At 67.5% G+C, this 51313-nt stretch carries 44 protein-coding genes (1 of these 44 only partly in view); 22 read left to right on the top strand and 22 right to left on the bottom strand.

What is annotated here, in order from left to right; translation table 11 throughout:
• Positions 1 to 137: 137 nt before the first annotated feature.
• The 5 genes from mtnC to NJD74_RS15370 form a co-directional block, all read right to left on the bottom strand.
• Positions 138 to 836, bottom strand: coding sequence for an acireductone synthase (gene mtnC, locus NJD74_RS15390; protein ID WP_319624521.1), 699 nt, complete (start codon positions 834 to 836; stop codon positions 138 to 140).
• A 3-nt stretch (positions 837 to 839) separates the two neighbouring features.
• Entirely contained in the window at positions 840 to 1403 is a 564-nt protein-coding gene (locus NJD74_RS15385) for an acireductone dioxygenase (protein ID WP_019182986.1), read from the bottom strand.
• A 118-nt stretch (positions 1404 to 1521) separates the two neighbouring features.
• Complete coding sequence (locus NJD74_RS15380) at positions 1522 to 2163, bottom strand: methylthioribulose 1-phosphate dehydratase (protein WP_026069746.1); 642 nt, start codon at positions 2161 to 2163, stop codon at positions 1522 to 1524.
• Positions 2164 to 2582: 419 nt separating this feature from the next.
• Complete coding sequence (locus NJD74_RS15375) at positions 2583 to 4010, bottom strand: amino acid permease (protein WP_070427279.1); 1428 nt, start codon at positions 4008 to 4010, stop codon at positions 2583 to 2585.
• 68 nt (positions 4011 to 4078) lie between these two features.
• Positions 4079 to 5557: an amino acid permease gene (locus tag NJD74_RS15370; protein WP_070427280.1), complete on the bottom strand. Its 1479-nt coding sequence runs from the start codon at positions 5555 to 5557 to the stop codon at positions 4079 to 4081.
• 185 nt (positions 5558 to 5742) lie between these two features.
• On the opposite strand from NJD74_RS15370, the gene NJD74_RS15365 reads away from it, so the two are divergent.
• Positions 5743 to 6327, top strand: coding sequence for an NUDIX hydrolase (locus tag NJD74_RS15365; RefSeq protein ID WP_102788422.1), 585 nt, complete (start codon positions 5743 to 5745; stop codon positions 6325 to 6327).
• Here NJD74_RS15365 and serA read toward each other — a convergent pair.
• Positions 6321 to 7562 carry a phosphoglycerate dehydrogenase gene (gene serA / locus NJD74_RS15360; RefSeq protein WP_319624520.1) on the bottom strand — a complete coding sequence of 414 codons (1242 nt, stop codon included), beginning with the start codon at positions 7560 to 7562 and terminating at the stop codon, positions 6321 to 6323. The genes NJD74_RS15365 and serA overlap by 7 nt on opposite strands.
• Positions 7563 to 7782: 220 nt before the next feature.
• Here serA and NJD74_RS15355 point away from each other — a divergent pair, with 220 nt between their 5' ends.
• The 3 genes from NJD74_RS15355 (at position 7783) to NJD74_RS15345 (ending at position 11346) form a co-directional block, all read left to right on the top strand.
• A complete protein-coding gene (locus tag NJD74_RS15355) occupies positions 7783 to 9171 on the top strand; it encodes an FAD-binding oxidoreductase (protein WP_266084995.1) in 1389 nt (462 codons plus the stop codon).
• A 61-nt stretch (positions 9172 to 9232) separates the two neighbouring features.
• Positions 9233 to 9529: a DUF2388 domain-containing protein gene (locus NJD74_RS15350; RefSeq protein ID WP_046273482.1), complete on the top strand. Its 297-nt coding sequence runs from the start codon at positions 9233 to 9235 to the stop codon at positions 9527 to 9529.
• Complete coding sequence (locus NJD74_RS15345) at positions 9529 to 11346, top strand: DUF4105 domain-containing protein (RefSeq protein ID WP_319624519.1); 1818 nt, start codon at positions 9529 to 9531, stop codon at positions 11344 to 11346. Before NJD74_RS15350 ends, NJD74_RS15345 begins: the two co-directional genes overlap by 1 nt.
• On the opposite strand, the gene NJD74_RS15340 is transcribed toward NJD74_RS15345, so the two are convergent.
• A complete protein-coding gene (locus NJD74_RS15340) occupies positions 11324 to 12391 on the bottom strand; it encodes an ATP-binding protein (RefSeq protein WP_319624518.1) in 1068 nt (355 codons plus the stop codon). The two genes, NJD74_RS15345 and NJD74_RS15340, sit on opposite strands and share 23 nt — an antisense overlap.
• Positions 12391 to 13140, bottom strand: a complete 750-nt coding sequence (locus NJD74_RS15335) for a response regulator (protein ID WP_102788426.1) — start codon at positions 13138 to 13140, stop codon at positions 12391 to 12393. Before NJD74_RS15335 ends, NJD74_RS15340 begins: the two co-directional genes overlap by 1 nt.
• Before the next feature lie 219 nt (positions 13141 to 13359).
• On the opposite strand from NJD74_RS15335, the gene NJD74_RS15330 reads away from it, so the two are divergent.
• Both NJD74_RS15330 and NJD74_RS15325 read left to right on the top strand, forming a co-directional pair.
• Positions 13360 to 13755: a nuclear transport factor 2 family protein gene (locus tag NJD74_RS15330; protein ID WP_157266876.1), complete on the top strand. Its 396-nt coding sequence runs from the start codon at positions 13360 to 13362 to the stop codon at positions 13753 to 13755.
• 103 nt (positions 13756 to 13858) lie between these two features.
• The gene (locus tag NJD74_RS15325) at positions 13859 to 14608 is read left to right on the top strand and encodes an MliC family protein (protein ID WP_319624517.1); all 750 of its coding nucleotides are present in this window, start codon (positions 13859 to 13861) and stop codon (positions 14606 to 14608) included.
• A gap of 46 nt (positions 14609 to 14654) precedes the next feature.
• Here NJD74_RS15325 and NJD74_RS15320 read toward each other — a convergent pair whose 3' ends face one another.
• From NJD74_RS15320 to NJD74_RS15290, 7 genes are all read right to left on the bottom strand, one after another.
• The gene (locus NJD74_RS15320; protein ID WP_070473205.1) at positions 14655 to 15122 is read right to left on the bottom strand and encodes a hypothetical protein; all 468 of its coding nucleotides are present in this window, start codon (positions 15120 to 15122) and stop codon (positions 14655 to 14657) included.
• Positions 15112 to 15678 carry an elongation factor P-like protein YeiP gene (gene yeiP / locus NJD74_RS15315; protein WP_019182972.1) on the bottom strand — a complete coding sequence of 189 codons (567 nt, stop codon included), beginning with the start codon at positions 15676 to 15678 and terminating at the stop codon, positions 15112 to 15114. Before yeiP ends, NJD74_RS15320 begins: the two co-directional genes overlap by 11 nt.
• Before the next feature lie 68 nt (positions 15679 to 15746).
• Positions 15747 to 16517, bottom strand: a complete 771-nt coding sequence (locus NJD74_RS15310; protein WP_319624516.1) for an SDR family NAD(P)-dependent oxidoreductase — start codon at positions 16515 to 16517, stop codon at positions 15747 to 15749.
• A 52-nt stretch (positions 16518 to 16569) separates the two neighbouring features.
• Positions 16570 to 19158 carry an EAL domain-containing protein gene (locus NJD74_RS15305; protein ID WP_319624515.1) on the bottom strand — a complete coding sequence of 863 codons (2589 nt, stop codon included), beginning with the start codon at positions 19156 to 19158 and terminating at the stop codon, positions 16570 to 16572.
• Entirely contained in the window at positions 19155 to 20048 is an 894-nt protein-coding gene (locus NJD74_RS15300) for a hydroxymethylglutaryl-CoA lyase (RefSeq protein ID WP_070427287.1), read from the bottom strand. Before NJD74_RS15300 ends, NJD74_RS15305 begins: the two co-directional genes overlap by 4 nt.
• A 167-nt stretch (positions 20049 to 20215) precedes the next feature.
• A complete protein-coding gene (locus NJD74_RS15295; RefSeq protein WP_319624514.1) occupies positions 20216 to 20602 on the bottom strand; it encodes a VOC family protein in 387 nt (128 codons plus the stop codon).
• Between the two features lie 10 nt (positions 20603 to 20612).
• Positions 20613 to 21401: an enoyl-CoA hydratase-related protein gene (locus tag NJD74_RS15290; RefSeq protein WP_019182967.1), complete on the bottom strand. Its 789-nt coding sequence runs from the start codon at positions 21399 to 21401 to the stop codon at positions 20613 to 20615.
• Positions 21402 to 21514: 113 nt separating this feature from the next.
• On the opposite strand from NJD74_RS15290, the gene NJD74_RS15285 reads away from it, so the two are divergent.
• From NJD74_RS15285 to recJ, 10 genes are all read left to right on the top strand, one after another.
• On the top strand, positions 21515 to 21772 hold the full coding sequence (locus NJD74_RS15285) for a FeoA family protein (protein WP_019182966.1): 258 nt from the start codon (positions 21515 to 21517) through the stop codon (positions 21770 to 21772).
• Positions 21769 to 23628 (top strand): ferrous iron transporter B, encoded by a 1860-nt coding sequence (locus tag NJD74_RS15280; RefSeq protein WP_070472889.1) that lies wholly within the window; start codon positions 21769 to 21771, stop codon positions 23626 to 23628. Before NJD74_RS15285 ends, NJD74_RS15280 begins: the two co-directional genes overlap by 4 nt.
• Positions 23628 to 23882 carry a DUF6587 family protein gene (locus NJD74_RS15275; protein ID WP_070427290.1) on the top strand — a complete coding sequence of 85 codons (255 nt, stop codon included), beginning with the start codon at positions 23628 to 23630 and terminating at the stop codon, positions 23880 to 23882. Before NJD74_RS15280 ends, NJD74_RS15275 begins: the two co-directional genes overlap by 1 nt.
• A gap of 66 nt (positions 23883 to 23948) precedes the next feature.
• Positions 23949 to 24689 carry a 4-hydroxy-tetrahydrodipicolinate reductase gene (gene dapB, locus NJD74_RS15270; RefSeq protein ID WP_083279902.1) on the top strand — a complete coding sequence of 247 codons (741 nt, stop codon included), beginning with the start codon at positions 23949 to 23951 and terminating at the stop codon, positions 24687 to 24689.
• A gap of 241 nt (positions 24690 to 24930) precedes the next feature.
• Positions 24931 to 26061, top strand: coding sequence for a glutamine-hydrolyzing carbamoyl-phosphate synthase small subunit (carA, locus tag NJD74_RS15265; protein ID WP_019182959.1), 1131 nt, complete (start codon positions 24931 to 24933; stop codon positions 26059 to 26061).
• A complete protein-coding gene (locus tag NJD74_RS15260; protein WP_019182958.1) occupies positions 26061 to 26615 on the top strand; it encodes a hypothetical protein in 555 nt (184 codons plus the stop codon). The genes carA and NJD74_RS15260 overlap by 1 nt, the downstream gene beginning before the upstream one ends.
• Before the next feature lie 54 nt (positions 26616 to 26669).
• Entirely contained in the window at positions 26670 to 29912 is a 3243-nt protein-coding gene (gene carB, locus NJD74_RS15255; protein WP_319624513.1) for a carbamoyl-phosphate synthase large subunit, read from the top strand.
• A gap of 8 nt (positions 29913 to 29920) precedes the next feature.
• Positions 29921 to 30385 carry a transcription elongation factor GreA gene (gene greA / locus NJD74_RS15250; protein WP_319624529.1) on the top strand — a complete coding sequence of 155 codons (465 nt, stop codon included), beginning with the start codon at positions 29921 to 29923 and terminating at the stop codon, positions 30383 to 30385.
• A 5-nt stretch (positions 30386 to 30390) separates the two neighbouring features.
• Entirely contained in the window at positions 30391 to 31311 is a 921-nt protein-coding gene (locus tag NJD74_RS15245) for a phosphoglycerate mutase (protein WP_319624512.1), read from the top strand.
• A 231-nt stretch (positions 31312 to 31542) separates the two neighbouring features.
• Entirely contained in the window at positions 31543 to 33207 is a 1665-nt protein-coding gene (recJ, locus tag NJD74_RS15240) for a single-stranded-DNA-specific exonuclease RecJ (RefSeq protein WP_319624528.1), read from the top strand.
• 18 nt (positions 33208 to 33225) lie between these two features.
• Here recJ and NJD74_RS15235 read toward each other — a convergent pair whose 3' ends face one another.
• Positions 33226 to 34275, bottom strand: coding sequence for a DUF1176 domain-containing protein (locus NJD74_RS15235; RefSeq protein ID WP_319624511.1), 1050 nt, complete (start codon positions 34273 to 34275; stop codon positions 33226 to 33228).
• Positions 34276 to 34423: 148 nt separating this feature from the next.
• Between NJD74_RS15235 and NJD74_RS15230 the strand changes: the two genes are divergently transcribed.
• Positions 34424 to 37303 carry a VIT domain-containing protein gene (locus NJD74_RS15230; protein ID WP_319624510.1) on the top strand — a complete coding sequence of 960 codons (2880 nt, stop codon included), beginning with the start codon at positions 34424 to 34426 and terminating at the stop codon, positions 37301 to 37303.
• Positions 37304 to 37338: 35 nt separating this feature from the next.
• Here the strand turns inward: NJD74_RS15230 and NJD74_RS15225 are convergent, their stop codons facing one another.
• Together NJD74_RS15225 and NJD74_RS15220 are read right to left on the bottom strand one after the other, a co-directional pair.
• On the bottom strand, positions 37339 to 38331 hold the full coding sequence (locus NJD74_RS15225) for a phosphatase PAP2 family protein (protein ID WP_319624509.1): 993 nt from the start codon (positions 38329 to 38331) through the stop codon (positions 37339 to 37341).
• A 9-nt stretch (positions 38332 to 38340) separates the two neighbouring features.
• A complete protein-coding gene (locus NJD74_RS15220) occupies positions 38341 to 39546 on the bottom strand; it encodes an acyltransferase (protein WP_319624508.1) in 1206 nt (401 codons plus the stop codon).
• A 175-nt stretch (positions 39547 to 39721) separates the two neighbouring features.
• Between NJD74_RS15220 and NJD74_RS15215 the strand changes: the two genes are divergently transcribed.
• Entirely contained in the window at positions 39722 to 40591 is an 870-nt protein-coding gene (locus NJD74_RS15215) for a LytTR family DNA-binding domain-containing protein (protein ID WP_319624507.1), read from the top strand.
• Between the two features lie 50 nt (positions 40592 to 40641).
• Here the strand turns inward: NJD74_RS15215 and NJD74_RS15210 are convergent, their stop codons facing one another.
• Positions 40642 to 41391 (bottom strand): M48 family metallopeptidase, encoded by a 750-nt coding sequence (locus tag NJD74_RS15210; protein ID WP_319624506.1) that lies wholly within the window; start codon positions 41389 to 41391, stop codon positions 40642 to 40644.
• Between the two features lie 204 nt (positions 41392 to 41595).
• Between NJD74_RS15210 and prfB the strand changes: the two genes are divergently transcribed.
• The 4 genes from prfB (at position 41596) to NJD74_RS15190 (ending at position 47884) form a co-directional block, all read left to right on the top strand.
• Positions 41596 to 42721 (top strand): peptide chain release factor 2 gene (prfB, locus tag NJD74_RS15205; RefSeq protein ID WP_102788438.1). Its coding sequence is split into 2 segments (ribosomal slippage): positions 41596 to 41670 and positions 41672 to 42721, totalling 1125 coding nucleotides; the frame shifts between segments, so codons are not numbered across the junction.
• A gap of 127 nt (positions 42722 to 42848) precedes the next feature.
• The gene (gene lysS, locus NJD74_RS15200) at positions 42849 to 44366 is read left to right on the top strand and encodes a lysine--tRNA ligase (RefSeq protein ID WP_319624505.1); all 1518 of its coding nucleotides are present in this window, start codon (positions 42849 to 42851) and stop codon (positions 44364 to 44366) included.
• Between the two features lie 202 nt (positions 44367 to 44568).
• On the top strand, positions 44569 to 45708 hold the full coding sequence (locus NJD74_RS15195; RefSeq protein WP_019182944.1) for a two-component system response regulator: 1140 nt from the start codon (positions 44569 to 44571) through the stop codon (positions 45706 to 45708).
• Between the two features lies 1 nt (position 45709).
• Complete coding sequence (locus NJD74_RS15190) at positions 45710 to 47884, top strand: ATP-binding protein (RefSeq protein ID WP_070472853.1); 2175 nt, start codon at positions 45710 to 45712, stop codon at positions 47882 to 47884.
• Between the two features lie 65 nt (positions 47885 to 47949).
• On the opposite strand, the gene NJD74_RS15185 is transcribed toward NJD74_RS15190, so the two are convergent.
• The 3 genes from NJD74_RS15185 to NJD74_RS15175 all read right to left on the bottom strand — a co-directional run.
• Positions 47950 to 48819: a crotonase/enoyl-CoA hydratase family protein gene (locus NJD74_RS15185; protein WP_319624504.1), complete on the bottom strand. Its 870-nt coding sequence runs from the start codon at positions 48817 to 48819 to the stop codon at positions 47950 to 47952.
• Positions 48820 to 48977: 158 nt separating this feature from the next.
• Positions 48978 to 50654: a long-chain fatty acid--CoA ligase gene (locus NJD74_RS15180; protein WP_319624503.1), complete on the bottom strand. Its 1677-nt coding sequence runs from the start codon at positions 50652 to 50654 to the stop codon at positions 48978 to 48980.
• Positions 50655 to 50853: 199 nt separating this feature from the next.
• Positions 50854 to 51313: the 3' portion of an AAA family ATPase gene (locus NJD74_RS15175; protein WP_319624502.1), read on the bottom strand. The gene runs 209 nt beyond the window's last position; the window shows 460 of its 669 coding nt (coding positions 210-669); its start codon lies off the right edge, out of view — the gene reads right to left on this strand; the stop codon is at positions 50854 to 50856.

Genomic DNA, 51313 nt, shown 5'->3' with positions numbered 1-51313 from the left:
CCAAAGCGAATCGATCCCCGCCTGAAGCGCGCCGGGGCACATCTCCAACGGCTGCCGGCCAGCGGCCGGCACTACCATGCCCGTCCGGTGGGGGGCTGAAGCTCCTCCAGCAACACAGTTGCTACCGATGGGGGGTCTTACAGCGTGATCTGCTGGAAATTCTCGACGCGGTCGTGGCCGTGGGTGGCTTCACCGCTGCGCGGCAGCGGGTAATCGTCCAGGCGATCCAGCAGACGGGTCTGCAGGCCGGCGTCGCGCGCGGCATCCAGCTCTTCGACCACGTCGGACAGGAACAGGATCTGCCCGGCCGGCACGCCGATCGCCGCGACGATGTGGCGGTAGCTGTCCGCCTCACGCTTGCCGCCAACCTCGGTGTCGAACCAGCCCGAGACCAGCCCGGTCAGATCGCCGGCTTCGCTGAAGCCGAAGAACAGCTTCTGCGACGGCACCGAGCCGGAGGAATACACGTACAGCGGCTTGCCCTCGGCATGCCAGCCCTTCAGCACGGCGGCCACTTCGGGATAGAAGTGCGCCTTGTAGTCGCCATTGCGGTAGCCGGCTTCCCAGATCATGCCCTGCAGCGCCTTGAGCGCGGTGTGCTTGCGGTCCTGGTCGATCCAGCCCTGCAGCGTCTCCACGATCAGGCTGTCCTGGCAGGCGCCGCCGATCTCGACCGCCACCGCATCCAGCCAGCGGCGCACCTGCGGCTCCTGGCCATGCGCGGCGACGAACGCCGGCAGCGCCTTGCGCGCATACGGGAACAGCACGTTCTTGACGAACGAAATGCTGCTGGTGGTGCCCTCGATATCGGTGAGGATGACGGTCGGATGCGGCATGGATCAGTCGGCCTGGTGCTGTGCGGGGTGGTAACGCGGGAAGGTCTGGGCAATGTCACTGCCGGTGAAATGGCCGACCCAGCCATCCGGCTCGGTGAAGAAGCGGATGGCCACGAAGCTCGGCTCCTCGCCCATGTCGAACCAGTGGGTGATGCCATCGGGCACGGCGATCAGATCGTTCTTCACGCACTCGATCTCGTAGACCTTGCCATCCACGTGCAGGGTGAACAGCCCCGAGCCGGCGACGAAGAAGCGGACTTCATCTTCCTTGTGGAAGTGCTCGTCCAGGAACTTCTTGCGCAGCTCGGCGCGGTTGGGGTTGTCCGGCGCGATCGAGGCGACATCCACACTCTTGAAACCGTGCTTGGCGACCAGCCGGTCGATGTCGACCTTGTAGGCGGCGAACACCTCGTCCTGGCTGGCGCCCGGGGCGACCTCATGGGCCGCCTGCCAGCGCTCGAAGGTCACGCCGATCGGGGTCAGTTCGGCAGCGATCGCCTCGCCATCCCGGCTGTCGAACAGCGGGACATCCGGGGCGGTGTCATCAAATATGCGGAGTCGGCTCATGGCGGCGGCATCGAGGCGAAGAGGGGGAAGGAAAGGGTACCAGTGCGGCGCCGGGGCGGGGGCGACGCACTGATGGCGATGCGCGGAATACAGATTCTCTTCAGGAATCTGAGCGCGATCAGCCGCGCAGCTTGCGCAGCTCCAGCTCACAGTGGAGCAGGAATTCGAAGGCTTCCATGTGCCGGCGTGCCTCGGCCATGGTGCGGCCCCAGGCATACAGGCCGTGGCCATCGATGAGGTAGCCCCACAGCGGTTGGGTGTCGAGCAGGGCATCGACCTGGGCCGAGAGCACATCCATGTCCTGGGTGTTGGCGAACACCGGCACATCCACCGCCATCTCGTGGGTGCTGTTGCCGTGGAAGGCCTTGAGCAGCTCGTAGCCTTCCAGGCGGATATGGCCCTGCGGCGCATACAGCCGGGAGGCGATGGTCTGCACCGGCGAATGGGTGTGCAGCACGCAGCCGATCTCCGGGAAGCGGCGATACAGCTGGGTGTGCAGCAACGTCTCGGCAGACGGGCGCAGCGGCCGGCCGACGGCCTTGCCGTCGAAATCGACCACCATGATGTCGTCCTCCACCAGCCGGCCCTTGTCCTTGCCGGACACGGTGATCGCGGCATGGCGGTCATCCAGGCGGTGGGAGAAGTTGCTGCTGGTGGCCGGGGTCCAGCCGGCGTGGGCCAGCTCGCGGACGTTGTCGATCAGCAGCTGGGCCAGCTCGCTCAGGCGCGCGGTGTCGTACGGGAAGGTGGGGGTGCTCATGCCGGTCATTTTAGCTAGGTCAAACGCTAAAAGCAGGTTTGTCGACTGGGCCGGACGGGGTGGGGTTTGCGGGGGACGCCGCAAGTACGTCCCTGTAGGCTTATGTCGCCGCATCCATGCGGCTCATACCCCCTCAAACCCCACCCCGTCCGTCCTTCCGCACAGTGAGGCGAAGCCGAACCGGAAGCCGAAGGCCGGGTGTTTGGCGTTGCATCTGACGTGGGCACCGTCACCCGCACGCTGTCAGAGGCGGGGTGGTGTGGGTTGGCGGGGGTATGAGCCGCAGGGATGCGGCGACATAAGCCTCCATGGATGGATTCACGGCGTCCCCCGCGAACCCATACCACCCCGCCAAACCGACCGAAACAGGAGAGCTGACGCTTCGGCCGGTGCTTCGGCCGTTGGCTTAGGCGTGATCTTTAATTCCCGCGCAGGCGGCTATGGCGATACCCATAACCGAAGTAGATCGCGAAACCGCCCAGCGTCCAGAAGCCCATCAGCATCCAGTTGTGGGCCGTCATCGCGGTCAGCAGCGCGATGCAGCTCAGCACCCCCAGACTGCAGATCAGCCACGCCATCGGCATCCGGAACGGACGCGGCAGGTCCGGCTGGGTGCGGCGCAGGATCAGCACGCCGGCGCAGACCGCCGCGAACGCGATCAGCGTGCCCATCGAGGTCAGCTCGCCCAGAACGTCCAGCGGGAACACCGCCGCCAGCAGCGCGATGCCGATGCCGGTGATCACGGTGTTGATGTGCGGCGTGCGGTACGTGGGGTGGATCTTGGTGAACAGCGGCGGCAGCAGCCCGTCGCGGCCCATGATCATGAAGATGCGCGGCTGCGCGATCACCATCACCAGCACCACCGAGGACAGCCCGATCAGCGCGCCGATCTCCACGACCACGCGCAACCAGCCCAGCTGCGGATGTGCGGCCACCGCGGTCACCACCGGCTCATCGGTACCCAGCAGCTGGTACGGCACCAGCCCGGTCATCACCGCGGCCATGGCGATGTACAGCACGGTGCAGATCACCAGCGAGAGCAGCATGCCGATCGGCATGTCGCGCTGCGGCTTGTGCGATTCCTGCGCGGCTACGGACACCGCCTCGAAACCGATATAGGCGAAGAACACCATCGCGGCACCGCGCAGCACGCCGTCGAAACCGTACTTGCCCGGGCCTTCGTTGTCCGGAATGAACGGGGTCCAGTTCGCCGGATCCACATATTTCCAGCCCACCACGATCACCAGCAGGATCAGCGCGGTCTTGAGCACCACCATCGCCATGTTCATGGCCGAGGACTTGCTGATGCCCACGTAGCACAGCCAGGTCAGCAGCAGGACCAGCACGGCGGCCGGGATGTTGGCGATCGCGCCGGTCGGGCGCAGCTGGCCATCCAGCGGCGCGCTGACCAGCGCGGCGGGTAGATGGATATCGAAATGGCTGAGCAGGCTCAGGAAATAGCCGGTCCAGCTGACGGCCACCGCCGAGGCGGAGACGCCATATTCCAGTACCAGCATCCAGCCGATGAACCAGGCCGAGAGCTCGCCGAACGTGGCATAGGTATAGGTGTAGGCGCTGCCGGAGACCGGCACCATCGCCGCGAATTCGGCATAGGCCATCGCGCAGAACGCGCAGCAGATCGCGGCCAGCACGAACGACAGCATGATCGCCGGGCCGGCATGGTTGGCTGCGGCCTGGCCGGTGATCACGAAGATGCCGCCGCCGATCACCGCACCGATGCCCAGCGCGGTCAGGCCCCACGGGCCGAGGGTACGGCGCAGGCTCAGGCCATTGGCGTCTTCATGGGCGGCGTGCGGATGCTTGGTGGCCCACAGTTGCTTGAACATGGTTTGGATTTCTTCTCAGGCGCGATGTAACAAACGACCGGGCCGGCACTGGGCCGGCCCGGTAGCACTCAGGCGGACTTCTTGTTCAGCTTGCTGTGGCGGATGCCGTAGCCGAAGTAGATCAGTGTCCCCAGCAAGGTCCAGCCAACAAACAGATGCCAATGCTCACGGAATGCCATGCCGAACAGCGTCAGGCATGCCAGCGCGCCCAGGGGGCAGATCAGCCACACGGCCGGGACGCGGAACGGTCGCTGCAGTTCCGGGCGCGTGTAGCGCAGGATCAGCACGCCCACGCAGACAGTGGCGAACGCGAGCAGCGTGCCCATCGACACGAGTTCACCGAGGACATTGAGGGGCATCAGGCCAGCCAGCGCCGCTGCGATGACGCCCACAATGATGGTGGCCACGTACGGGGTCTTGAACCGTGCGTGCACCTTGCCGAACAGCCTTGGCAGCAGACCGTCGCGCGAGATCGTGTAGGCGATGCGGGTCTGCCCCATCATCATCACCAGCACCACCGAGGACAGGCCGGCGATGGCGCCGACTTCGACGAAGGTCTTCAGCCACGACAGCTGGGGGTGGGCTTCCAGCGCGGTCACTACCGGCTTGGCAGTACCGAGCTGGGTGTAGGGCACCAGACCGGTCAGCACCAGGCACACGATCACGTAGATGATGGTGCAGATGGCCAGCGAACCCAGCAGGCCGATCGGCATGTTGCGCTGTGGATCCTTGGTTTCACCGGCGGCGGTGGACACCGCATCGAACCCGATGAACGCGAAGAACACGATGGAGCCCGCGCGAAGGACGCCGCTCCAGCCGAACTCGCCGAACGTGCCCGTGTTATCTGGAACGAACGGAGTCCAGTTGGCGGGATCGATGTACGCCACGCCGACGCCAATGAACAGGCAGATCACCGCGACCTTGATCGCGACGATGATGGCGTTGATGAAGGTCGACTGGGTGATGCCGACGTAGAGCAGGCCGGTGACGGCCGCCACGATCAGAACGGCGGGGAGGTTGAACAGCTTCCCAGAGGACACGAACTGTCCTGCTTCCCACGCCACCGGCGCCGATGCCAGCGCGTCCGGGAAGGGCAGATGCAGGGTGGTGGTGATGAAGCTGATCAGATACGCCGACCAAGCCACCGCAACGGATGCCGAGGCGAACAGGTACTCCAGTACCAGGCACCAGCCGATGAACCAGGCCATGCCTTCGCCCAGGGTCGCGTATGAGTAAGAGTATGCGCTGCCCGAGACGGGCATCATGGCCGCGAACTCCGCGTAGCACAGGCCGGCAAGAGCACAGGCCAGGCCTGCTGCGATGAATGACAGGGTGACGGCAGGGCCGGCATGGAAGGCCGCGGCCTGGCCGGTCATGACGAAGATGCCCGCACCGATCACCGCACCGATGCCAAGCAGGATGAGGTGTTTCGCTGTGAGGGTCCGTTTCAGTGTGGGCTCGCCATCCAGGCTGCCTTCGATGGGCTCGCCAGCATCGACGTGCGGTGCCGGTGCGACCGGTTTGACCCTCAACAGAGACTTCAGCATGCAGTGCTTCCCTAAAAGAACAAAGGTGAGGCGCGCGATACATTGCCGCACGCCCTGATGGCGACTGGGCGCCCCAGCGGTGCGGGGCCCGCTGTACCTTAGCCAAAGCTGAAGCCGCTGTACAAGCACAAATGCAGCATGGCCGAGCGATAATCGGCCAAATCCGCACGATGCCTGCTCCTGCCATGTCGCTGAACCCCGAATCCGTTGCCATTCCTGACGCTGCACTGCGCAGTCAGCTTGATGCCTACGCCCGCCGCCACCCGAATCAAGCCGCACTGGCTGACGAATTCAGCACACTCCTGGACGATCCTCTGAATCCCTTCCTGCGTGAGCGGCTGGCCGGCCACTTCACCGGCAGTGCCTGGCTGGTCAGCGCCGACGGGCAGCGGGTCCTGCTGACCCACCACCGCAAGCTGGACCGCTGGCTGCAACTGGGCGGCCACGCCGATGGCGAGCGCGATCTGGCCCAGGTGGCGCTGAAGGAGGCCGAGGAGGAATCCGGGCTGACCGCGCTGGTGCTGGAGGATGGCGAACTGTTCGACATCGACAAGCACTGGATCCCGGAACGCAAGGATGTGCCGGGGCATTGGCACTACGACGCCCGCTACGTGGTGCGGGCGCTGGGCAGCGAGCAGTTCGCGATCAGCGAAGAATCACTGGCGCTGGCCTGGCGCGAGATCCGTGACGTGGCCAACGCGGCGATCGAGACCCCCGATGGGGATGATTCGCTGCCGCGCATGGCCAAGCGCTGGCTGACCCGTCAATAAAGAACGCGGGTGCGCAGGGTGCCCGGGATTGCGGCCAGCTCTTCGCGGACCGCGCCGGCCTGGGCTTCGCTGGCGGTGATGTCGATCACCACGTAGCCGACCTTGGGGTCGGTGCGCAGGAACTGGCCGTCGATGTTGACGTTGTGGCGCGAGAAGATCTCGTTGACCTTGGAAAGCACGCCCGGCACGTTCTGGTGGATGTGCAGCAGACGCAGGCTCTCGGCATGCTCGGGCAGGGTCACTTCCGGGAAGTTGACCGCCGACAGGGTGCTGCCGTTGTCGCTGTAGCGCACCAGTTTGGCCGCCACTTCCACGCCGATGTTGTCCTGCGCTTCCAGCGTGCTGCCGCCCACGTGGGGGGTCAGGATCACGTTGTCGTGCGCGGTCAGCGGCGAGACGAAGGCATCGCCGTTGCCCTTGGGCTCGACCGGGAACACGTCCACCGCCGCGCCGCCGAGGTGGCCTGAACGCAGCGCCGCATCCAGCGCGTCGATGTCGACCACGGTGCCGCGCGCGGCATTGATCAGGTGCGCGCCGGGGCGCATCCGGGCCAGTTCATCGGCGCCGATCATCCACTGGGTGGCCGGGGTCTCGGGTACATGCACGGTGACGATGTCCGCACGTGCCAGCAGGTCGTCCAGGCTGATCGCCGCCCGGGCATTGCCCAGCGACAGCTTGGTTTCGACATCATGGAAGAGCACCTGCATGCCCATCGCTTCGGCCATCACGCCGACCTGGGTGCCGATATGGCCGTAGCCGATGATGCCCAGCGTCTTGCCGCGCACCTCATGGCTGCCGGCGGCCGACTTGGACCAGCCGCCGCGATGGCATTCGGCGTTCTTCTGCGGGATGCCACGGGTGAGCATGATCGCCTCGGCGATCACCAGCTCGGCCACGCTGCGGGTGTTGGAGTAGGGCGCGTTGAACACCGGGATGCCGGCCAGTTCTGCCGCCTCCAGGTCCACCTGGTTGGTGCCGATGCAGAAACAGCCGACCGCCATCAGGCGCTTGGCATGTACCAGGACGTCCGCGCTGAGCTGCGTGCGCGAGCGGATGCCGACGATGTGGGCCTCGGCGATGCGTGCCTTGAGCTCGTCTTCGGGCAGCGCCTTGCTGTGCAGTTCGATCTGCGAATAGCCGGCCGCGGTGAACACGTCGATCGCGGTCTGGCTGACCCCCTCGAGCAACAGTACGCGGATATCCTGCTTCGGGAACGAGGTCTTTTTCGGCGACATGGGCGGCGTGCGACGTGTGGCGGCGGGAGCCCTCAACTATGCCAGAAGCGGGCGGCGATGGTGCGGTGCGCCAATCGGTGGCGAAACGGTTTCAGATGCACCTATTTCCGTTGCCCGCCCTGGGGATCGCCACGGGCTCCGGCACCCGGGGCTCCGCTACTGGACGCGGCCCGTGGTGGCTGGCAGGCTTGCGGGCTCCCCCGGCACCGCCAGACGCCCCATGACCGATCCGCGCCTTGATTCGCTCCTGCACGACTGCCCCGGGCTGCGCCTGAAGACCGACCCGGCCGATCTGGAGCACTACGGCCGCGACTGGACCCGGCGCTGGGTGCCGGCACCGTTGGCGATCGCACTGCCGGGAACGGTCGATGAGGTGCAGGCGATCCTGCGCTGGGCGAGCGCCCAACACGTGGCCGTGGTGCCCTCCGGCGGCCGTACCGGCCTGTCCGGTGGCGCGGTGGCGGCGCACGGCGAGCTGGTGCTCAGCCTGGAGCGCATGAACAAACCGCTGGCCTTCGATGCGGTCGACCGCACTCTGACCGTGCAGGCCGGCATGGCACTGGAGGCGGTGCACAACGCCGCGCTCGAACACGGGCTGATCTACCCGGTGGATTTCGCTGCGCGAGGCTCATGCTCGATCGGTGGCAACATCGCCACCAATGCCGGCGGCATCCGGGTGATCCGCTACGGCAATACGCGCGAGTGGATCGCCGGGCTGAAGGTGGTGACCATGGCCGGTGAGCTGGTCGAGCTCAACAAGGGCCTGATCAAGAATTCCAGCGGCTACGATTTCCGTCAGCTGCTGATCGGCTCGGAAGGCACGCTCGGCGTGATCGTCGAAGCCACCCTGAAGCTCACCGATCCGCCGCCGGCCAGCAACGTGATGCTGCTGGCGCTGCCCTCGTTCGAGGTGCTGATGCAGGTGTTCGCCGCGTTCCGCGAGCGGCTGCAGTTGCAGGCGTTCGAGTTCTTCACCGACCGCGCGCTCGAGCATGTGCTGGCGCATGGGGCGCAGGCACCGTTCGCCGAGGTCTACCCGTATTACGTGGTCACTGAGTTCGCGGCCGGCGATGAGGTCCAGGAAGCGGCGGCCATGGCGGCGTTCGAAGACTGCATGGAGCATGGCTGGGTCAGCGATGGCGTGGTCAGCCAGAGCGATGCGCAGGCCGCGCAGCTGTGGCGCCTGCGCGAGGGCATCACCGAGGCGGTGGCGCGCTACAAGCCCTACAAGAACGATGTCTCGGTGCGCATCTCGGCCATGCCGGCCTTCCTCGCCGAAACCCAGGCGCTGATCGGGCAGGCGTACCCGCAGTTCGAGGTGGTCTGGTTCGGGCACATCGGCGACGGCAACCTGCACATCAATGTGCTCAAGCCTGACGATACCGCCGATACGGAGTTCCTGACCCAGTGCGAGCACGTCACCAAACTGCTCGCCGGTGTGCTGAGCCGTTTCGATGGCAGCATCTCGGCCGAGCACGGCATCGGCCTGGTCAAGAAGGGCTATCTGGACAGCACGCGCAGTGCGCCGGAAATCGCGCTGATGAAGGCGGTCAAACGCGCGTTTGATCCCCAAGCGCTGCTGAATCCGGGCAAGGTTTTCGACCTCTGAGGCGAGACAGGATTTCACGCAGCCTATACGCTCTGTGTTTTCCACCGCGAACGACACCCCGATGATGCGTCCGATCCTGCTCCTTGCCGTGCTCGCCCTGCCGTTGTCGGCGATGGCCTCCAGTTTTGCCGGCAGCTCCGCCGGTTCCGCCTCCGGCGCGTCGTCGGCCGGTTCGTCCAGCTCCGGCGACGACAAGATCGTGATCGACGCCCGCGACGACGCGGCTGCCTTCGTGGCCAGCGATGGCGCCATCCGCGGTGCACGCCTGGAAGCGGCGCTGCTGCACCTGCGCGAGCAGAGTGTCGCGCAGCAGCAGGCCAGTGACATGGCATTGGCCAGGACGCTGCTGGCCCGTTGATGCGCCCTTCCGGTCAGGTCCGCCGCTGGCGCTGGGCGGTCCTGGTCGCATGGCTTGCCGCGCCGTGGGCGCACGCGGCACTCACGTTGGAGCTGCAGCCGCAGGGACTGGATCCGGCGCAGATCGTCGCGGCCGAGCGTACCCTGCAGCAGGTGCGCGGCCGCTTGCCGCCGCAGTGGCAGGCACGGTTCCAGCACCCGGTGCAGGTGCGCTGGTCGGACACGCTCCCCGCGCACGTGCATGGCCGCGCCCGCAACGGGGCGATCACCCTACAGCGCGCCTTGCTCGACACCGTGAAAGACGATCAACCGCTGCCGCGCGCGCTCGAGGCCGCGCTGATCCATGAACTGACCCACGTACTGGACCGTTCGTCGCAGGGCGGTTGGTCGCGCGATGCGCGGCTGCGCGATCTGGCCGGGTGGCAGCGGCGACCGTGGAAACTTGGCCGTACCGCCAACGCCTTCAGCGGGCGCAGCCCCGACGACTATGAGCGCGCACGCCCCGCGGAATTCCTGGCGGTGAATGCCGAGCACCTGCTGCTCGATCCCGATTACGCCTGCCGTCGGCCGGCGGTGGCCGCGTGGTTCACCGAGCACCTCGGGCCGATCGAGCACACCGTGGCCTGCGACAGCCGCCTGCCGTTGATGCAGGCCGAGGAAGACGCAGGCGCGGCGAGCCTGCTGGAACTGGACCCGGCCCGGATCTACGCCATCGACTACCTGCTCGCCGAAGGCAACGAGCAGCTGATGAGCCGCTGGGGCCACAGCATGCTGCGGCTGGTGATCTGCGCACCGGGCCGGCCGCGCGGGCCGGCGTGCCGGATGGACCTGTCCCATCACCGCGTGCTGTCCTACCGCGCCTTCGTTGGCGATGTGCAGATATCCAGCTGGCGCGGGCTGACCGGTTCCTATCCCTCGCGCTTGTTCGTGCTGCCGCTCAACCAGGTCATCAACGAGTACACCCAGCTCGAGCTGCGCGGCCTGTCTTCGGTGCCGCTGGCGCTGGATGACCAGGACATCGCCGGCCTGCTCGAGCGTGTCGCGCAGGTGCACTGGAGCTATGACGGTCGGTATCTGTTCGTCAGCAACAACTGCGCGGTGGAGACCGGCAAGCTGCTGCAGGAAGGCGTGCCACGCCTCGCGTCGCCCGGGTTGAACCGGATCACCCCGCGCGGATTGCTGACCCGGCTGGAGCGCCAGGGCGTGGCTGATGCCAGCGTGCTGGCCGATCGCGCGCAGGCGACGCGCCAGGGTTACTACTTCGCCTCGGCCGCAGACCATTACCAGCAGCTGTTCGATGTCGCCCGGTGGCAGCTGCCGCTGGGCACGACAACGGTAGGCGACTGGTTGCGGCAGCCTGCCAGCGCCCGGTCACGCTGGGTGGAGCAGGGCGACCTGCGCGCCACCTCCGCCTTGCTGCTGCTGGAGCAGGCGGCGCTGCACCGTGAGGAGCTGCGCGCGCGCGATGCCCTGAAACGGCTGCTCGGCCATCCGCGCCCTGGCGATGCCGCGGCGCGCGACACGCTGCGCGCGCTGCTCGAGGACACCGGGCAGCTGGTCAGTCCGGCCGCCTTGGTGAGCCGTGGCGGCTACGGGCTGCCATTGGCCGGGGAGCGCGTGCAGGCTGCGGAGGCGGCGGCGCAGCTGAGCGCCCAGGGCGTCCCGGCCTGGAAGGCGCTGCAGGCGCAGTTGAAGCAGCGCCTGCCGGCCGCACAGCAACGCGAACTGGCCACGATCGACCGCAATCTGGCCCGGCTCGGCACGCGGATGCGCGAGCTGGCCCTCCAGGACGCTGCTACTGCCGCGGCAGCTCGATGACGAAACGTGCGCCGCCCAGGGTGCTGGCGCTGCAGGCGACCTGGCCGCCATGCGCATCGGCGATCGCCTTGACCACCGCCAAGCCCAGCCCACTGCCGCCGCGCTGACGCGAGCGCGAACCATCGCCGCGCAGGAAGGGATCGAAGATCTGCTCGCGCAGCGCCGCATCGATGCCGGGGCCTTCGTCATCGATGGCGATCTGCACATGGGTAGCGGTGTCGTGCACCGCGATGCGCACCCGGCCCGGCGTCGCATAGCGGCGTGCATTCTCCAGCAGTGCCATCAATGCCTGCCGCACGCGGGTCGGGTCGCAATGTGCGGGATGCTCCTCGCGTGAGGTCTCCAGTTCCAGCACGAAGCCGCTGCTGCGGAAACCCGGATCCACCAGGGTCATCACCGTGTGCACTTCCTGCACCACATCGTTGCGGGCGCGGCGCACGTCCAGGCGGGCGCTGTCGGCCAGGCTGAGCACACGCAGGTCTTCGATCAGCCGCGACAGCCCCTCTACCTGCGCCAGCAGGCTGCGGAACTGGCCTTCGTCCGGGGCGAATACCCCTTCGGCCAGGCCCTGCAGGCGGCCGCGCAGGATGGTGACCGGCGTGCGCAGTTCATGCGCGATCGCCGCGTGCCACATCACCCGGTCGGCCTCGATGTTCTGCAGCCGGCGCGCCATGGCGTTGAAGTCGTCCACCAGCAGCGCCACTTCGCCCAGCGAGCGGTAACTCACTGCCGCGCGTGCGCCCAGGTCGCCATCGGCCAGCCGTCCGATGCTGTCCACCACCGCGTTGAGCGGGGTCAAGATGCGCTGGGAAAGGCGCACGGACGCGGCGACCGCCAGCGTCAACCCGATCAGGGTCACGCCCACCATCCAGACCAGTTCCGGGCCACTGGGCACCCAGCTGACCGGTTCGTCCACGCCGCCGGGGTAAAACGCCACCAGGACCGCGTAGAGCAGGTAGGAGCTGAGGATCACCATCACGATGACCGCCAGCACCATCATCGACATCGACACCACGATGTGCCGGCTCAGGCCCGAGCGGCGCATCAGTGGTCCGCCGCCAGCCGGTACCCGACGCCGCGCACGCTGGCCGGCACGTTCGCCAGGCCGACATCGTCAAGCTTGCGGCGCAGCTTGCTGACGTGGCTGTCCACGGTGCGCTCCAGCGCTTCGCTTTCCGGTAGGCACTCATGCATGAGTTCGCTGCGGCTGAAAATGCGCATCGGTGCCAGCGCCATGCAGTGCAGTAGCTTGAATTCGGTCAGGGTCAGCAGCAGCTCGTGGCTGTAGCCGTCGCCTTCGACATGCACCGTGTGGTGCTCCGGATCGATCACCAGGCTGCCCACGCGCAGGATCTCCGGCGCACTCTGGCGCGCGGCGTTCAAGGTGCGCCGCAGGACCGCGCGCACCCGCGCGGCCACCTCGGCCGGGTTGAACGGCTTGACCACGTAATCGTCCGCGCCCATCCGCAGCGCGGTGAGCTTGTCCAGGTCCTGGTCCAGCGCGGTCAACATGATCACCGGCGTGTCGCCGCGCTGGCGCAGGGTGTTGAGCACGGTCCAGCCATCCATGCCCGGCATCTGCACGTCGAGCAGGACCAGGTCCGGGCGTGCGCTGCGGTGCAGGGAAAGGGCAGTGTGGCCATCCTGCGCGCGCAGTGTGCGCAGGCCTTCGCGGGCCAGGTAGGCCGCGACGATGTCGGCGATCTCGGGTTCGTCCTCGACGATCAGGACCAGGGCATTGAGCGAATGATCCCAGCGCGCGGTCGGGGCGCCGGGTAGATCGGAGGCGGGCATGCAGGGCAAAGCCGGAAGGTGCTTGGGCTCCATCGTATCTCCACACTTCCTCCATCGAAACCCCACCGAGGCCGCGCAGACTGCCGCCATCGTGATTTCGGCCGGTGTTCCGGCAGCTGTGCAGATGAAGAGCAGGAAGACGCATGCCGCCCTGGTGGCGGCAATCCAGACGCTGGGCGTGCACGCCAGTGGGCCGCGACGACGATGTCCGGTGCGCCCATGAGCGCGATACTGCAACCGGCGCACGTGGAGGCGGCCGAGGCGCGGCTGTGGGACGCGCTGATCCAATGGCAGCCGCAGCAGGTGAACGCACTGCTCTCGCCAGCGCTGTTCCTGACCGACCACGATGGCCAGCGGCAGGATGCCTCGGCGTTGCTGGCGGGCTGGAATGCGCGGCGCATCCGCATCGTTGCCATCGAGCGGCAGCAGACCGAGCAGCTCGCCTGCGGCGCCATGGTGCTGGTCACCGGCGAGATGCGCCTCCATCTCGACGGCGAGCACGGTCGGCAGCTGCATGCGATGCGGCTGCTGCGGGTCTGGGCGCGCTGCACGGGCGCACCCGGCGTGCATCTGCTTTCGCTGTGCGTGCTGCCGGCCGCGCCGCGTGCGCACTGAACCGCGTGTTCAGGCCTGCGGCCGGGGTCAGCCTCGCTTCACCCGCTCTCACGGCGCGGCAGGTACGATCAAGTGTTGTCGACGTTATCGCAAGGAGTTCCTCATGCGCGCATCTCCCTGGCTGTTGAGCCTGGCCATTACCGGCGCACTCGCCGCCTGCCAACCGGCCACCGAGAGCCGTCCTGCCGCCGATGGCAGCGAAGCGCCCCCACCGATGGATGCCTCCACCACCGATGAGCGCAGTTACGCGTTCCGCTGTGGCGAGCTGGAAGTGCATGCCACGTATCGCGGCCAGGATTCGGCCACGGTGGTGGTCGATGACCGCACCTTCGCGATGTCCTCGCAGCAGGCGGCGTCGGGCGCGAAGTATGGCGATGGGCAGGGCAACGAATTCTGGACCAAGGGCACCACTGACGGGATCCTGATCCTCAAGGGCGAGCCCGATCGCACCTGCACCGGTACCGGCGAGCAGGGCGGCGAAGCGCCGCCGGCCAATGCGGCCGCCAAGGCCGATACTGAAGCCGGCGCCGATGCAGCCGCCGGGTTCCGCGCGACCGGCAATGAGCCCGGCTGGCTGGCCCAGGTCGGCGCGGGGGCCACCCCGGCGCTGCACATCGAGATGGATTACGGCGAGCGCAAGCTCGAGATCGCCAGCCCCACCCAGGGCCGTGATGGCTGGTCCGGTACCGCTGCTGACGGCACCCCGGTGAAGCTCACCTTCCAGCGCACCGTGTGCCAGGACAACATGAGTGGCCAGGCCTTCGGCGCCACGGCCATGCTTACCGTCGGCGCGCGCCAGTACCACGGCTGCGGCGATTTCGCCGGTGCGCCGTCGTTGGCTGCCAAGCCCTGATCGAAGGGAACGCACCGGATTGCGCACCTGCGCGTCCGGTGCAGGGTCACAAGCCGCGTGGGCAGGGGTTGGGTTGCGCCCGGCTGTCCGCATCCAGCGCGAGCTCGTTACGCGTGCCCAGCAGCATCAGCTCGGTGTGCACCAGGCAGTTGTCGGCGTGGCGCTGCAGCAGCTGATTGAACAGCGCAGCCCGGTCGTCGCAGGTTTCGTGGATCGCATACGCCAGTTCGCGGGCGCGGTCCTCGTCATAGGCTTCTTCGCCAGCGAAGTGCTGGCAGGCGCTTTCGCGCGTCAGAAACGCCTGCACGTCGCCCGGCATCGCGCAGTACATGCGGATGTCCTCGGCCACGAAGATCTCTGCAGGCACTTCGCAGCGCGCATCAGCGGTGTTACCCGCCGGCGCTGTGCCCGTCGCCGAAGGCACGGGCGCCAGCGTCTCGCTCTCCACTGCCCGCGGCGAACACGCCGCGAGCAGCAGGAGCAGGACGGTCGGTGCGGCGCGCTTAGTCGGCACGGCCGGCGAATTCACCGGTGGTGGTGTTGACCAGCACGCGTTCGCCGTTGGCGATGTACTCCGGCACCATGATTTCGATGCCGGTGTTGAGCTTGGCCGGCTTCGGGCGCTTGGTGGCCGTGCCACCCTTGAGTTCCGGCGGGGTCTCGACCACTTCCAGCACCACGCTGGTCGGCAGCTGCACGCCCACCGGGGTCTCGTCGATCACCTGCACGTAGATGCCGGTCAGGCCGTCGGTGATGTAGCCGGCGTCATCGCCGAGCACATCGGCATCGACCATGTACGGGGTGTAGTCCTCGTCATCCAGGAAGACGAAGGCATCGCCGTCCATGTACGAGTAGGTCGCCTGGCGGCGCAGCAGTTCGACTTCCGGCAGGTTGTCGTCGGCGTCGAAGCTGGAATCGAGCTTGTTGCCGCCCGGCACGCTGTACATGATGAAACGGAAGCGGACATTGCCGCCGCGGCCCTGTGGGGAGCTGCGTTCGATGTCGCGGATCTGGTAGACGCCGTTGTTGAATTCGACGACGTTGCCTTTCTTGATGTCGCTGGCTTTCATGGGAATGAAGGTCGGTTCGTGGAGGTGGCGGGTGCCGGAACCGGGCACCCTGCGGGTTGCGTGCTCGCTTACTTCGGCGCCAGACGCACGGCGCCGTCAAGGCGGATGGTCTCGCCGTTCAGATAGGTGTTGCCCAGGATGTAGGCAACCAGCCCGGCAAAGTCTTCCGGCTTGCCCAGGCGCGGCGGGAACGGGATGGAGGCGGCCAGCGATTCCTGCACCGCCGGTGGCATGCCATCGACCATCGGCGTCCAGAAAATGCCCGGGGCGATGGTCATCACGCGGATGCCGAAGCGCGACAGCTCGCGTGCCATCGGCAGGGTCATGCTGACCACGCCGCCCTTGGCGGCGGCATAGGCGGCCTGGCCGATCTGGCCTTCATAGGCGGCAACGCTGGCGGTGTTGATGATCACGCCGCGCTCGCCATCGTCGCCCGGGGTGTTGTGCTGCATGCGGTTGGCGGCCGCCTTGGCGACGTTGAAGCTGCCGACCAGGTTGACCATCACTGTGCCCTGGAAGTTGGCCAGCGGCATCGGCGCCTCCTTGCCCAGCACGCGCCCGGCGCCCAGGATGCCGGCGCAGTTGATCGCGGTGTTCAGCCCGCCCAGGAAGTCGCAGGCGGCATCGATCTGCGTGGCCACGGCGGCCTCGTCGCTGACATTGGTGCTGTAGTAGCGCGCGTTGGCTTCGCCAAGCGCGGCCACGGCGGCCGCACCCTTGTCGTCATTGAGATCGAACAGGGCCACCTTGGCGCCGTGGGCGACCAGGTGCTGGGCCACGGACAGACCAAGGCCGGAGACACCGCCGGTGATGACGGCGCGGACAGAAGACAGCTGCATTGCACGATCCCGCTGGTTCAAGAACCGCTGATTCTAGCGGAAGCGGCCGCCATCACCGTTGTGCACTGCCCACCGCGACCCGGGCTCGCAGCGCCAGGCGCCGCGCGAACTCGTCCGGCGCCAGCCCGGGCGCGAACAGGAAGCCTTGGCCGACCGAGACCCCCAAAGAGGTCAGGAACTGGCGCTGGGCCTCCGATTCGATGCCTTCGGCCACCAGGCCCAGCCCGAGGCTGCGGGCGATCCCGCAGACCGCCTCGCACACCGCCACATCCGAGCGGTTGGCCGGCACCCCCTCGACGAACAGCTGGCTCAGCTTGAGGCCATGGATCGGCAGCCGGCGCAGATAGTTCAGCGCGCTGTAGCCCTCGCCGAAGTCGTCGATGGTCAGCAGCACGCCCATCTCGCGAAGCTGCGCGAAGGTGCGCAGGGTGTCCGGGGCATCTTCGATCAAGACCCGCTCGGTGAACTCCAGCTCCAGTGCGCTGCCGGGCAGGTGGAATTCGTCCAGTACGGCGCGCACGTTCCGGGCCAGATCCTCGCCAACGAACTGCCGGTAGGACACATTGACCGCCACCCGCACGATGCCCAGCCCGTCGTCCTGCCACTGGCGCACCTGTCGGCAGGCTTCGCGCAGCACCCACAGGCCGATCCGGACGATGTCACCGGTGCTCTCGGCATGGCCGATGAAAATGTCCGGGCGCAGCTCGCCGAGCTGGGTATTGCGCCAGCGGATCAGCGCTTCGGCGGCGATCAGCTGGCCGCTGTGCAGGTTGACCTGCGGCTGGTAGACCAGATGGAACTCGTCGTCGTCCAGCGCCCGGTGCAGCCGGCTCTCGATCTGCAGGCGGTCATGCTGGCGCTGGGCCAGCTCGGGCGAGAACACCTGCCAGCCGTTGCGGGTGCGCCGCTTGCAGTCGTACATGGCGATGTCCGCGTTCTGGATCAGCTGTTGCGGGCGCAGCCCATCCTGAGGCGCACGCGCGATGCCGATGCTGGTGGTCACCGGGAATTCGTCGGCACCGAAGCGGAACGGGGTGCTGAACGCACGGGTGATCGCATCGGCCAGCCGCTCGGGTTGATCGGCCTGGTCGCGGGTATCGCAGATCACCAGGAACTCATCGCCGCCGAACCGGGCCAGCAGGCCTTCGGTGCCGATCGCGGTGGCGATGCGGCGGGTGGCGTCGATCAGCAGTTCGTCACCGGCGTTGTGGCCCAGCAGGTCGTTGACGGTCTTGAACCGGTCCAGGTCGATGTACAGCACCGCGACCCGGCAGTGGGTCGGGTTGGCCATGCGCATGGCCAGGTCGTTGAGCACCGCATCGCGATTCATGATCCCGGTGAGCGGATCGGTGCGCGCCTGGATCCGCAGCGTCTCCTCGGCCTGCTTGCGCGCGGTGATGTCCTGCACGGTGCCGGCGATGCGCGCGGCATCGACATCCCCGGCCTCGGCCTCGCCGATCATCCGCACCCAGAACGAATGCCCATCGCTGCGCTGGCCCTGCAGCTCCAGTTCGAACGAGACCTGGCGGTCGACCACCTCCAGCAGCGCCTGCTGCAGCTGCGCGCGGTCGTCCACGCGCAGGCATTCCAGCAGTTCGGCCATGTCGCGCATCGGCAGCTCCTGGCCGAGGATGCGGGTCGCCTCGTCGGTCAGGTACAGCCGCTGCAGGCCGCGGTCCCACTCCCAGCCGCCGATGTGCGCCAGCGACTGCGCGCGGTCGAACAGCGTGTTGTTGCGTTTGAGTTCGGTGATGTCGCTGAACAGGCCGAACACATGGTCCGGCGCATCGCGCCCGTTGCCGTACACCGGCACGTTGGTGGTGGAGATCCAGATCATCCGGCCGCGCGGGCGGTGGTACAGGCCGACGATGGTGCTGCGCACGATGCGCCCACTGTGCAGCGAGACGCTGGCCGGCCATTGCTCGCGGGTGAGCGGGTGGCCGTGCTCGTCCACGCTGATCCAGTCTTCCGGGGCAAGCATTGCCTGCAGGCTGCCGCCAGTGCCGGCGGTGCCGAGAATGCGATGCGCGGCCGGGTTGGCCGAGACCACCCGCAACTGGCGATCGAACAGGATCACGCCCTTGTCGATGGATTCCATCAGCAGCCGGTAGCGCGATTCGGCCTGCCAGCGGCTGCTCAGGTCGCGCGCCACCGCCACGATGCAGTGCTCGCCCTGGTGCTCGAAGCCGGCCGAATGCACCTCCACCGGGAAGCGGCTGCCATCGCCGCGCATGTTGGTGACCTCGATGACATAGGTCTCGCCCCGGTGCAGCGCCTCCCAGACCGGATCGAGGTGGTCGCCCGGCAGGTCCGGGTTCAGCAGCTCGATCGGTTGTCCGACGATTTCCTCGCGGGGACGGCCATAGGCGCGCACGCCAGCCTTGTTGAGGTCCAGCACCACGCCGCGTTCGCTGAGGATGCTGACCGGGTCCGGGACCGCATCGAACAGCGCGGCATAGCGACGCAGCGCCAGCTGGCGCTCGTCCATGGCTTCCTGCAGGGCCTGCTGCACTTCCTCCAGCAGGCCGCGCAGATCGCCCGGTGACTGTGCCAGGGCGCGTTGCAGGGCGGCCAGCGCGTGGACGTGGGCGGTGAGATGATCACCTACCGCAGCGTCCTTGCGCGGGCCGCCGCTTTTCATGTCGCCGCCAGCGCCCTGCCGGTCTTGCTGCCGGTCTCGCGCCCCAGCCGTGCGGCCAGCCAGCGCCCGGTGGCGGCCAGCGCCGGCAGATCGATGCCGGTGCGCATGCCGATGCCATGCAGCATGTAGACCACGTCTTCGCTGGCGACGTTGCCGCTGGCGCCCTTGGCATACGGGCAGCCGCCCGCTCCGGAGACCGCCGAATCGACCACGCGCACGCCTTCTTCCAGGCAGGCATCGATGTTGGCCAGGGCCTGGCCATAGGTGTCATGGAAGTGCACCGCCAGCGCGGCCATCGGCAGTTCGCCGGCGACCGCCTTGAGCATCGCGCGGGCCTTGCGCGGCGTGCCGACGCCGATGGTGTCGCCGAGCGAGATTTCGTAACAGCCCATCTCGTACAGCGCGCGCGCGACGCGCACCACCTCGCTCACCGCGACCTCGCCCTGGTAGGGGCAACCGAGCACGGTGGAGACGTAGCCACGCACCTTGACCCCGTCGGCCTTGGCCCGCTCCAGGATCGGTGCGAAACGGGCCAGCGATTCGTCGATGCCGGCATTGGTGTTGGTGCGGTTGAAGGTTTCCGAGGCGGCCGTGAACACCGCCACTTCCTGCACGCCCACCGCGCGTGCACGGTCATAGCCCTGTTCGTTGGGGACCAGCACCGGGTAATCGATGCCCGGGCGGCGCTCGATGCCGGTGTACACCTCGGCGGCGTCGGCCAGTTGCGGGACCCAGCGCGGGCTGACGAAACTGGTCGCCTCGATGGTGCGCAGCCCGGTCAGCGAGAGCTGGCGGATCAGTTCGATCTTGTCGGCGGTGGCCACCGGCTGGGCTTCGTTCTGCAGCCCGTCGCGCGGGCCGACCTCGACGATGCGGACGAAGTCATCCATGTGCCGGCCCTCCGCGAACGGAGCGACGGACGACCAGCAGGGGGCGGGGTGGGGTAGAGGTCACGGAGATTCCTGTCAGGCGAATGGCGGCCCACGTTCCCCGGCGGGCCACGAAAAGGGGATACGCGGGATGGGCGACAAAGCGGCCATCCCGCCGGCGTACGCGGTCAGCCGGGGTGGTGGCAGACCGCTTCGATGTTGTTGCCGTCCGGATCGAGCACGAACGCCCCGTAATAATCGGGGTGGTAATGCTCGCGGATGCCCGGGCCGCCATTGTCGGTGCCACCGGCCGCCAGTGCCGCACGGTGGAAGGCGTCCACGTCGGCCCGCCGGGTCGCGCTGAAGGCCAGGTGCACGCCGCCGTGGGCGCCGGGGGCGTTGCTGATCCAGAAGTCCGGTTTGCCGCTACTCCCGAAGCCGGCGTGGTCATGCTCGCCGGTCTGGGCGGCCGAGACCTGCATCAGCACGGTGATGCCCAGCGGCCCCAGGGCCTGCTGGAAGAACGCCAGGCTGCGCCCGAAGTCGGCGCAGCGGATGCCTATATGGTCGAGCATGACGCTGTCCTCAGTCCTGGGTGACCCAATGCGGGGAACGCTTGTCGAGGAAGGCCCCGAGGCCTTCCTGGCCTTCGGCCGAGACCCGCAGGCGGGCGATCAGCGCCGCGTTGTCGCGGTCGGTGGCGTCCCGGTCGCGGCCCAGCGCCACGCGCCGGACCAGGTCCTTGGCCGAGGCCGAGGCTACCGGGCCGGCCTTGTCGAGCAGGCCGAGCTGGCGCTGGACGGCCTCGTCGATCCGTTCCGGCTCGATCAGCTGGTGCACCAAGCCGATGCGCAGGGCGGTTTCGGCGTCGAAATGCTCGCCGGTGGCAAACCAGCGGCGGGCCTGGCGCGGGCCGATCGCGTCAATGACATAGGGCGAGATCACCGCCGGCAGCAGGCCCAGGCGGCTTTCGGTCAGGCCGAAGCGGGCGCTGGTGCTGGCGATGGCGATATCGCAGCAGGCCACCAGGCCGACCCCGCCACCGAAGGCGGCACCCTGCACGCGGGCGATGGTCGGCTTGGGCAGCTCGTCCAGGGTCCGCATCAGGCGGGCCAGGGCAAGCGAATCCTGGCGGTTGTCCTCCTCGCTGGCGGCGGCCATGCCACGCATCCACTGCATGTCCGCACCTGCCGAGAAGGAGGCGCCTTCCCCGGCCAGCACCACCGCGCGGACATGGTCGTCGCGTCCGGCGGCCTCCAGTGCGGCGGTCAGCTGGGCGATCAACGAGGCGTCGAAGGCATTGTGCAGGGTCGGGCGGTTCAGCCACAGGGTCAGCACCGAGGCGCTGCGTTCAATCCGTAATGCGTCACTCATGGGCGGGTTTACTCCATACATGTACAGATCATAGCGGGCCGTTGGTCACGGGCAATGACGCGGCGCGGCGATGGTAGAATTGATAACCATTCCTATCATCGAGAAGGCGCTCCGTGACGTTGTCCGATCTGGCGCTGTACAGCTCCGCCCTGGTGGAGTCCGTGCAGGAACTACACGCAAACGATGCGATCGCCCGCCGCCTGAAGGAGCTTGGCTTCGTCAAAGGGGAAGAGGTCCGTCTGGTAGCCCGTGGTCCGGTCGGCGCCGAGCCGCTGCTGGTGCAGGTCGGGTTCACGCGCTTCGCCCTGCGCCGCAGTGAGGCCGCCCGCATCGTGGTCACCGCGCTGCAGGGCCAGGAGGCCCGCGCATGAGCGCTGCCGCCAACGCCCTGCGCATCGCCCTGGTCGGTAATCCGAACAGCGGCAAGACCGCGCTGTTCAACCAGCTGACCGGCAGCCGCCAGAAAGTAGCCAATTACACCGGCGTAACCGTGGAGCGCAAGGAAGGCCGCCTGCGCGCGCCGTCCGGCCGCGAATTCGCCGTCCTCGATCTGCCGGGCGCCTACAGCCTGCAGCCGGCCAGCCTGGACGAGGCGATCACCCGGGACCTGTGCCGGGGCTTCTACCCGGGCGAGGCCCCCCCGGACGTGCTGCTGTGCGTGATCGATGCCACCAACCTGCGCCTGCACCTGCGCTTCGCGCTGGAACTGCGCGAGCTGGGCAAGCCGATGATCGTGGCGCTGAACATGGTCGATGCGGCCGAGCGGCGTGGCATCAAGATCGACGTCCAGGCGCTGGAACAGGCGCTGGGCGTGCCGGTGGTCGAGACCGTGGCGGTGCGCCGCAACGGCGCGGCCAGGCTGGTGGAGCGCCTGGATGCGATGGTGCCGCACCTGCAGGCCCCGGTGGCGGTGCCCGCGGCGCAGGCCGACTACCACGCCCAGGTGCGTGACATCCTCGCCGCCTCGGTCAGCATGCCGACGCGGACGGCGAAGATCGACGACGCGCTTGACCGCTGGCTGCTGCACCCGGTGTTCGGGCTGCTGACCCTGGCGGTGGTGATGTTCCTGATCTTCCAGGCGGTGTATGCCTGGGCCACGCCGGTGATGGACCTGATCGAGGCCGGCACGGCCGCGCTGGGGGGCTGGATCGGCGGCGCGCTCCCCGAGGGCCCGCTCAACAGCCTGCTTACCGACGGCATCATTGCCGGCGTGGGGGGCGTGATCGTGTTCCTGCCGCAGATCCTGATCCTGTTCGCCTTCATCCTGGCGTTGGAAGAATCCGGTTACCTGCCGCGCGCGGCTTTCCTGCTGGATCGCATGATGGCCGCGGCCGGCCTGTCCGGCCGTTCGTTCATCCCGTTGCTGTCCAGCTTCGCCTGCGCGGTGCCGGGCATCATGTCCACCCGCAGCATCCAGGACCCGCGCGACCGGCTGGCCACGATCCTGGTCGCGCCGCTGATGACCTGTTCGGCGCGCCTGCCGGTGTATGCGCTGCTGATCGGCGCCTTCATCCCGCAGAAGCAGATCTGGGGCGTGTTCAACCAGCAGGGCCTGGTGCTGTTCGGGTTGTATGCGGCCGGCATTCTCAGCGCGCTGCTGATGTCCTGGACCATGAAGAAGTGGCGCCGCGACAAGAGCGAGCATCCGTTGATGCTGGAACTGCCGTCCTACCGCATCCCGCACCCGCGTGATCTGGCGGTGGGCCTGTACGAGCGCGGCATGATCTTCCTCAAGCGCGTGGGCGGCATCATCCTGGCGCTGACCATCCTGCTGTGGTTCCTGCTGTCCTTCCCGGGCGCGCCGGAGAACGCGACCATGCCGGCGATCGACTACAGCTTCGCCGGTCAGATCGGCCACGCCATGGCGGTGTTCTTCGCGCCGCTGGGCTTCAACTGGCAGATCTGCATCGCGCTGATTCCGGGCCTGGCCGCGCGTGAAGTCGCGGTTGCCTCGCTGGCCACGGTCTACGCACTGTCGGCCGCCGATGACGATGCCGCCAGCCAGGCGCTGACCCCGCTGATCAGCGATGGCTGGTCGCTGGCCACCGCGCTGTCGCTGCTGGTCTGGTACATCTACGCGCCGATGTGCATTTCGACGCTGGCCACGATCAAGCGCGAAACCAACTCGTGGAAGCAGATGGGCTTTGCCACCTTCTACCTGTTCGCGGCCGCGTACATCGCCTCGCTGATCACCTACCAGGTGACCGTGGCCTTGGGTGGCGGCTGATGGAGACCGGCCTGCTGCTGCAGTACGCCGTGATCGCGCTGGCCGTGCTGGTCAGCGCGTGGGTGGTGATGAAGAAGCAGTTCCCCGGCACCGTGCGCAAGGCGCGCGGGGCGATCGCGCTGGGGCTGGTGAAGCCGCAGCGCGCCGCCTGGCTGCAGGCGCTGGGCCGGAAGATCGCACCACCTGCCACGGGTGGCGGTGGTGCGTGTGGCGGCTGCGACAGTTGTGGGCCGACGCCCCCGAAGCAGCACTGAGCCGCCAGGCCAGGGCTGCGCCAAAACCTCTTGTGCAGCCTCACCACCACCCGCTAGCCTGCGTGCATGACTACCACTCCCCTACGTTTGCTCATCCACGGTGCCTCCGGCCGCATGGGCCAGGCGCTGCTCCGTCTTGCCGCCGACAATCCCGCCCTGCAGGTCGTGGCCGCGGTCACCCGCCGCTCGCCTGCCCAGCGTGTGGTGGACGGCGTGCCGCATTTCGCCAGCAGCGAGCTGGCCGGCGCGCCCCAGTTCGATGTCGCCATCGATTTCAGCCTGCCCGAGGGCTTTGATCCGGTGCTGGCGCTGTGCGTGGAGCGCGGTGCGGGCTTCGTGTCCGGCACCACCGGCATCAGCGAGACGCAGCGCCAGGCACTGATCCAGGCGGCGGGCCGGATTCCACTGGTCTGGGCCTCGAACTTCAGCCTGGGCGTGGCGGTGCTGGATGAACTGGTGGAGCGGGCCGCAGCGGCGCTGGCCGGCTGGGACTGCGATATCGTCGAATCCCACCACACCCAGAAGAAGGATGCGCCTTCCGGTACCGCCCTGACCCTGGGCGCCGCGGCGGAGAAGGGCGGGGCGCACCCGCACTACGCCAGCCTGCGTGCCGGGGACATCGTGGGCGAGCACCTGGTGCAGTTCACCGGGCTGGGCGAGCGCATCGAGCTGACCCACCGCGCCACCAACCGCGACATCTTCGCCCGTGGCGCGCTGTTTGCCGCGGCCCAGCTGCCGGGCCGCGCCCCGGGCAGCTATCGGGTCCGCGACCTGCTGGATGGCGCCAGCCCGCCGCCCGCCGTCTGAATGGGGCCCGCGCGGCCCGCTGGGGCAGGCGCTTGAACCGGCGCCATGCCCTCTGTCGGGCTGAATAGGGCAATTGCACGCGGATACTGGCGTCGAACCCGGCTTCCCTTTACAATTCCCGCTCGCCGAATCACGACAGCCGGACCGGTCCAGAACCGCAGTCCGCGCTTTTTTGCAGCCGCTTTTTCGTGAAGCGCAGGCGTGACTTCGGCGACCCCTCGGTAGCCAAAGTGAGATTTCCGTGACCCAAGCCGCAATCCTCGTCCTCGAAGACGGCACCGTATTCGAGGGCGAATCCGTAGGCGCGCCCGGCCTGTCCGTTGGTGAGGTGGTGTTCAACACCGCCATGACCGGCTATCAGGAAGTGTTGACCGATCCTTCCTACGCCCGGCAGATGGTCACGCTGACCTACCCGCATATCGGCAATACCGGCATGACCGACCAGGACGACGAAGCGGCCAAGGTGTGGTCGGCCGGCCTGATCGTGCGCGATGTGCCGCGCCGCCCGAGCAACTGGCGCAGCCAGGTGTCGCTGCAGGATTGGCTGATCCAGCGCGGCGTAGTCGCCATTTCCGGGATCGATACCCGCAAGCTGACGCGCATCCTGCGCGAGCGCGGCGCCCAGAACGGTGCGCTGATGGCCGGCGAAGGGCTGAGCGTGGAAACGGCGCTGGAAGCGGCCCGCACGTTCCCCGGCCTGAAGGGCATGGATCTGGCCAAAGTGGTCAGCACCGACAAGCGCTACACCTGGACCGAGGGCCAGCTGGATCTGGACAGCAACGCCTTCGTCAACGCCGCACCGCGTTTCAAGGTGGTGGCCTATGACTTCGGCGCCAAGCTCAACATCCTGCGCATGCTGGCCGAACGCGGCTGCGAGCTGACCGTGGTGCCGGCGCAGACCCCGGCCGCCGAAGTGCTGGCGATGAACCCGGACGGCGTGTTCCTCTCCAACGGCCCGGGCGACCCGGAACCGTGCGATTACGCGATCGCCGCCATCAAGACCTTCCTCGAGAAGAAGGTGCCGACCTTCGGCATCTGCCTGGGTCATCAGCTGCTGGCGCTGGCCTCCGGTGCGAAGACGGTCAAGATGGGCCACGGCCATCACGGCGCCAACCACCCGGTCCAGGACCTGGACGGTGGCCGCGTGATGATCACCTCGCAGAACCATGGCTTCGCGGTGGATGAAGCCTCGCTGCCGGCCACCCTGCGCGTGACCCACCGCTCGCTGTTCGACGGCACCAACCAGGGCATCGCCCGCACCGACGTGCCGGCGTTCTCGTTCCAGGGCCATCCGGAAGCCTCGCCGGGCCCGCATGACGTCGGTCCGCTGTTCGACCGCTTCGTGACCCTGATGGCCGAGGCAAAGGCGTGATGCGCAGCCCCGTGCTGCTGCTGTCGCTGTTGTGCTTCACCGGTGTGGCCCAGGCCGCACCGGCCACGGATGCGGAGGTGCGGGCGGTGGTCCAGTCGCTGGGCCTGGGCACGCTGGGCACGGACATGGCCAAGCTGATGGTCGACAACGTGCCCGCGCTCAATGCGCTGCCCGAGACCGATCGCCAGTGCGCGCATGCGCCGATCAAGAGTCTGCTCGACGCACAGTTCCGTCGTTCGGTGATCTCCGGCCTCGGCAACGACGGCGACGAGGTGATCGCGGAGTGGTCGCGCTTCCTGGGCACCCCCGGGGGCAAGAGCCTCTCCTCGGCCTTCGCCGCTGCGAATCCATCGACGATCGCCGAAAAGTCCAACGTGGATCTGAGTGAAGCCGAGCGCGCCGAAGTGGCTGCGTTCCTGGCCAGCCCGGCCTACACCCGCTTCATCGCCACGCTCGACATCGAATCGGAGCTGCCCGACGACATCGGCGTGCAGCTGGCCAAAGGACTGCAGGACCAGTGCCGGATCGCGCTGAACCCCGACGATATTTCCTGATCGACAGCGTGCGATCACCCCCATCTGCCTCGCTGTCCAGACTTAGAGAAGACAATGCCCAAGCGCACTGACCTTAAAACCATCCTCATCATCGGTGCTGGCCCGATCGTCATCGGCCAGGCCTGTGAGTTCGACTACTCTGGCGCGCAGGCCTGCAAGGCACTGCGCGACGAGGGTTACCGCGTGGTGCTGGTCAACAGCAATCCGGCCACGATCATGACCGACCCGGAGATGGCCGACGCCGTCTACATCGAGCCGATCAACTGGCAGACGGTCGAGAAGATCATCGCCAAGGAAAAGCCCGATGCGCTGCTGCCGACCATGGGTGGCCAGACCGCGCTGAACTGCGCGCTGGACCTGGCCGACAACGGCGTGCTGGAGAAGTACAACGTCGAGCTGATCGGCGCCAAGCGCGACGCCATCCGCATGGCCGAAGACCGCGAGCTGTTCCGCGTGGCGATGGGTGAGATCGGCCTGGAGTGTCCGTCCGCCGCGGTGGCGCACACGCTGGAAGAAGCAATCGAGATCCAGACCCGCGTCGGCTACCCGACCATCATCCGCCCCAGCTTCACCCTGGGCGGCAGCGGTGGCGGCATCGCCTACAACCGCGAAGAGCTGGTCGATATCGTGACCCGCGGCCTGGAGCTGTCGCCGACCACCGAAGTGCTGGTGGAAGAGTCGGTGCTGGGCTGGAAGGAATTCGAGATGGAGGTGGTGCGCGACACCGCCGACAACTGCATCATCGTCTGCTCGATCGAAAACCTGGACCCGATGGGCGTGCACACCGGTGACTCGATCACCGTGGCCCCGGCCCAGACCCTGACCGACAAGGAATACCAGCGCCTGCGCGATGCCTCCATCGCCGTGCTGCGCAAGATCGGTGTGGACACCGGCGGCTCGAACGTGCAGTTCGGCATCAGCCCGACCACCGGCCGCGTGGTGGTGATCGAAATGAACCCGCGCGTGTCGCGCTCCTCGGCGCTGGCCTCCAAGGCCACCGGCTTCCCGATCGCCAAGGTCGCGGCCAAGCTGGCCGTGGGTTACACCCTGGACGAATTGAAGAACGAGATCACCGGTGGCCTGACCCCGGCCTCGTTCGAGCCGTCGATCGACTATGTCGTCACCAAGATCCCGCGCTTCGCCTTCGAGAAGTTCCCGGCCGCCGACGCACGCCTGACCACCCAGATGAAGTCGGTGGGCGAGGTGATGGCGATGGGCCGCACCTTCCAGGAGTCGCTGCAGAAGGCCCTGCGTGGCCTGGAAACCGGCAAGATCGGGCTGGACCCGACCGGCCTGGACCTGGCCAACGAAGACGACATCACCACCCTCAAGCGCGAACTCAAGGCCCCGGGCCCGGAGCGCCTGTTCTTCGTAGGTGATGCGTTCCGCGCCGGCTTCAGCGTGGAAGAGGTCTTCGCGCTGTCGCACATCGACCCGTGGTTCCTGGACCAGATCGAAGAGATCATCCAGGCCGAAGCCGAGGTGGCCGCCGACGGCATCGATGCACTGGATGCCGCACGCCTGCGCAAGCTCAAGCGCGCCGGTTTCTCCGATGCCCGCCTGGCCGAACTGACCGGCACCAACGAAGCGGCCGTGCGCGCGCTGCGTCGTGCCCACAAGGTGCGCCCGGTGTACAAGCGCGTGGATTCCTGCGCCGCCGAGTTCGCCACCAGCACCGCCTACCTGTACTCGACCTATGAGGACGAGTGCGAAGCGGCCCCGAGCAACCGCGACAAGATCATGATCCTGGGCGGCGGTCCGAACCGCATCGGCCAGGGCATCGAGTTCGATTACTGCTGCGTGCACGCCGCGCTGGCGCTGCGCGATGATGGCTTTGAAACCATCATGGTCAACTGCAACCCGGAAACCGTCTCCACCGATTACGACACCTCCGACCGTCTGTACTTCGAGCCGCTGACGCTGGAAGACGTGCTGGAGATCGTCGAGCTGGAACAGCCCAAGGGCGTGATCGTGCAGTACGGCGGCCAGACCCCGCTGAAGCTGGCGCGCGCGCTGGAAGCCAACGGCGTGCCGGTGATCGGCACCTCGCCGGACTCCATCGATCTGGCCGAAGACCGCGAGCGTTTCCAGCAGCTGGTCGAGAAGCTCGGCCTGAAGCAGCCGCCGAACCGCATCGCCCGCAACGACCAGGAAGCCCTGCTGCTGGCGCGCGAGATCGGCTACCCGCTGGTGGTGCGCCCGAGCTACGTGTTGGGCGGCCGCGCGATGGAAATCGTCTACGGCGAATCCGATCTGGCCCGCTACGTGCGCGACGCGGTGAAGGTGTCCAACGATTCGCCGGTGCTGCTGGACCGCTTCCTGGACAACGCGGTGGAAGTGGACGTGGACATCATTGCCGACAAGGACGGCAACGTGCTGATCGGCGGCGTGATGGAGCACATCGAAGAAGCCGGCGTGCATTCGGGCGATTCGTCCTGCTCGCTGCCGCCGTACTCGCTGTCGGCCGAGACCCAGGCCGAGCTGCGTCGCCAGGTGGTGGAGCTGGCCAAGGCCCTGAACGTGGTCGGCCTGATGAACACCCAGTTCGCGATCCAGGCTGGAGAGAACGGCGAAGACATCGTCTACCTGCTGGAAGTGAACCCGCGTGCCTCGCGCACCGTGCCGTTCGTCTCCAAGGCCACCGGCATGCCGCTGGCCAAGATCGCCGCGCGCTGCATGGCCGGCAAGACGCTGGCCGAGCAGGGCGCGACCAAGGAAATCGTGCCGGGCTACTACTCGGTCAAGGAAGCGATCTTCCCGTTCGCCAAGTTCCAGGGGGTCGATCCGATCCTCGGGCCGGAGATGCGCTCCACCGGTGAGGTGATGGGCGTGGGCCGCAGCTTCAGCGCCGCCTTCGCGCGTGCGCAGGAAGCCGGTGGCATCAAGGCACCGCCCCTGGGCAAGGCCTTCGTGTCGGTCCGTGACCCGGACAAGAAGCGCGTGCTGCCGGTCGCCAAGGCCCTGCTCGAGCGCGGCTACACCCTGGTGGCCACCCGTGGCACCGGCGCGTGGCTGCAGCAGCACGGCATGGCCTGCGAGATCGTCAACAAGGTGGTCGAAGGCCGTCCGCACATCGTCGATTCGATCAAGAACGGCGAGATCGTCTACATCGTCAACACGACCGAAGGTCGCGCGGCGATCAATGACTCCTTCTCGATCCGTCGCGAAGCGCTGCAGCATCGCGTCACCTATTCGACCACCATCGCCGGCGCCATGGCGCTGGTGCAATCACTGGAATTCCGTGGCACCGGCCCCGTCTGGTCGCTGCAGGAACTGCACAAGGAGTTGAACGCATGAGAGCACCGATCACCCTGAAGGGCGCGCAGCGTCTGCGCGAAGAGCTTGACCACCTGAAGTCGGTCAAGCGCCCGAAGGTCATCGCGGCGATCGCCGAGGCACGCGAGCACGGCGATCTCAAGGAGAACGCCGAGTATCACGCCGCGCGCGAGGAGCAGGGCTTCATCGAAGGCCGCATCAAGCAGCTGGAAGGCGAGCTGTCGCATGCCGAGATCATCGACATCACCAAGCTCAACGCCGGCAGCAAGGTGGTGTTCGGCGCCACCGTCGAGCTGTCGGACGTGGAAAGCGATGAAGAAAAGCGCTACCAGATCGTGGGTGACCTGGAAGCGGACATCAAGCTGGGCCTGATCGCGATCTCCTCGCCGCTGGCCCGTGCCTTGATCGGCAAGCTGGAAGGCGATGTGGTCACCATCGACGCACCGGCCGGCCAGCGCGAGTACGAAATCGTCAGCGTCCAGTACCTGGACTGACGGCGATGGCCACGGCGACGTTGTTGCTGCCGGCGCGCAGCCGGTTTCCGGCGGCGCCGTTGCCCGATGACGTCGCCAAGGCGCTGGGGCGTGCGCAGCGCCGCAGCGCCGAGGCAGGCGAACGGGCCCAGCTGCGTCGGCATTTCCAGACGCAGCCGGACGCGTGGTCTGCCGCCGCCCTGACCCGCCAGCTGGATGTCGGCGATGCCGACGGGGCGGTGTGGTTGCGGGCCGATCCGGCCAACGTGGTGCCGGACATGCATGGCGCCCGCCTGATGGGGCACGGGGATACCCTGCGTCCCGATCTGGCCGATGTCATGCACCTGCTGCCGGCGTTGCAGCCGTTGTTTGCCGGGTTCGGTTTCGCGCTGGATGCCCCGGTGCCGTCGCGCTGGTACCTGCGTCTTCCGCCGGGCACGGCCCTGCCAGCCTTTGCCGAGCCGGATGAAGTGCTCGGCGATGATCTATTCACCCATCTGCCCGAAGGCGATGCCGGCCGCCGCTGGCGCGCCCTGCTGACCGAAGCGCAGGTGGTGCTGCACCAGCATGCGTGGAACCAGCAGCGCGTGAGCGAGGGCAAGCGCGCGATCAATTCGCTGTGGTTCTGGGGTGGCGGTGAGCTGCCCGAACGTGTGACCACCGCGCATGCCCAGGTCCGCAGCCGCGATGCGCTGCTGCAGGCGCTGGCCAAGGCCGCGGGTCTGCAGGCCGATGGCGAGCAGACCGTGGATGCCCTGGTGGACCTGCGCCAGCTGCGTTCGCTGGAACAGCTGGGCAACGATGCGATCCGCCCGTTGCTGGCGGCGATCGCACGCGGGGAGTTGAAGCGGCTGGTGCTGGATTTCGAGGACGGCACCCGCGTGGAGATCGACAAGGCCCAGCGCTGGCGGTTCTGGAAGAAGCCGGTGCAACTGCACGAGCTCTGAGTCCGTCGAAGAACCGCGGGACAGTGGCCGTCTCCGGCGCGCCATCCACGCATGGCGTGGATCTACCGTTTTACTGCCGGTATTCCGGGGTAGATCCACGCCATGCGTGGATGCGTTCCCCGGGCAGTATCATGGTCGCGCACGTCATCGATCGAGCCCGTTTTGACCCAGTCTGAAGCACCCCGTATCCAGCGCCGTCCTGCCGCCGCCGCCAGCGAGTGGCCCTCGTCCATGTTGCCGTTGCTGCAGCGCCTGTATGCCGCCCGCGGCGTCACGGATGCCGCACAGGCCCAGCCGAAACTGGCCCAGCTGCTTGCGCCTGACCTGCTCGGCAGCATGCAGGCCGCGGTGACACTGCTGGCCGATGCGATCGCCAACAACGAACGCATCCTGATCGTCGGTGATTTCGACTGCGACGGCGCCACGGCCTGTGCAGTTGGCGTGCGCGGCCTGCGCATGCTCGGCGCGCGCGATGTGGTGCATGCCGTGCCCAACCGCATGCTGCACGGCTATGGGCTGTCGCCGTCGCTGGTGGCCGAACTGGCCCCGCTCAATCCCGGGCTGCTGGTCACGGTCGACCATGGCATCGCCTGCCACGCCGGCGTCAACGCCGCCAAGGCGCTGGGCTGGAAAGTACTGGTCACCGATCATCATCTGCCGGGCGAGCACCTGCCGCCGGCCGATGCCATCGTCGACCCCAACATCAGCGGCGATGCGTTCCCCAGCAAGGCACTGGCCGGCGTCGGGGTGATCTTCTACGTGTTGATGGCGCTGCGCCGCCACCTGCGCGAGCAGGGCGCGTACGCCACGGCCCCGGAGCCGGACCTGCTGACCCTGCTCGACCTGGTCGCGGTCGGTACCGTCGCCGATCTGGTGGCGCTGGATGACAACAACCGCGCCCTGGTCTCGGCTGGCCTGCGCCGGCTGCGCAGCGGCAAGGGCTGCGTCGGGCTGCAGGCGCTGATCGAAGCCAGCGGGCGCGATGCCTCGCGGCTGACCGGCAGCGACATCGGTTTCGCGCTGGGCCCACGTTTGAATGCGGCCGGCCGGCTGGAAGACATGGCGCTGGGCATCGAACTGCTGCTCACCGAAGACCGCGCCCATGCGCGTGAGATCGCCACGACGCTGGAGTCGATCAACACCGAGCGCCGTGCGGTGCAGCAGTTGATGACCGACGACGCCGAGCTGGCCGTGTCCCGTGCGGTGCTCAGTGCCGAGGGCGTGCGCCCGGTTGCGGCCTGCCTGTTCGATGCCGAGTGGCATCCGGGGGTGGTGGGGCTGGTGGCGTCGAAGATGAAAGATCGCCTGCATCGGCCGGTGATTGCGTTTGCGCCTTCAGAGCCAGGTGGCGATTCGCTGCGTGGCTCGGCGCGCTCGATCCCTGGCTTCCATATCCGTGACGCGCTGGCCTTGGTCAACGCCGCGCACCCGGGCCTGATCGACAAGTTCGGTGGGCATGCGATGGCCGCCGGGCTGAGCCTGCCGCACGCGCAGCTGGCCGCCTTCGAGCAGGCCTTCGTGGAGGTGGTGGAACGTACGCTGGACCCGCTCTCGCTGCAGCAGCTGCTGCTGACCGATGGCGAGCTGCTGCCGCAGGAACTGGATTTCGCCCATGCCGAGGCGCTGCGCCTGGCCGGGCCGTGGGGGCAGGGTTTCCCGGAGCCGTTGTTCGATGGTCACTTCCAGGTAGCCCGCTGGCAGGTGCTCAAAGAGAAACACCTCAAGCTGAGCCTGCGCGTGCCCGGCCGTGCCGAGCCGATCAGCGCCATCCACTTCAGCGGCTGGACCGGTAATGCGCCGGCCAACCAGGTGCATATCGCCTACCGGCTGGTCAGCGATGACTACCGTGGCGGCGGCGCGATCCAGCTGATTGTGGAACACTGCGCCGACGCGTAACGGCGGCGCGGATGCGGCTTACTTGCGTACCTGCGTCACCAGCGTCGGCATTTCCCAGGCGCCACCGGCGGCAACCAGGCGGCACAACCCGGTGCTGGAATCGGCCGTCTTCACGAACTGCGAGCCGGTCCAGCCCCACGTGGTGGTGGACCAGCAGTCGCCGAGGCCACGGCCCTTCTGCGCCTCCTGGATGGTGCGCACCTCATCCCCCACGGCTGCCGTGGTGACCAGCCGCGGCTGGTACGGCGCGCGGTCGTTGATCACCCAGTAGCCGTCGCCGGTGTTGTAGGCCCCGCGCCAGCAACTCAGCGACACCAGCAGCTTGTCGGCACTGAGCCGCTGTACGGTCAGCGCTTCGGGTTCGCCGTCCGGTGACAGGCTGCCGCCGGCGCCCAACGCTTCGCAGTCGTCGGCCGACGTCACCGCGGCCAGCGCGGCGCGCAGCGCGGGCGACGCGGCGAGCGCCGTATCCGCCGGGCGGGTGGCCACCGGCTTGCCCAGCTGCACGACCGGCACCGGCAGTGCGGGCGGCACCGAGGACTCGGCCAGCGTGCCCTTGCGCATCAGCGCACCGGGTGTGCCCAGGCGGCCCTGGAACGCATCCATCTTCAACAGCACGGCCGCAGCCCCTGCATCGGAGACCGTCCAGCGCGCACCATCGTCACCCGTCAATTCGATGCGGCTGTTGCGTGTCAGCGAGGCGAGCAGGGCGGCGAGCTGCTTCGCGGAGAAGGTGGCGGTGCCCTCGGCGGCATCGAACTGCATCGGGCCCAGCGAGGTGCCATTGATACTCAGGCTGAGCCGCTTGGTGGCCGTGTTGTCGTCGTACTGGCCGAGCATCAGTTCCGCGTGGACCGGTTGATCCGGCCCGCCCGCGCGGGTGAGCAGGATCGAGACCGGGTCGCCGCCATTGTCATCGGCCTGATAACCGGCGGCGCGGCAGGTGCGGGTGTTGTCGCAGGCCAGCGTCCAGTCGTGGTGGGTGAACGTCACGCCCTCGATGGGGGCGGCGGCGTTACCGGGCAGGGCGAGCCCCATCAACAGCGGGGCGGTCAACAACAGGCGCATGCGGCATCCTTGGTCCATCAATCCGTGGAGAGCGATCTTGGCCGAGCGCGGATGAGGCGTCCATGACCGGAACAGGCGATTGCCACCGCTCAACCCCGTTGCGGATCGCGGTGCGTTCAATGGAGGGTCATCGGATCAGGAGCGTCACATGGGACTCGCACTGCGCAGTATCGGTCTGCTCGCGCTGCTGTGCTGGCAGCTGCCCAGCGCCCACGCACAGCCACGGCGTTTTCCCTCGCCACGCCCACCCATCCTGCAGGTCGCCGGTGCCGAGGTGCCGGTGCGGTTGACCGAGGCCCGCATCGACAGCCGCGTCGTGGCAGGGCTCGGCGAAACCACGATCGAATTGACCTTCCACAATCCCAATGTGCGCGTGCTGGAAGGGCAGCTGGAGTTCCCGTTGGCCTACGGCCAGCAGGTGGCCGGTTTCGCACTGGATCTCGATGGCACGCTTCGCGATGCGGTACCGGTACCCAAGGCGCAGGGACGCCAGGTCTTCGAGGCGATCGAACGCCGCCAGGTCGATCCGGGTCTGCTGGAACAGACCGCCGGCAACCAGTTCCGGCTGCGCATCTATCCCATCCCCGCGCGCGGCGAGCGTCGTCTCCGGCTGGTGCTGCGTGACAGCCTGCCGCTCGTGCCGCAGGGTCTGCACTGGTCACTGCCGGTGTCCTTCGCACGCCAGGCCGAGCAACTGACGCTGCGGTTGGAGACCAGCGGGACCGGCAAGCCGGTCGCCGTGGGCGTCCATCCTCTCGGGTTTACGTTGAAGGCCGGTGCCTACGCGGCGCAGTGGCAGGGGCGGGGCGCGGACCTGCCTGCCCAACTGCAGTGGAGCCTGCCGCTCGCGCGCAGCACTGACGTGGTCACCGGGCTGCAGGATGGGCAGCGCTATCTGCTGGCCAGTGTGCCGGTCCGGACCCCGACCGCCGCGCGCGTCCTGCCTGCGCGCATCGGTCTGCTCTGGGATGCCTCCGGTTCGGCCGGTACGCGTAACCGTGCGGCTGAGCTGGCCGTGTTGGACCGCTATTTCCAGGCGTTCGGCACGGGGCAGGTCCAGCTGACGGTGCTGCGTGACCGCAGCGAAGCGCCGCGCGAGTTCCCGATCACCCGGGGCGACTGGTCGGCGCTGCGCGAGTATCTGTTGGCGCTGCCCCAGGATGGCGCCAGTGCGCTGGGCGACTGGACGCCGAACCGCACGATCGGCGAGTACCTGCTGGTCAGCGATGGCCTGGCCAACTATGGCCGCCAGACGTTGCCCACCCTGTCGCCCGATCAGCGCCTGTATGCATTGAGCAGCGCCGGTGCGAAGACCGACGCGCCGCGCCTTCGTGCGTGGACCAGCGCCCATCATGGTCAGCTGCTGCAACTGAGCGACGAGGCGGAGGTGGAGACGGTGATGCCGCTGCTGCTGCTGCAGCCCGCCGAAGTGAGCGATGTGCTGGCACGTGGCGTGGAGGACGTGAGCGTGGATGCCTCGCGGGCTGCGCAGGGCTGGATTCGCGTCACCGGCCGCGTGCTGCGTCCCGATGCGACGGTGCTGCTGTCCCTGCGTGGTGGCGACAGCGGTCCGCAGCCGGTCACGCTCAACGTCGCGAACGCGCGTACGGTCGACGGCGGCCTGGTCGCTCACGCGTGGGCGAATGACCGGTTGGCAGCACTGGCGGCGGACCCCGCCGGGGCGCAGGCCGCCAAGGCGCTGGCCCGGCAGTTCGGGATCGTGACGGCCGATACGTCGCTGCTGGTCCTGGAGACGCTGGAGGACTATCTGCGCTATGGCATCCGCCCGCCGGCCCCGCTGCGCGCGGCCTACGACCAGCGCCATGCGTTGACGGTGGCCGACGTGGCAACCGAGCGGAAGCGCCGCCTGGATGGCATCGCCCGCCAGTTCGCCGAGCGCGAGCAGTGGTGGAATACCCGTTGGCCCAAGGATGCGCCACCGCAACCCAAGCAGGAATCCCGATCCGTCGCCGCGCCGGTCGCCATGGCGATGGCCGCGCCACCGCCGGCACCTGCGGCGCCGATGGCGCTGGACCGTGTAGAGCTGACCGCCTTGGCGGCGGCCGATGAGGCGGAGGCCACCCCCGAGCGCCGCGCCAAATCGGCACCCAGGGCCAACAGCGGCCAGATCACACTGACGCTGGCACCGTGGGCACCGGATTCGGCGTATGCAAGCCGCCTGCGCGAGGCCACGCCGGCGCAGCTGTATCCACTGTATCTGCAGGAGCGCGAACAGCACGCCGGCAGCAGCGCGTTCTATCTGGACGTAGCCGATCTGCTGCTGGCCAGCGGACAGCGGGAGCTGGCCCTGCGCGTGCTCTCCAACCTCGCCGAGATGGACCTGGAAAACCGCCACGTGCTGCGCGTGCTCGGCTATCGCCTGATGCAGGCCAAGGCGCCGGCGCTGGCCGTGCCGGTGTTCCGCCAGGTGCTGGCGATGGGCGAGGAAGAGCCGCAGAGTTTCCGTGACCTGGGCCTGGCGCTGGAAGCGGCCGGGCAGTACCAGGCGGCGGTGGATGCGCTCTACGACGTCGTGGTGCGCCCGTGGGATGGGCGGTTCGACGGCATCTCGCTGATCGCGCTGGACGAACTGACCCGGCTGATCGCGCGCGAGCGTGTGGATCCTTCCGCGATCGACCCGCGCCTGCGCCGTGCGATGCCGCTGGACTTGCGCGTGGTGCTGAGCTGGGACAGCGACAACAGCGACATGGACCTGTGGGTCACCGATCCCAATGGCGAGCGCGCCTACTACGGCAACCGGCTGACCTACCAGGGCGGGCAGATGTCGCAGGACTTCACCGGCGGCTATGGCCCGGAGCAGTTCTCGTTGCGCGATGCCAAGCCGGGCATCTACAGGATCGAAGCGAACTACTTCGGCAGCCGCGAGCAGCTGGTCACCGGCGCCACCACCTTGATGCTGCGCCTGAGCACCCGATGGGGCAGCCGCGACCAGCGCGACCAGCAGGTCACGCTGCGGTTGAAGGACCGTGCGGAAACGGTGCTGGTCGGGGAGTTCGAGGTGAAGTGAGCCCCCGCAAGCGGAATCCGTGAGGCCGCCGCCGTTTATTTGACGGCGGTGGCCCGAGGCAGGCTGCGCGCCGCCAGCGGCCAGTACCCCGCCAGGGCAATGCCGCCCATGAAGATCGCCGCGTTGCCGATGGCATCGAACACCACCTCCACCACCGCTGCGTCAGGGAGTGCCAGTGCGACGGCGACTGCCTCCAGCACGGGGCTGATGACGAGATACAGCCCGATGACGGCCATGACGCGCCCGATCCGCTGCCACGGTGTGTACGGATCCAGCGGCCAGCCGCGCCAGTGCAGGAAGGCGAACACCAGCAGCAGCCCCAGATACCGCCCCGCGCTGTCTGCCGGGACGAACTCGGTCGTCAGCGCCGCTGCCGTCACGCCGACGCCGAGGGTGGCGAGGATGAGGTGGCGGGTTCGATTACGGCGCGCGGGCGCTGGCAGGCACTGCCAGGCAAGCCAGCCCAAGGCCATCCCGACCAGCCAGCCGCCCAGCACATCGGACAGGAAGTGCCGGCCCAGGTACATGCGTGACAGCGCCATCAACAGCGGCCATCCGATCAGCAGTGCGAGCCGCCAGCCGCGGCTGCGGATGCCGAAGCACAGCACCAGCGCCGTCATCGCCGCCGTGGCCACGCCCACATGACCACTGATGAATCCGTAGTCCGGATCCGGCTGTGCACGCAGGGCGGCAATCGCTTCATCGGTCGGCAGCGTCCAGAACGATCCGGCGGCGCCATCGGCGACCAGCGCGTGGTCCGGCCGGCCCTTGTCCAGCACGTGGATGTCGACATCGCTGGGGCGGGGCAGGGCGGCCCCCTGCTTGATCGCGTGCGTGGCCATCGACATCAGCAGTACTGCCAGCATGATGCCCAGCCCCGCGCGAAGACGCACTCCGAAGCTGCAGACCACGATCAACAGCACGTACGCCCATTCGTAGCCCAGCGCGCTGACGAAGTTCATCAGCGGCAACATCCACGCTGCATCGAAGAAGGACTGCAGCCACACATGCCAATGGGTCTGGAACATCCGTATTCCTCAGTGTCGGGCCACCGCCCGCGTGACCGGCAACGATAACGGCTCCCGGCGCAGTCCGAACAGTGGGCGCAGCCAGCCAACGCGCCGGATCAGCCCTTCGTACAGCACCAGACAGCCGGCCACCGTCCCGGCCAGGACCAGCAGTGGCTCCCACCATGGCCCCAGGTGCAGCGGTTTGAGCCAGAACAGCAGCGCGATGATCAGGCTCTGGTGCAGGATGTACCAGGGATACACCGCCTCGGTGCAGTACGGCAGCCAGCGGAGCGGGCGATCCAGATACACCTTGGCCCAGCCGAGCAGGGTCAGCAGCACGGCCCACAGGTACAGCGACTGGCTGGCCATCACCTGCAGCGTCCAGACACTGTCCGGCCACTGCCGCAGCACCGAATCGTCCGGCAACACCCGCCCCAGGAGGCGGATGCCGAAGTACCAGCCCGCGGCAATGACCGCCACCCACAGGGTGGTCCGGCGCAGCTCGACCACGCGCGCCCAGAACGGGGTGGCGCGGGCAAGCAGGTAGCCGGCCAGGAATACCGTGCCGTACTTGGCGTGCTGGTACCAATCGCCGAACAGCAGGTTGGTGGACGGGAACCGGGGATCGAGCCAGGCCACCCAGCCGAAGGAGAGCAGGCTGGGCAGCCCGATCAGCAGCGGCGCCGGCGCACGGGCGAAGCGCTCCACGGCGCGATGCACGGCTGCGGTATCCAGCACCGGCATCAGCAAGGCCAGCACCAGCGTGTAGACCCACAGGTAGGCCAGGTACCACAGGTGGTTCCAGGTGATGCGCAGCTGCCAGCCGGCAAAGCTGTCCTGCGGCCAGGCCGGCATCTGCCAGTAGCGCAGCAGGAACGCGCCGAAGCCGGGCTCGATGCGGCCGTTGGTCACTGCCTCGCAGTAGGGTTGGATCGGCACCACCACCCACATCCCGAACACCAGCGGCAGCAGCAACCGCCACGAGCGCAGCACGGCAAAGCGCACGATGCGTGTCTCCGGCCGCATCAAGGCGATGGCGATGCCCGAGAGCAGAAACAACAGCTGCATCCGCCAGCGGTTGACCAGCAGCATCGGCCATTGCAGCCACTCGGCGGTGTGGTCGCTCTTGAGATGGAACCCCCAGCCGTCCACGTAGGCCATGGCGGTGTGATACAGGATGAGCAGGGCGAAGGCGAGTACGCGCAGGGCGTCGATGTCGTGGCGGCGTGGCATGGACGGGGCAGGGAGGGCAGGAGCCTCCACGGTGCGCACTGTGAGGGGGTTCGGCCATGGCAAAGGGCTCTGCCGTGGGTGCCAAGTGACCAATGGCGGTCGCCAAGGGATGGGCGGGGCGCACTACCATGGCGTGATGAGTCAGGCTGACGACCTTTTGCGAATGGACGATTCAATGGCGAACGGACGTGCCGCGCGGTGGCAGCCGGGTGCGCGGATGCTGGTGTGGTCGGTGATCCTGCTGACCACCGCGGTGGCCAATGCGCTGGTGGAAGTGATGGATGCGGGGCGCCGTGGCGAAGACCTGGGCCTGTGGCAGCCGATGATCTGGGAGCTGAGCAGCGTCACGATGATCCTGCTGACGCTGCCGGTCCTGTGGTGGGGCTGCCAGCGTTGGCCGCTGCATGCCGATACCTGGAAGCGCCGCCTGCCGCTGTACCTGCTGGCCAGCGTGGCGTGGTCGCTGGTGCATGTCACCGGGATGATGGGGCTGCGCCATCTCGCTTATGCCGCGCTCGGCTACCACTACCAGGACGATGCCAGCTGGCCGGTACGCCTGGTGTACGAGTACCTCAAGGATGTGCGTGCGTTCTTCACCTTCGTGGCGATCGAGCACTTCTTCAGCTGGTTCGGACGGCGCCGGCAGGGCGAGGCGCATCTGCTGGCCGCGCCGGACGATGCTCCGCCGGTGGACGCCGTGGAACGTCCGGAGCGGTTCCTGGTGCGCAAGCTGGGCCGCGACTTCCTGGTCGCCACCGGTGATATCGAGTACGCCCAGGCGGCCGGGAACTACGTCAATCTGCGGGTGCGCGGGCACTACTACCCGCTGCGCAGCACCATGGCGGCACTGGAAGAACGGTTGGATCCGGCCGTGTTCGTGCGGGCCCACCGCAGCTGGCTGGTGAACGTGCGGCACCTGGTCTCGATCGAGCCGCTGGACGGGGGCGAGGCCTTGCTGCACATGGACGATGGTGGGCGCGTACCGTGCAGTCGCCGGCAGCTGCCCTCGTTCCGGCAGGCGCTGGCGGTGCAGGCAACGGCCTGACCCGGCCTGGCTGACCGGCACCCTGGCGGAGCAGGGTGCCGGCAGGGAACTCAGCGCTTGCTGTCTTTCTTGATCATCGCGTCGATGCGCCCGGCGCGGGCTTCCGAGCCCGGGTGGGAGGACATCAGGCCGCCCTTGCTGGACAGCTTGCGGAACATGCTGGCCAGGGCGGCCGGGTCGTACTGGTGGCGCTTCATGAAGCGGTAGCCGTATTCGTCGGCAGCGCTTTCTTCCTTCTGCGAGAACTGCGCGTTGACGAAGCCCTCGGCCAGTTCGCCGAGCTGGCCCTGGGTCAGGGTGGCGATGTTGGCATTGCCCGAGGCGGCCAGCGTGTTGCGACCGGCCGAGGCCAGCAGTGCGGTACGCATCTTGGTCTTGGAGTGGCCCAGTTTGACGTGGCCGATCTCGTGGCCGATCACGCCGCGCACTTCGTCGTCCGAGGCCATGTCCATCAGGCCCGAGTACACGCGCACGCAGCCGTTGGCCATGGCCCAGGCATTGACGTCGTCGGTCAGGTAGACCTTGAAGTTGAGGTTCATGCCGTCTTCGTTGGCCAGGCCCTGGGTGATCCTGGCCAGGCGCTGGGCGTAGGGCGAGTTGGCGGGGGCGACCTTGTTCTGCTGGTCCATGTAGACGCAGGCTTCGTCGGCGGCCTTGGCCACGTCCTGGTCGGACAGGGTGAGCGCCTGGCCGGCCTTCAGGCCGGTGCTGGTCAGCTGCTTGAGGTCCAGGGCCGAAGCGCCGGTGGAGGCGGTCAGGCAGGCGAAGGCCAGCAGCAGGGCGGAGGATGACGTCCTCATCGGGGTGGTGCTCCATGTAGTGCGTTGGGGGACGCCGCGGGCAGGGGGCCGCGCGGCGGGGCCGAAGTCTACCGTCTGGCCGGGCGCCCGTGTTCAGCGATCTCGCTTTCCTGCCCTCCGGCGGGTACCTGCCGCCCCGGCCACCGCCGGAAAGGCCCGGATAGGCTATGATGGACAGTCTTTTCGCACGCATTAATCGCCGACATGATCGAGCTCAATCCTGTCCGCCAGCGCATCACCGATCTCACCGATCGCGTGCTCTCGCTCAGGGGGTATCTTTGACTACGACGCCAAGAAAGAGCGTCTGGAAGAAGTAACCCGGGAACTGGAAAACCCGGATATCTGGAACAACGCCGAGTACGCCCAGAACCTTGGCCGCGAACGCGCCAACCTGGACAAGACCGTGGGCGGCATCGCCACGATCCTCGACGGCCTGACCGAGTCGGGCGAACTGCTGGAACTGGCCGAAAGCGAACAGGACGAAGAAACCGCCCTGGCCGTGGTCAGTGACCTGGACAAGTACCAGAAGCACGTGGAGCAGCTGGAGTTCCAGCGCATGTTCTCCGGCCAGATGGACAACGCCGCGGCGTTCGTCGATATCCAGGCCGGCGCCGGTGGTACCGAAGCCCAGGACTGGGCCGAGATCCTGCTGCGCATGTACCTGCGCTGGTGCGAATCGCGCGGCTGGAAGACCGAGCTGATGGAAGTCTCCGGCGGCGACGTCGCGGGCATCAAGTCGGCCACGCTGCGCGTGGAAGGCGATTACGCCTACGGCTGGCTGAAGACCGAGACCGGCGTGCACCGCCTGGTGCGCAAGTCGCCGTTCGATTCGGACAACCGCCGCCACACCAGCTTCACCTCGGTGTTCGTGTCGCCGGAAGTCGATGACAACATCGAGATCGACATCAACCCCGCCGACCTGCGTACCGACGTGTACCGCTCCTCCGGCGCCGGTGGCCAGCACGTCAACAAGACCGAGTCGGCGGTGCGTATCACGCACATCCCGACCAATACGGTCGTGGCCTGCCAGACCGGCCGTAGCCAGCACCAGAACCGCGACAACGCGATGAAGATGCTGGCCGCCAAGCTGTACGAGCTGGAGATCCAGAAGCGCAATGCCGAGCGTGACGCGGTGGAAGCCACCAAGTCCGACATCGGCTGGGGCAGCCAGATCCGCAACTACGTGCTCGACCAGAGCCGCATCAAGGACCTGCGCACCGGCATCGAACGCTCCGATACGCAGAAGGTGCTGGACGGCGACCTCGACGAATTCGTCGAAGCCAGCCTGAAGTCCGGCCTGGCCGTGGGTGCCAAACGCACCGACGCCTGACCGTCGGGGCCGCCACGCGCGGCCCCGATCCGTTGTGCCCGGGCCGCGCCCGGTTTCGCAATCCGCCCCGACCATCGGCATGATGGCGGGGACCGTACCTCCCCCCCGACAGACATAGACCCACGCCATGAACGATCAGACCGCCGCGCCGCAGCCCCCCGTCGACGAGAACAGCCTCATCGCCGAGCGCCGCGCGAAACTGACCGCCCTGCGCGGGCAGGGCATTGCCTACCCGAACGATTTCCGCCGCGAGCACTTCGCCGGCACCCTGCAGGCCGAGTTCGCCGATGCAGAGCAGTGGACCGCCGAAGCGCTGGAGGCCAGCGACCGCCAGGTCAAGATGGCCGGCCGCCTGATGGCCAAGCGCGTGATGGGCAAGGCCAGCTTCGCCCAGATCCAGGACGAGTCCGGCCGCATCCAGCTGTTCCTGCAGGGCAGCACGCTGGGCGATGCCTACACCGCCTTCAAGGGCTGGGACGTGGGCGACATCATCGCCGTGGAGGGCGGGCTGACCCGGACCAAGACCGGTGAGCTGTCGGTGAAGGCCACCAGCATCCGCCTGCTGACCAAGTCGCTGCGCCCGCTGCCGGACAAGTGGCACGGCCTGGCCGACGTGGAGCAGCGCTACCGCCAGCGCTATGTCGACCTGATCGTGACCCCGGAGTCGCGCGAGGTGTTCATCAAGCGCTCGCGGATCATCCGCGCCATGCGCGCGTGGCTGGACAACCGCGACTTCCTGGAAGTCGAAACGCCGATGATGCATTACATCCCCGGCGGCGCCACGGCCAAGCCGTTCACCACCCACCACAACGCGCTGGACCTGGACCTGTACCTGCGCGTGGCCCCGGAGCTGTACCTCAAGCGCCTGGTCGTGGGTGGCCTGGAGCGCGTGTACGAGATCAACCGCAACTTCCGCAATGAGGGCGTGAGCACCCGCCACAACCCGGAATTCACCATGATGGAGCTGTACGAGGCCTACGCCACGTACACCGAAGTGATGGACCTGACCGAAGGCGTGATCCGTGACGTGGCCAGCAAGGTGCTGGGCACCACCACGGTGGAGTGGGACGGTGCCACGATCGACCTGGCCCCGGCGTTCCGCCGCTGGCGCATGGACGAGGCGGTGCGCCACCACAACCCGGAGATCAGCGCCGCCGACTGCACCGACCGCGATGCGCTGGCCGCCCACTGCGAGCGCCTGAAGATCCGCATCAAGCCGTCCTACGGCTGGGGCAAGCTGCTGCTGGAGATCTTCGAGGCCACCGTCGAGCACACCCTGATCCAGCCGACCTTCATCACCGACCACCCGGTCGAGGTCTCGCCGCTGGCCCGCGCCAACGATGACCAGCCCGGCTACACCGACCGCTTCGAGCTGTTCATCAACGGCAAGGAGCTGGCCAACGGCTTCTCCGAGCTGAACGACCCGGAAGACCAGGCCGCCCGGTTCCAGGCCCAGGTCACGGCCAAGGAAGGCGGCGATGACGAGGCCATGCACTACGACGCCGATTACATCCGCGCGCTGGAGTACGGCATGGCCCCGACCGGCGGCCTGGGCATCGGCATCGACCGTCTGGTGATGCTGCTGACCGGCAGCGGTTCGATCCGCGACGTGCTGCTGTTCCCGTACATGCGTCCGGAAAACTGAGACCTGGGTCCGGGCGTGCTTGGGGCACGTCCGGCGCGGGGGTTCCGCTGCCGTGGCCGCGCGGGTATGGTTTCTGCGTGGCCTTAACAGGCGCTATGGCGTGATGGCCACAGACCATGACGGGTTGCAGGGAGACGCCGACACCGGCGTCACACTGTGACGACGATCATGAACTGGGGTGTTCATGACGGGAGGCGGACTGATGCAAGGTGCCAGTGTGCAGAGCGGCGGAGTATCCTCTTCGCAGCATGTTCCAGTGTGGTCAAGGAAGAAGGCAGAAGCAGCCTTGAATATTGTCATCGTTGACGATCAGACGTCCGCGCGTACCATGCTGCGCCATGTCATCGAGGACATCGCGCCGGAACTGTCTGTGCACGACTTCGGCGATCCGCTGACGGCGCTTGCCTGGTGCGAGTCGCACGCCGTGGATCTGCTGTTGCTCGATTACCGCATGCCGGAGATGGACGGGCTGGAGTTCGCCCGCCGTTTCCGCCGCCTGCCCAAGCACCGCGACATCCCCGTGATCCTGATCACCGTGGTCGGCGACGAGCCGATCCGCCAGGCCGCGCTGGAGGCCGGGGTGATCGATTTCCTGGTCAAGCCCATCCGCCCGCGCGAACTGCGCGCGCGCTGCTACAACCTGTTGCAGCTGCGCCAGCAGTCGGAGAACGTCAAGCAGCGCGCGCTGTCGCTGGAGCAGCGCCTGCTGGCCAGCATGCACGAGGTGGAGGAGCGCGAGCGCGAAACACTGTCGCGGCTGGCGCGGGCGATCGAATTCCGTGATGCCGGCACCAGTGCCTACCTGGAGCGCATGGCCCATGTCGCCGGGCTGATCGCCGAGCAGCTCGGGCTGCCGGAAGAAGAGGTCAAGCTGATCGAGATGGCCGCGCCCCTGCACGACATGGGCAAGATCGCCATTCCCGATGCGGTCCTGCTCAAACAGGGCAAGCTGAGCGATGAGGAGCAGGCGATCATGCGCCGGCACCCGCGGATCGGCTACGAGCTGCTGAGTGGCAGCCAGAACCGTTTCATCCAGGTCGGGGCCCTGATCGCGCTGCGCCACCATGAGCGCTACGACGGCAGCGGCTACCCGGATGGGCTGGTCGGCGATGCGATTCCGCTGGAAGCGCGGATCGTGGCGGTGGCCGATGTGTTCGACGCGCTGATCTCACCGCGTCCGTACAAGGAAGCATGGACCATGGAAGCCACGCTGGCGTATCTGTATGCCCAGCGGGGCCGGTTGTTCGATCCGCGCTGCGTCGATGCCCTGCTGCGCGGCCGCCTCCAGCTTGATGAGATCTGCGCACAGCACTCCACCGCGTCATCCCGCCCGGGGATGTGATATGCGTCGTCTGTACCCGCGCCTGAAGCACCGCCTGGCGCAGCGCCCGGATACCGAACACGGCCAGGCGATCGTGCGCATCGTGCTGATCACCCTGATCCTGCTGTATGTGCTCATGCCGGGGCCGCGTCACGACCTGCCCCCGGCGCAGTACCACGGGGTGCTGGCGATCGTGCTGACCGGCCTGACCCTCTCGCTGGGGCTGTTCGGCTGGCTGCTGTGGCGGCCGGGGCGCTCGGACCCGCGCCGCGTGGCCGGCATGCTCGCCGATTACGGGCTGATCGCCGCCGGCATGGTGCAGATGGGCGAGCCACTGGCCTGGGTCTACATCGTGGTGATGTGGGTGACGGTCGGCAACGGCATGCGCTACGGCAACAACTATCTGTACGTCGCGGTGGCGATGGCGATGGTCAGCTTCGGCAGCACCGCACTGCTGACCCCGTACTGGCATCAGAACGCGCGGCTGGCATTCGGCCTGTGGCTGGGCCTGGCGGCAGTGCCGCTGTATTTCTCCACGCTGCTGCGCCAGCTCACCCGTGCGATGGCCGAGGCACGCCGCGCGAGCGAGGCCAAGAGCCGTTTCCTGGCCAACATGAGCCACGAGTTCCGCACGCCGCTCAACGGCCTGTCGGGCATGACCGAGCTGCTGGCCACCACCAAGCTCGACGACGAGCAGCGCGAGTGTGTGAACACCATCCAGGCGTCCTCGCGCAGCCTGCTGGCGCTGGTGGAGGAAGTGCTCGATATCTCCGCGATCGAAGCGGGCAAGCTGCGCGTGACCGCCGAGGACTTCGCGCTGGCCGATGTGATCCAGGCCATCGGGTTGATCCTGCTGCCGCAGGCCAAGGCCAAGCGGCTGGATTACCGGGTCAAGGTGGCCGATACCGTGCCGCCGCTGCTGCGCGGTGACCTGGGCCACCTGCGGCAGATCCTGCTCAACATCGCCGGCAACGCGGTCAAGTTCACCGACCACGGCCGTGTCGAAATCCGCGTGGCCGTGCTCGATGCCGAATCCAACGGCGGAGTGCGCCTGCGGTTCGACATCCTCGATACCGGCATCGGTGTCGCCCCGGAGATGCGCCCGCGCCTGTTCGAAGCGTTCGAGCAGGCCGACGTCAGCATGGCGCGCCGCCACGAAGGCACCGGCCTGGGCACGACCATCGCCAAGGGCCTGGTCGAGGCGATGGGCGGGGACATCGGCTACGAAGAGAACCCGCCGCAGGGCAGCCATTTCTGGTTCGAGCTGCCGTTCGCGCCGCCGCGCGTGCCGCTGGGCACGGTCACCCCGGCGCTGGTCGGCGACGGGCTGCCGGACCGCAACGGCAATGTCATTGCGTTCGCCGACCCGTTCCTGCGCCACCGCGCGCGCGTGCGCAGCATGCACATCCTGGTCGCTGACGATCACGAGGCCAACCGGATGGTGCTGCAGCGCCTGCTGCAGAAAGCCGGCCACAAGGTGCTGTGCGTCAACGGCGGTGAAGCGGTGCTCGATGCGATGGCCGAGAGTGATTTCGATGCGGCCATCGTGGATCTGCACATGCCCGGCATGAGCGGCCTGGACATGCTCAAGGAACTGCGCGTGATGCAGGCCGGTGGCGGTCCGCGCACACCGGTGCTGGTGCTCAGCGCCGACGTCACGCCCGAGGCCATCCAACGCTGCACCCAGGCCGGCGCGCATACGTTCCTGGCCAAGCCCGTGGTCGCGGTGCGGCTGCTGGATGTGCTTGCCGATATCGCCTCCAACGGCCAGCTCAAGGCCAGCGCACCGATCGTGCGTACCGCTACCGCGCTGGATGGTGTACTGGACCCGGGCGTGCTCGACGAGCTGGCCTCGCTCGGCATGGGCGACGGTTTCGAACGCGAGTTCATCCGCCAATGCCTGGCCGATGCCGACCAGTGCATCGGCGTGGCGCTGGCCGACGGCGAGCGCAGCGACTGGGTCCATTTCCGCGAGCAGGCGCACGCAATCAAGGGCGTGGCCAGCAATCTGGGCCTGGTCCGCGTTGCCAACCGTGCGGGAGATCTGATGCGCATGGCCGACTGGCAGCTCAAGAGTGAATGGCGGCAGCGCGTGACCCTGCTGCAGGCGGGCATCAAGGAAGGCCGGCAGGCGCTGGATGCGCGTGCGCAGCGCAAGGCGCAGGGGCAGGCCGACGACGGCGGCGACATGCGCTGAGTGGGGCTGCAATAAAAAAAAGCCCGGCGGCAGCCGGGCTTGAACAACACAGGGGAGGGGATGGCTCAGGCGACGTCGAGAGTGGCGCGGCGGGTCTGGGCCTTGATCAGGCGGTCCATGGTGCGCAGCGACTTGTCGCCCAGCGCAAGGGCGGAGTCCACCCAGACCTTGGTGATTTCCAGCAGTTCGTCATAGCGCACGGCCTGGGCCAGGTTGCGCGCGGTGTTCATCGCCAGATACGAATGCGGAATGCGCTGGTGCTGGCGGATCAGATCTTCCACGGCCTTGACGCCCTGGCCCTTGGGCACCAGCACATCGACCACGCCCATGGCATGCATCTCTTCAGAGGAATACACGCGGCCGTCGAGGATGATCTTCTCGGCCAGCTGGGGGGCCACGCGCTTGCACAGGAAGGAATAGGCGCCCATGCCCGGGAACAGCCCGAACAGCACTTCCGGCAGGCCCATGCCGCAGCCTTCCTCGGCCACGATGGTGTGGCAGGCCAGCGCCATCTCCAGGCCGCCGCCGAGGGCATCGCCCTGGATCAGCGCGATCGAGCGCACGTCGCCACCGAAGCCGGTGTGCAGGTGGTGCACGCCTTCCACGCAACGCTGCGCATAGGTCAGCAGGCGGTCGCGGTTGCCCTCGCGGATCAGGCGGGTGAACAGGTCCAGATCGCCGCCCAGGTTGTAGGCATTGGCATCGGAGGCGAGCACGAAATGGCGCAGCTTGCCGCTGTTGCGCTCGGCCGGGCTGCGGGTGATCGCGCTCATGAAGTTCCACATTTCATCGAGCATGTCCTTGCGGCAGCACGGGCGGATGCCGCTGGCGGCATCGGCATGCATGAACAGCCAATGGGCATCGTCGTTGCCGGTGGTTTCCGTGCGGATGGTGGCGTAGCGGTGGTTGACGGGCAGCTTTTCAATGGTGCTCATGGCGATTTCCTCGGAGGCTGGCCCGCTGGGAGGACGGTGGGCGGCGGGCCTGACGGGTCCACACGCCGCGATCCTACACCCCCGGCATCTCACGCAATGCAAAAGGCCCCCGCCGTTGCCGGCAGGGGCCCTGTGAAGATGCAGCCGTTGGGGAACCGTTACGGCGCAGGGGTATCGCGCAGTTCGCGGCGCAGGATCTTGCCGACGTTGGTCTTGGGCAGTTCCTTGCGGAACTCCACGATCCGCGGGTGCTTGTAGCCGGTCAGGTTCGCGCGTGCATGTTCCTTGACCATCTCGGCGGTGAGGTTGGGGTCCTTCTTGACGATGACCACCTTGACCACCTCACCGGACTTCTCATCGGGCACGCCCACCGCCGCGACTTCGAGCACGCCGGGCATCATCGCGATGACGTCTTCGACCTCATTGGGGTACACGTTGAAGCCGGACACCAGGATCATGTCCTTCTTGCGGTCCACGATGTAGAAGAAGCCCTGCTCATCCATCCGTGCCATGTCGCCGGTGTGCAGCCAGCCCTCGGCGTCCACCGCCTGCGCGGTATCTTCCGGGCGCTGCCAGTAGCCCTTCATGACCTGCGGACCCTTGATGCACAGCTCGCCGACTTCGCCGACGGCCAGCGTCTTGCCGGTGTCATCCTTGACGCAGGCATCGGTGGACGGGATCGGCAGGCCGATCGCACCGTTGTACTCGGCCAGGTCGAGCGGGTTGATGCAGGCGGCCGGCGAGGTCTCGGTCAGGCCATAGGCCTCGACCAGGGTGACGCCGGTGACCTTCTTCCAACGCTCGGCGACGGCGCGCTGCACCGCCATGCCGCCGCCCAGGGTGACCTTCAGCGAGGAGAAATCGACCTCGTCGAAGCCCGGGGTATTGAGCAGGCCGTTGAACAGCGTGTTGACGCCGGTGATCGCGGTGAAGCGGGTCGCCTTGAGCTCCTTGACGAAGCCCTTCATGTCGCGCGGGTTGGTGATCAGGTAGTTGCAGCCACCGAACTTCATGAAGACCAGCCCGTTCGCCGTCAACGCGAAGATGTGGTACAGCGGCAGGGCGGTGATGATCACCTCCTTGCCCATCTCGATCCCCGAGGCGGAGATCCAGGCCGAGGCCTGCTGCATGTTGGCGACCAGGTTGCGGTTGGTCAGCATCGCACCCTTGGCCACGCCGGTGGTGCCGCCGGTGTACTGCAGGAAGGCGACATCGTCGTGGTCGATCTCGACCTTGGGCAGGGTGTGGCGGCTGCCCAGCTTGAGCGCCTGGTTGAAGCGGATCGCGCCGCGCAGGCTGTAGTTGGGCACCATCTTCTTGATGTACTTCAGGACGAAGTTCACCACGACGCCCTTGGCGCCGAGCATGTCGCCCAGGCCGGTGGTCACCACCTGCTTGATCGGGGTGTCGGCAATGACCTGCTGCACGGTGTCGCAGAAGTTGTCCACGACCACCAGCACGGCCGCGCCGGAATCCACCAGCTGGTGCTTGAGCTCGCGGGCGGTGTACAGCGGATTGACGTTGACCACGGTCAGGCCGGCACGCAGCACGCCGAACGTGGCGATCGGGTACTGCAGGCAGTTGGGCATCATCAGGGCAACGCGGTCGCCCTTCTTGAGCTGCAGCTCACCCAGCAGATAGGCGGCGAACTGTTCGACCAGTGCGTCCGTTTCCCCGTAGGTCAGGACCTTGCCGAAACTGGAGTAGGCGGGGCGATCGCGGAACTTGGCCACCGAAGTGTCGAAGACGGCCGAGATTGAATGGAACTCGTTGACGTCGATCTCGGCGGGTACGCCTTTGGGATAGCTCTGCAGCCAGGGTCGTTCCAGACTCATATTCCCCCTCCAGGAAACGTGGATGATGTAAAGCGATGACGGAGAGTATCCGTCGTTTCATGCCTCGGCAGCATACCGTCCCGAATGGAAAACGCGAAGGGCCCGTGAACAACGGCGGCAGCGGGGCCGCGGGGCAGGGTGGCCCCGGCGATAAATGACGTTTGCAGCCGCATGTGTTCGCTCATCCGTCCATCCCTGCTCATCGCGGCGGCTCGTCAGCGCAGGTGTCGTGGCACTGCAGTGCAGCTTCCAGCACCGGCACGGCCCAGTCGGGTGTCTGCCGCAGTTGGGCGACGTCATCGGCCGCAGGCCAGGTCAAACGGCCACCGTCCATCTGCAGCACAAGCTGTGGATCGGCAACCGGCTGGCCAGCAGCACCGGCCTCTGCACTGTTGTCGTACACCTGCAGCTGTGCCAGCGCTGGCAGCAGGGCGATCAGGTTCTGCAGCGCCAACGGGTAGCGGCGGTGGATGTCCGCATCGCTGATCGGGTGGCCACCGGCCGCAACGCGTGCGCGCACCCGTGCGATGTGCTGCTGGGGCGTGGCCAGGCCGCAGTACCAGACCAGTACGTCATGCGTGGCGCAGGCCTCGGCCAGGGTCGCGGCGATTGACTGCCCGCCCAGGGTGGTTTCGAAGGCGTGGTTGCGGCGTTCGGCG

The sequence above is a fragment of the Stenotrophomonas sp. RG-453 genome (assembly GCF_033843685.1).
GTDB classification, from domain to species: Bacteria; Pseudomonadota; Gammaproteobacteria; order Xanthomonadales; family Xanthomonadaceae; genus Stenotrophomonas; species Stenotrophomonas bentonitica_A.
Note: the sequence above shows the minus strand (reverse complement) of the source record. Positions and strands in the feature narration are given on the sequence as shown.

Bases quoted from the DNA above. Each gene is read 5' to 3' on its own strand.
- mtnC (WP_319624521.1), bottom strand. From the start codon at position 836: ATGCCGCATCCGACCGTCATCCTCACCGATATCGAGGGCACCACCAGC.
- NJD74_RS15385 (WP_019182986.1), bottom strand. From the start codon at position 1,403: ATGAGCCGACTCCGCATATTTGATGACACCGCCCCGGATGTCCCGCTG.
- NJD74_RS15380 (WP_026069746.1), bottom strand. From the start codon at position 2,163: ATGAGCACCCCCACCTTCCCGTACGACACCGCGCGCCTGAGCGAGCTG.
- NJD74_RS15375 (WP_070427279.1), bottom strand. From the start codon at position 4,010: ATGTTCAAGCAACTGTGGGCCACCAAGCATCCGCACGCCGCCCATGAA.
- NJD74_RS15370 (WP_070427280.1), bottom strand. From the start codon at position 5,557: ATGCTGAAGTCTCTGTTGAGGGTCAAACCGGTCGCACCGGCACCGCAC.
- NJD74_RS15365 (WP_102788422.1), top strand. From the start codon at position 5,743: ATGTCGCTGAACCCCGAATCCGTTGCCATTCCTGACGCTGCACTGCGC.
- serA (WP_319624520.1), bottom strand. From the start codon at position 7,562: ATGTCGCCGAAAAAGACCTCGTTCCCGAAGCAGGATATCCGCGTACTG.
- NJD74_RS15355 (WP_266084995.1), top strand. From the start codon at position 7,783: ATGACCGATCCGCGCCTTGATTCGCTCCTGCACGACTGCCCCGGGCTG.
- NJD74_RS15350 (WP_046273482.1), top strand. From the start codon at position 9,233: ATGATGCGTCCGATCCTGCTCCTTGCCGTGCTCGCCCTGCCGTTGTCG.
- NJD74_RS15345 (WP_319624519.1), top strand. From the start codon at position 9,529: ATGCGCCCTTCCGGTCAGGTCCGCCGCTGGCGCTGGGCGGTCCTGGTC.
- NJD74_RS15340 (WP_319624518.1), bottom strand. From the start codon at position 12,391: ATGCGCCGCTCGGGCCTGAGCCGGCACATCGTGGTGTCGATGTCGATG.
- NJD74_RS15335 (WP_102788426.1), bottom strand. From the start codon at position 13,140: ATGCCCGCCTCCGATCTACCCGGCGCCCCGACCGCGCGCTGGGATCAT.
- NJD74_RS15330 (WP_157266876.1), top strand. From the start codon at position 13,360: ATGAGCGCGATACTGCAACCGGCGCACGTGGAGGCGGCCGAGGCGCGG.
- NJD74_RS15325 (WP_319624517.1), top strand. From the start codon at position 13,859: ATGCGCGCATCTCCCTGGCTGTTGAGCCTGGCCATTACCGGCGCACTC.
- yeiP (WP_019182972.1), bottom strand. From the start codon at position 15,678: ATGAAAGCCAGCGACATCAAGAAAGGCAACGTCGTCGAATTCAACAAC.
- NJD74_RS15310 (WP_319624516.1), bottom strand. From the start codon at position 16,517: ATGCAGCTGTCTTCTGTCCGCGCCGTCATCACCGGCGGTGTCTCCGGC.
- NJD74_RS15305 (WP_319624515.1), bottom strand. From the start codon at position 19,158: ATGAAAAGCGGCGGCCCGCGCAAGGACGCTGCGGTAGGTGATCATCTC.
- NJD74_RS15300 (WP_070427287.1), bottom strand. From the start codon at position 20,048: ATGGATGACTTCGTCCGCATCGTCGAGGTCGGCCCGCGCGACGGGCTG.
- NJD74_RS15295 (WP_319624514.1), bottom strand. From the start codon at position 20,602: ATGCTCGACCATATAGGCATCCGCTGCGCCGACTTCGGGCGCAGCCTG.
- NJD74_RS15290 (WP_019182967.1), bottom strand. From the start codon at position 21,401: ATGAGTGACGCATTACGGATTGAACGCAGCGCCTCGGTGCTGACCCTG.
- NJD74_RS15280 (WP_070472889.1), top strand. From the start codon at position 21,769: ATGAGCGCTGCCGCCAACGCCCTGCGCATCGCCCTGGTCGGTAATCCG.
- NJD74_RS15275 (WP_070427290.1), top strand. From the start codon at position 23,628: ATGGAGACCGGCCTGCTGCTGCAGTACGCCGTGATCGCGCTGGCCGTG.
- dapB (WP_083279902.1), top strand. From the start codon at position 23,949: ATGACTACCACTCCCCTACGTTTGCTCATCCACGGTGCCTCCGGCCGC.
- NJD74_RS15260 (WP_019182958.1), top strand. From the start codon at position 26,061: ATGCGCAGCCCCGTGCTGCTGCTGTCGCTGTTGTGCTTCACCGGTGTG.
- carB (WP_319624513.1), top strand. From the start codon at position 26,670: ATGCCCAAGCGCACTGACCTTAAAACCATCCTCATCATCGGTGCTGGC.
- NJD74_RS15245 (WP_319624512.1), top strand. From the start codon at position 30,391: ATGGCCACGGCGACGTTGTTGCTGCCGGCGCGCAGCCGGTTTCCGGCG.
- recJ (WP_319624528.1), top strand. From the start codon at position 31,543: ATGTTGCCGTTGCTGCAGCGCCTGTATGCCGCCCGCGGCGTCACGGAT.
- NJD74_RS15235 (WP_319624511.1), bottom strand. From the start codon at position 34,275: ATGCGCCTGTTGTTGACCGCCCCGCTGTTGATGGGGCTCGCCCTGCCC.
- NJD74_RS15230 (WP_319624510.1), top strand. From the start codon at position 34,424: ATGGGACTCGCACTGCGCAGTATCGGTCTGCTCGCGCTGCTGTGCTGG.
- NJD74_RS15225 (WP_319624509.1), bottom strand. From the start codon at position 38,331: ATGTTCCAGACCCATTGGCATGTGTGGCTGCAGTCCTTCTTCGATGCA.
- NJD74_RS15220 (WP_319624508.1), bottom strand. From the start codon at position 39,546: ATGCCACGCCGCCACGACATCGACGCCCTGCGCGTACTCGCCTTCGCC.
- NJD74_RS15215 (WP_319624507.1), top strand. From the start codon at position 39,722: ATGGCGAACGGACGTGCCGCGCGGTGGCAGCCGGGTGCGCGGATGCTG.
- NJD74_RS15210 (WP_319624506.1), bottom strand. From the start codon at position 41,391: ATGAGGACGTCATCCTCCGCCCTGCTGCTGGCCTTCGCCTGCCTGACC.
- lysS (WP_319624505.1), top strand. From the start codon at position 42,849: ATGAACGATCAGACCGCCGCGCCGCAGCCCCCCGTCGACGAGAACAGC.
- NJD74_RS15195 (WP_019182944.1), top strand. From the start codon at position 44,569: ATGCAAGGTGCCAGTGTGCAGAGCGGCGGAGTATCCTCTTCGCAGCAT.
- NJD74_RS15190 (WP_070472853.1), top strand. From the start codon at position 45,710: ATGCGTCGTCTGTACCCGCGCCTGAAGCACCGCCTGGCGCAGCGCCCG.
- NJD74_RS15185 (WP_319624504.1), bottom strand. From the start codon at position 48,819: ATGAGCACCATTGAAAAGCTGCCCGTCAACCACCGCTACGCCACCATC.
- NJD74_RS15180 (WP_319624503.1), bottom strand. From the start codon at position 50,654: ATGAGTCTGGAACGACCCTGGCTGCAGAGCTATCCCAAAGGCGTACCC.